Genomic DNA, 55,948 nt, shown 5'->3' on the forward strand with positions numbered 1-55,948 from the left:
CTGCCGGATCTTGAGGGCCGCGAGGTCGTCGTTTCGGTGGAAAACGCCTATCCGCCGCTGCAGTTTGTCGACCCCGCCAGCGGCGCGGCAATCGGCTGGGAATACGATGCAATGGCAGAGATCGCCGAACGCATCAACATCACCGTGGTTTACGAAACAACCAGCTGGGACGCGATGATCCCTGCCGTCAGCGATGGCCAGTACGACATGGGCATGACCGGCATCACCATCCGCGATGATCGCAAGGAAAAGGTTGATTTTTCGGACAAATACCTGACCTCGCAAATGCGCATGATCGTGGCCGGGGATGAAACCCGTTTTGACGACGCAGCAGGCTTTGCCGCTGATGCGGATCTGCTGGCAGGCGCGCAACCGGGCACCACGCCGTTTTACGTGACCGTCTACGATATCCTTGACGGTGACGAGGCAAACCCGCGTATCAAGCTGTTTGAAACCTTTGGTGCGGCCATTCAGGCGTTGCGCACGGGCGATGTGGATCTGGCATTGTCGGACAGCACCGCCGCAAATGGCTATGTCGCGGCATCTGAGGGTGCGCTGAAAATCGTGGGCGAGCCGCTGGGCACCGAGGACTTTGGGTTCATCTTCCCCAAGGGCAGCGACCTGGTGGCGCCGATCAACGCGGCGATTGCCTCGATGGAGGCAGATGGCACGCTGGATGCGCTGAACACGAAGTGGTTTCTGGAATATAAGCTCGGCGGCTGATAGATCCGGCCAAACCTGACCCCGTCCCCGGTGCCTGGCGCCGGGGATTTTTTGGGGCCTTCAACACGGGCCTTCAACAACGCGGAGCAAAGATGAGCGATCAGCCCCCCAAACCGGTCAAAGGGACGGACAAGAAAGAGGACTTTCCGTGGTGGCTTGCGGCTGTTGCGCTGATTGGCGTCTATCTCGGCTGGCAGGTGGTGGCGGATGATCTCTATCTCAACATCCTGAAAACCCTGTCAAAAGGCGTTCAGCTGACGATCTTTGTGACGCTGGTGAGCTTCTTTCTCGCGTCGCTTCTGGGGCTTGGGCTGGCGCTTGCGGCTGGCTCGCGCTGGCTGGTGATCCGCCAAAGCGCGCGGTTCTACATCGAAGTGGTGCGTGGCATTCCGATCATCGTGCTTTTGCTTTACGTGGCTTTTGTGCTGGCGCCTGCATTGGTGGAGCTGCGAAACTGGATCGGCGCGCAATTTGGACATGATCCGATCCGCACGCGCAATTTCCCATTGCTGTGGCGCGCGATCATTGCGCTGATGATTGCCTACTCGGCCTTTATCTCCGAGGTGTTTCGCGCGGGTCTGCAATCGGTGGATGAGGGCCAGATCGAGGCGGCCAAGGCGCTGGGCCTGAACCGCTGGCAGCGCTTTCGTTTCATCGTCTTTCCGCAGGCCATCCGCACCATCCTGCCGCCGCTTGGCAATGATTTCGTGGCGCTGGTCAAGGACAGCTCGCTGGTGTCCGTGCTGGGGGTTGCTGACGTCACGCAGCTGGGCAAGATCACCGCGGTGGGCAATTTCCGCTATTTTGAAACCTACAATGTCGTGGCGCTGATTTACCTGACCCTCACCATCGGTCTGTCGCTGGCGCTGCGGCGTCTGGAAAAGCACCTGCGCAGCCGACAAGAGCACCGCTAGCCCACAGCTTTAGCGAAAAGACCCCCGATTTGACCGAAGCCCACTACATTGTGCTTTTATGTGCCAGTCTTTTTGGTGGCGAGGCAGAGCGCACCCATACCTTTGACTATCCCGGCGGAGAGGCCGCAATCCGGGTGGATTGCGAAAACGACCGGCGGGTGGTTGAGGTGGGGCTGGATAAACGCAGCAGTCTCGACAGCTTGCAGCAGGTGCTTTTTGCTGCCGAAATCACCGGCAAGGAACCGGTGGTGGTGCTGATCGACACCGACGGGATTTTTGGCCGCTTTGAATGGCGCATTGCGCGCGCGGCCAATATCGCGGGCGTCTCTATCATCATCCTGCCTGCAGAACTGGTGGATGATCCGACCGGCTAGGCGGGGGCAGGCTGGCGGGCCGGGGCGAATATCAGGATAAATTTCCACGGTCCTCTGGACGGCGGGCAGGGGCGGACATAGCTTCCTCACAAAGGAGATTTGCCATGACCAATCCGCTGCTGTCCACCTGGGACACGCCATTTGAAATTGCCCCTTTCGACCAGATCAAGGACAGCGATTTTGCCCCCGCATTGGAGGAGGCACTAGCTGCCCATCAGGCGCAGATCGACGCGATTGCCACCTCGCAGGAGGCACCGACTTTTGCCAATGTGATCGAGGCGCTGGAAACCCCCTGCCGCGAGCTGGAGCAGGTTCTGTCGGTGTTTTACAGCGTGGCCGGGGCCGACAGTAACCCCGAGCGCGAGGCGTTGCAGCGGGCGTTTTCGCCCAAGCTGGCGGAACATTTTTCCGCGATCACCGCCAACAAGGCACTTTATTCCCGTGTCAAAGCCGTGTGGGACCAGCGCGATACGCTGGATCTGAGCGAGGAACAGGCGCGTGTTCTGATGCTGACCCATCGTGGATTTGTGCGCGGCGGTGCGGCGCTGGAAGGGGCAGATGACACCCGCATGCAGGAGATCAAATCCCGCCTTGCGACCCTTGGGACCGAGTTCACCCAGAACCTGCTGGCTGATGAACGCAGCTGGTATATGGAGCTGAGCGAGGAGGATCTGACCGGCCTGCCACAATTCGTTGTTGATGCCGCGCGTGCGGCGGGCAAGGACAAGGGGCTGGATGGCCCGGCGGTCACGTTGTCGCGCTCTCTCATCACGCCGTTTTTGCAGTTTTCCCCCCGCCGCGACCTGCGCAAGACTGCGTTCGAGGCCTGGGCCGCGCGCGGAGCCAATGGCGGCGACAGCGACAACCGCGAGATTGCCGCCGAGATCCTGAAGCTGCGCGAAGAGCGCGCGCAATTGCTCGGCTACAAGAATTTCGCGGCCTACAAGCTGGAAACAGAGATGGCCAAGACCCCGGCTGCGGTGCGCGATCTGCTGATGCAGGTCTGGGAGCCGGCCAAGGCGCAGGCCGAGGCGGATGCCTGGGTGCTGACCAAGATGATGCAGGACGATGGCATCAACGGCGAGCTGGAGCCCTGGGACTGGCGCTATTACGCGGAGAAACGGCGCAAGGCTGAGCATGATCTTGATGAGGCGGAGCTGAAGCCCTATTTCCAGCTGGATCGCATGATCGAGGCGTCGTTTGACTGTGCCACCCGTCTGTTCGGGCTGGAGTTTACGCCGCTTGATGTGCCGCTTTATCACGAGGATTGCCGCGCCTGGGAGGTGACCCGCAATGGCGATCATGTGGCGGTGTTTATCGGCGACTATTTCGCCCGCTCCTCCAAACGGTCGGGCGCGTGGTGTTCGGCCATGCGCAGCCAGGCCAAATTCCCTGATGTGCAGACGCCCATCGTGATCAATGTCTGCAACTTTGCCAAGGGCGATCCGGCGCTGCTGTCTTATGATGATGCGCGCACCCTGTTCCACGAGTTCGGCCATGCGCTGCACCAGATGCTGTCGAATGTGACCTACGAGAGCATCTCTGGCACATCGGTGGCGCGCGATTTCGTGGAGCTGCCCTCGCAGCTATATGAACACTGGCTGGATGTGCCGGAGGTTCTGGGCAAATTCGCCACCCACGCCGACACCGGCAAGCCGATGCCGGTGGAGATGCGCGACCGGGTTCTGGCGGCGTCGACCTTTGATATGGGGTTCCAGACGGTGGAATATGTGGCCTCTGCGCTGGTGGATCTGGCGTTTCACGACGGGCCCGCGCCGAAGGATCCGATGGCCAAACAGGCCGAGGTTCTGGCAGAGATCGGCATGCCGTCTGCCATCATCATGCGCCATGCCACGCCGCATTTTGCGCATGTGTTTTCGGGTGATGGCTATTCCTCGGGCTATTACAGCTACATGTGGTCAGAGGTGATGGATGCCGATGCTTTCGCCGCCTTTGAAGAGGCGGGCGGCGCCTTTGATCCCGAGCGCGCCACAGCGTTGGAGGCCAACATTCTGTCTACCGGTGGTTCGCGCGATCCGGCTGAGCTCTACACTGCGTTCCGCGGGCGTCTGCCCGGTGTCGACGCGCTGCTGAAGGGGCGCGGTTTGGCTGCGTCGTAGGCTGTGGCCGAACCAGAGTGATGGAAAGGGCAGGCGTGATGCGCCTGCCTTTTTTGTTGGGGCTGGTGCACGGGTTTGGCCCGATCCGGCGGGGCCGTTCGGGGAGGGTTGTCTGTTGGTTGTCTGTTGTGTGCATGTCTTTGCGATCTGCACGTGTGGGGGGTGTCCGCAGCGGGACAAGGCGATAAGTGGACGGCGCCGCCACGGGGGCGGAGGAGGACGGGCATCTGCCCGAGTGCTCAGGTCTTTGCACAGCCCCGGTGATCGGGGTCCGTTTCCTGGTCGGAGCCGGGGTGCCAAACCCGGATCCTGCAATCGCGATTGCCCCCACATTAGCGCAGCGATCTAAAGCAAAGCTGAGCAGGGCGAGCGGGGTGGTAACGACCTGTTAACCATCCCCGCTCGCGGTGGGCGGGCGCGGTTCAATAGCCGAGGCTACGGTCGACCAGATGCAACAGCGGCTCGCCTGCTTCGCCCCGGCGGATGTTTTCCGCGATGACGCGCGCGGCTGTAATGGCGCGGGTTTCGGCTGCGATATGGGGGGTGACGGTCACATTGGGATGGGCCCAGTAGGGGTGATCCAGCGGCAGTGGTTCCACCCGAAAGACATCAAGCGTTGCGTGACCCACCTGACCGCTGTCGAGCGCGGCGAGCAGGGCGTTGTCGTCAATCAAAGGACCACGTCCCGGATTGATGAGGCGCGCGCCCATAGGCAGCAGGGCAAGGGTTTCATCGTTCAGCGTGTTTTCCGTGGCCGGGGTATCCGGCAGCAGCAGAACCACGATTTCGGCCCCCGTCAGGGCCGTGCGTAGCCCGGCCTCACCGTGATGACAGGTGATGCCGTCGATGGATTTTTCGGATCGTGACCAGCCAGTTACCGGGAAGCCCAGTGTCGCCAGCATCTGGGCACAGGCCTGCCCCAGCGCACCAAGGCCCAGAACCGTGACCGGGCGTTCCTCTGCCAGGGGTGGGACTTTGGGCTCCCATCTGTCCTGGGTGTGGATCGTGTTGTCGATGTCGAGATGATAGCGCAGCACATGGCCCGTGACCCATTCCACCATGCCCGCAGTCAGGCCGGGATCCACCATCCGGCAGAGCGGCATTGTCAGGGTCTGGTTGCCGACGATTTTCTCGACCCCGGCCCAGAGGCTCAGCACCGCTTTGCAGCGGGTATAGGGCGTGAAATCCTGCAGGTCGGAGTTGGGGGCATAGACCACATAGTCGACATCTGCCGGGTCATGATCGGGCCGCAGATCGGCGTTTAGCCCAGCCTGTGCAAAGGCGGCACGCAAAGGCGCCTCTTGGGTGGCCCAGCGTTCGGGCCGGGCGGCGAATTGGACGTTGATCATGTGGCGAACACTCCGGCCATATCGGCAAAGCCTTTGACTTCGATCGGATTGCCTGCGGGATCATGGAAGAACATGGTGCTTTGCTCTCCCGGCTCGCCTGCAAAGCGGGTGGTGGGGGCGATGGTGAACTCGATGCCCGCAGCCTCTAGCCGGTCGGCCAGCGTGCGCCAGTCTGCCTGTGGCAGGATCACCCCCAGATGGGGCATCGGCACCATGTGCTCGCCCACTTTTCCGGTGTTGGCGGTTGCAAAAACCGGGCCAAGGTGAAGCGAGATCTGATGGCCGAAGAAGTTGAAATCCACCCATGTATCAGTGCTGCGCCCCTCCGCGCAGCCCAGAAGCCCGCCATAAAAATCGCGTGCCTTGTCGAGATCATCCACGTGATAGGCGAGGTGAAATATGCTCATCAATCTGCTCCCTGAACTCTGTTGTCCTAGGGATAGGGGGCAGGGCGCGATATGAATAGGCGTTTTGTCGTGCACGGCCTGAAAAAAGACCGTGCGCGCCTATGTTTGCCTTGGGTGGGGCGGTCTGACCCTAGCGCGGGCGGTGGATGTTTGCGCTTTGCACAAGGCCAAAGGCCCCCATCAGCACCAGCATCACGGACCCGCCGTAGGACACCATCGGCAAGGGGACGCCAACAACAGGGGCGAGCCCCATGACCATCGACATGTTCACGGCAAAGAACAGGAAGAAGGTGATCGCAATCCCCAATGTGACCAGCGAGGCAAAGCGGTCCTTGGTGGCGAGTGCGGTGGCGATGCAGAAGACGATCACCAGCAGATAGATGAACAACAGCGTGATGCCGCCAATAAAGCCGAACTCCTCGGCCAGGGTGGTAAAGATGAAGTCGGTGTGTTTTTCCGGGAGGAAGTTGAGGCGCGACTGGGTGCCCTGCATAAAGCCGCGCCCGGACCAGCCCCCAGAACCCAGGGCGATTTTGGATTGGGTGATATGATAGCCGGCCCCCAGCGGATCCTGCGAAGGGTCAAGAAAGGTGTCGATGCGGCGGAACTGGTAGTCTTTCAGCAGCTGCCATTCGGTGCCGCGGCTTTTGAAGACGGCGGCGACCAGCCCAACGGCGGCGCCAATGACGGCGGCGAAATAGGCCCAGTGCACACCGGCCAGAAACATGACACCGCCTCCCGCAGCCATCAGCAGGATGGAGGTGCCCAGATCAGGCTGGCGCAGGACCAGCAGCGTGGGCACGATGATGATAATGACCGGCAAGATAACCCACTGCAGGCGCGAGCATTTTTCGGCCGGCAGCCAGTCGTAATAGGCGGCAAGCAGCATCACCAGCGTGATCTTCATCAACTCGGAGGGTTGCAGACGCATAAACCCAAGGTCGATCCAGCGCTGCGCGCCCATGCCGACGGTGCCAAAGAACTCTACCGCCAAAAGCAGCACCATCGAGGCGAGATAGGCAAGCACCGAGATATTGCGCCAGAACCAGATCGGCACCATCGCCACAACCAGCATGACCGCAAGCCCGAGGATGAAGCGTTTGACCTGCGGCTCGACCCAGGGGCTGAAGCTGCCGCCCGCGACGGAATAGAGCATCAGAAAGCCAACCGCCGCAACGCTGGCCAACAGAAGGGTCAGCGGCCAGTTCAGATAGAGGATCTTGCGCAGGCCGGTGGGGACCGTCTGGGCATTGTTGGCAAGATAGCTCATCTTTGTGCTTTCGTTTGTGGCCTGATCAGAGCGTTCTCTGCGGGGCCGGTCTGGTGGTCGGTCTGTGGCTTATGCCTGTTCGCTGTCGTCGCCGCGGTCGCGTTTGAGGCGCTCGCGCTCCAGCCGTTCCTGCTGGGCCTGGATGCGGCTGCGGTCCTTGGTGGGATAGGCCTCTAGCGGGGGCGTGCCGCCATAGAGCGCCTGAAGCAGCACGTCGCGGGCGATGGGGGCTGCGGCCTTGGAGCCGCCGCCGCCGTGTTCGACCACGACGGCTGTGGCGTATTTCGGTTTGTCATAGGGCGCATAGGCCACGAACAGCGCATGGTCCCGGCGTTCCCAGGGCAGGTCTTCGTTGCGGATCACCCCGGCGGCGCGTTCTGCGGCGGTAATGTTGCGCACCTGGCTTGTGCCGCTTTTTCCCGCCATGCGCATGCCCTCGGCGATGATGCGCGATCCATAGCCCGTGCCACGTCGTTCGTTGCTGACGGAGTACATGCCCTTGCGCACGGTGCGCAGGTTGTTGGGGTTGATGTCCATCGCTTCGCCTGCGCCGCCGGGTTGTTCGACACCGTCGATGGATTTCACCAGCCGCGGCTCAACAGAGCGGCCGGTGGCAAGACGCGCGGTCATCACCGCAAGCTGCAATGGCGAGGCGAGCATATAGCCCTGACCGATCGAGGCGTTGACGGTATCCCCCACCAGCCAGTCCTGGCCGTAGGTTTCCGATTTCCACGCCCTGTTCGGGGCCAGCCCCTTGGCAACGGCAGACATGGGCAGATCGTGGCGCACGCCAAGGCCAAAGCGTTTCGCCATCGCCGAGATCTTGTCGATGCCCACCTTGATTGCGAGATCGTAGTAGTAGACGTCGCAGGAGCTTTTGAGCGAGGTGTTGAGGTCGACATGCCCGTGGCCTGCGCGTTTCCAGCAGTGAAAGCGACGGCCCGAGACCTCCATGTGGCCGGGACACCAGACGGTTTCTTCGGTGCCGATCAGCCCTTCCTCAAGTGCGGCGAGGGCTGTGATCATCTTGAAGGTTGAGCCGGGAGGATAGACCCCCTGCACCGTTTTATTGGCCAGAGGGCGATATTTGTCCTCTGTCAGCATCCGGTAGTCAGCAACCGAGATCCCGCGCACGAACAGGTTCGGGTCAAAACTGGGGGCCGAGGCAATGGCCTGCACATCGCCGCTTTCGCAATCGATCAGAACAGCGCTGGCGCTTTCGCTGCCGAGACGGGCCTGGGTGTAGCTTTGCAGCTCGGCGTCGATGGTCAGCTGCATGTCTGCGCCGGCTTCGCCCTCGCGGCGGTCCAGCTCGCGCATGACCCGACCGGTGGCGTTGACCTCGACCCGCTTTGCGCCCGCCTTGCCGCGCAGGCTGGTTTCGACCTTGGCCTCAAATCCGACCTTGCCGATCTGAAAGCGGGGAATGCGCAGGATGGGTTCGGGATCTGTCAGCTTGCTGAGATCATAATCCGACACCGGCCCGACATAGCCGACCACATGGGCGAAATCCTCGCGCTGGGGATAGACGCGGGTCAGGCCGACCTCTGGCGTGATGCCGGGCAGGGCGGGGGCGTTGACGGCGACCTTGGAGATATCGTCCCAGCTGATCTGGTCTGCCAGTGTGATCGGCAGAAAGGGCGGAGAACGGCGCATCTCTGTTTTGGCGCGTTCGATGTCTTCGGGATCAAGCGGCAGCAGGCGCGACAGCCGTTCGATCACCGCATCCACATCGCCCGCGTCTTCGGGCACGATGGTGATGCGGTAGGACTGAGAGTTCTGCGCCAGGATCATGCCGTTGCGGTCATAGATCTGGCCACGGGCCGGGGGGATCAGGCGAATGTTGATCCGGTTTTCCTCGGCCAGCAGGCGGAACTGATCGGCCTGATCGACCTGCAGGTGACGCATCCGCATGGCAAGACCACCGGCAAAGGCCAGTTGCAGCCCGCCGAGAAACAGCGCGCGGCGGCTCATCTTGCGGTGCGAGGCTTCGACGTCCTTGGTGTTGCGTTTCATCAGCGGCTTCCCAGAGCTTCTGCTTCGGCAGGCGAGAGTTTCTGAACGCCCAAGAGGCTTTCGCTGATCAGGACGATCAGCGGATAGACGGCCAATGTTGCCACCATCTGGATCAGAATCAAACCCAAGGATGGCTGTTCGACACTGAGCACGGCAAGGATCAGCCGGTTGCTGAGGGTGATGGCGACGATCACAATTCCGACACTGACCCATTCCCCGAGAAAGGCGGTTTCCCGGTGGGGGTGGACCTGCGATTTCAGGAAGCTCGCGCCGAGCACCACCAAGAGCGCAATCAGCCCCGGTGGGCGCTGAAACAGCAGATCGGCCATCAGGAATGTGAAGGCGATGCTGAGGGTCGGGACAAAATCGGGGCGACGCACGGCCCAGGCCATCACCAGCGCCATCATCACGTCGGGCGGCGCCCAGCGAGAGGGCAGGGTGGACAGCGGCAGAAGGTGCAGAAAGATCACCAGAAGCGAGAGGGCCGGAAAGGCGGCCCGCATGACCCAGATCCGCGCCGGGGAGGTGTTAGCCATCCTCGGTCTCCGCAGGCTCTGTCCCGTCGCCGGTGTCTGCCCCCAGTCCTTCGGGGCGCGGGCGGGGGATGGTGCCGGTGCCGGGCGCGGGCACGATCAACCCGCCGGGGTCGCGGATCACCTCAGAGCCGTGATGGCGCAGCACCCGCAAGAATTCCAGCCGTTCGTAATCGGCCGACAGGCGCACCCGCAGGCGGCCAAAGCGGTCTTGTGTCACCTGACCGATCAGCAGACCCGCCGGAAAGACCTGCCCATCGCCAGAGGTGACAACGCGGTCGCCGGGGCGCACCAGATCGGGGTTTTCAAGAAAGTCGATCACCGGGGCGGGGCTATTGTCGCCTGCGACCAGCGTGCTTTGGCCGGAGGGTTGGATCATCGCGGGCACGGCGCTGGAGGCGTCTGTCAGCAGGATCACGCGGGAGGTGTTCTGCCCGGTGCCCGAAATCCGCCCGACAAGGCCGATGCCGTCCATCGCGGCCCAGCCATCACGCACCCCATCGCGGGCGCCAACGTTGAGGATCACCGACTGGCGAAACGGCGAGCCGCTGTCGGCCATGACCACACCGGTCACATAGGTGAGACGCGGATCAAGGCGGACGTTGTTGAGATCAAGCAGGCGGGCGTTTTCCTGTTCCAGCTGCAGTGCGGCCTCTTTCCAGGCGCTCATCTGGCGCAATTCGCTGCGCAGCTCGCGGTTCTGTTCGGCAAGGCGCTGATAGCTCTGGAAGTCGCGGAACAGGTTGATTGCCCCTTCGACCGGGATCATGGCCCAGTCCATGCTGGGCACCACCGCGTCGATCACCTGCGCGCGGAACCGTTCGACGCGCGGGCTGTCGATCCGCCAGATCAGAAAGAGGGCGAGCAGGCACAGGCAGACAACCCCGGTCAGCAAACGACGCAGCGGGGCCGCATAATCATCGCGCTGGGACCGATCTTTGGCCAAGGGTTCCCTTCCAGGTCATGCAGAGCCCGCGCGAGGCGCGGTTCTGCGTGTGCCCATCAGCTGTCGTAGTCGATGGCGTGTGCCAGCTGTTTTTCGTATTCCAGCGCCTTGCCGGTGCCAAGGGCCACGCAGTTCAGGCTCTCATCCGCGATCGACACGGCCAGGCCGGTCTGTTCGCGCAGCGCCAGATCCAGATCACCCAGCAGTGCGCCACCACCGGTCAGCATCACGCCGCGGTCAACGATGTCAGCGGCCAGATCCGGCGGCGTGGTTTCCAGCGCGGTCATCACCGCTTCGCAGATCTGCTGCACCGGTTCTGCCAGCGCTTCGGCCACCTGGGCCTGCGAGATTTCGATTTCCTTCGGCACGCCATTCAGAAGGTCACGGCCGCGGATCTGCATCGACTGGCCGCGGCCGTCGTCGGGCATGCGGGCGGTGCCGATCGAGGTTTTGATGCGCTCTGCCGTTGCTTCACCCACCAGAAGGTTCTGCTGGCGGCGCAGGTAGGAAATGATCGCCTCATCCATGCGGTCGCCACCAACGCGGACGGAGCGGGCGTAAACGATGTCACCCAGCGACAGAACCGCGACTTCGGTCGTCCCGCCGCCGATGTCGACAACCATGTTGCCGGTCGGGTCGGTGATGGGCATGCCTGCGCCGATGGCGGCGGCAATCGGTTCTGCGATCAGACCGGCGCGACGGGCACCAGCCGAGAGCACGGACTGACGGATCGCGCGTTTTTCCACGGGGGTGGCACCGTGGGGGACGCAGACGATGATCTTGGGCTTGGAAAAGGTGGAGCGTTTGTGGACCTTGCGGATGAAGTGTTTGATCATCTCTTCGGCGGTGTCGAAGTCAGCGATCACACCTTCGCGCATCGGGCGGATGGCCTCGATCGAGCCGGGGGTCCGGCCCAGCATCAGCTTGGCGTCTTCGCCAACCGCCAGAACCTTTTTGACGCCGTCTTTCACGTGATAGGCCACCACGGAGGGCTCTGACAGGATGACACCGCGACCCTTGACGTAAACCAGCGTGTTCGCCGTGCCGAGGTCAATTGCCATATCAGACGTGAACAACCCGCCAAGACTTCCGAAGATCGACATATAGTAGGACCCTGTAAATACTGCCACCAATCCCGCGACTCTGATGAGAGCGGGCTTTTGTTCTTATAAGCAGGGGTTGCACGTCGCGAAAGGGCGGATTCGGGACAAATGGCACCTTTCCGCCGCTTGCAAGGGGGCCTGTGGAGGGCATTGATGGGTGTGCCCCATCATCGGGCTGTTGCGGAACATGGTGGTGGGGGCGATGTTCGCGGAGAAGCGGAGGCAGGCGCGTGTGTGCTTCACGTTGCGTCAGGGACTTTCGCGGTGGCGGTTTTGGCGTTAGAGGGCAGGGATGCTGTCATATCAACATATCTATCACGCCGGAAATCTGGCGGACGTTCAGAAACACGCGCTGTTGGCGCGGATGCTGGCCTATCTCACCCAAAAGGATAAACCGCTCAGCTATCTAGAGACCCACGCGGGGCGCGGGCTCTATCAGCTGGACGCGGCGGAGGCGGTCAAGACGGGAGAGGCCGAGGCAGGCATCAGCCGCCTACTGAATGACGCTTTGCTGGCGCAGGATCATCCGTTGGCAGAGGCGATTGCCAAGACCCGGGCCGCCCACGGGGCAGCCGCCTATCCCGGCTCGCCGATGATTGCCGCGCATCTTTTGCGCGAGGGCGACAGTCTCAACTTTGCCGAGCTGCACCCGCAGGAAAACGCGGCGCTGCGCCAGGCGATGCGGCCTCATGCCAAAGGCGGGCGCGTCAGGGTGCATCAGCAGGACGGATTTGAGCTGGCGTTGTCATTGGCGCCACCGACACCGCGGCGCGGCATGCTGTTGATTGACCCGAGTTACGAGATCAAGCGTGACTATGCCCAGATCCCCGGCCATATCGCCAAGCTGCACCGCAAATGGAATGTTGGCGTGATTGCCCTGTGGTACCCGATCCTGACCGATGGGGCGCATAAGCCGATGCTGAACGCGCTGGAGGCGCAGGACCTGCCGGGCGTGTTGCGTCACGAAGTCCGCTTTCCCCCGGCGCGAGAGGGGCACCGGATGGTGGGCTCTGGCATGTTCATCGTGAACGCACCCTACGGCACCGAGGATGAGGCACAGCGGCTGACCAAGCTGTTCAGTCAACTGGGCTGATCGGGACCGACCCAGCGACGCTAGGGAGACGACACGGAAAAGGCCACCCGATGGGTGGCCTTTGTTGTTGGGATATGCGTTTCAGATCAAAAGGTTGATCAGGTGATGTCCTTGTAGGAGATCTCGCGCGTGTCCGCGCCTTCGCCCATTTTGCTGCGGCGCACGATCAGGCGGTTGAGGGCGCTGATATAGGCCGCGGCAGAGGCGACAACCGTGTCGGTGTTCGCGCTTTCGCCCGTGGCGATCACGCCGTCTTCTTCCAGACGGACAGACACCGTGGCCTGCGCGTCGGTGCCTTCGGTCACGGCGTGCACCTGATAGAGCTGCAGATGCGCGGCGTTCGGGTGGATCTTGCGGATCGCCTTGAAGGTTGCATCAACCGGGCCGTCGCCTTCTGCGGTCTCGGTCACGTCCTTGCCGTCGACTTCCATTTCGATGGTGGATTCCGCCGGTCCGCCGGTGCCGCAGACCACTTTCATCGAAACCAGCTTGAGATGATCGTCGTCATCCCCGCCGGTGCGCATCAGCGCGATGATGTCGTCGTCAAAGACCTCTTTCTTGCGGTCAGCCAGCTCCTTGAAGCGGACAAAGAGATCCTTCAGCTGATTGTCGCCCACCTCAAAGCCGAGCTGGCTCAGCTTGTCGCGCAGGGCAGCGCGGCCGGAGTGTTTGCCCAAGGGCAGGGAGGTGCCGGCGATGCCCACATCTTCGGGGCGCATGATTTCAAAGGTTTCTTTGTTCTTCAGCATGCCATCCTGATGGATGCCGCTTTCATGGGCAAAGGCGTTCTTGCCCACGATGGCCTTGTTCGGCTGCACCACGAAACCGGACACGGTCGAGACGCGGCGCGAGATGTGCATGATTTTCTTGGTGTCGATGCCAGTGTGGAATGGCATGATGTCATTGCGCACCTTCAGCGCCATGACGACCTCTTCCAGCGCGGTATTGCCCGCGCGTTCGCCCAGACCGTTGATGGTGCATTCGATCTGACGCGCGCCACCGGCCACAGCGGCCAGCGCGTTGGCGGTCGCCATGCCGAGGTCATTGTGGCAATGGGTGGCAAAGATCACGTCATCGGCACCCGGAACGGTTTCGATCAGGCGCTTGATCAGATCGGCGCTTTCGACCGGGGCGGTGTAGCCCACGGTATCGGGGATGTTGATGGTGGTCGCGCCTGCCTTGATGGCGATCTCGATCACCCGGCAGAGATAGTCCCATTCGGTGCGTGTCGCATCCATCGGAGACCACTGCACGTTGTCCACCAGGTTGCGGGCGTGGGTGACCGTTTCGTGGATCTTTTCTGCCATCTCATCCATGGTGAGATTGGGGATGGCGCGATGCAGGGGCGAGGTGCCGATAAAGGTGTGGATGCGCGGCTGAGCGGATTTGCGCACCGCTTCGGCGCAGCGGTCGATATCCTTGAAGTTGGCGCGCGCCAGACCACAGATCACGGAGTTCTTGGAGCGTTCGGCAATCTCGCTTACCGCTTTGAAGTCACCTTCGGAGGCGATGGGAAAGCCCGCCTCGATGATGTCGACGCCCATGTCGTCCAGCAGCTCTGCGATTTCGAGCTTTTCGTCATGGGTCATGGTTGCGCCGGGGCTCTGCTCGCCATCGCGCAAGGTGGTGTCGAAGATCAAGACGCGATCTTTGTCAGCTGCAGTCGTCATGTCGGTATCTTTCTTGTCTGTCCTAAAAACCAATCCTGATGGCGCGCATGCCTTCCCCTCTGAGCGGGCGCGCCGGATGGCACGCTCAGAGGCGGATTAGGATCAGTAGGGCGCGCAGATCTGCACCGCGAAACGCGGTGGCGGAGCGAAGGATATCTGCACGCATGGTCATGACGCAGAGTTATACAGAGCAGGATGCGAATGGAAAGACAGAATTTCACGCAAAACGCGCAACATGTCACAAGGGTGGGGCAGGCGCCACGCAATGACCACGCCTGCCTGCCACGATCCGGCTTGGATCAGTTGCCGTCGCTGGCGGTTGCGGGGGCGGGGTCGGTTGCGGGTGTATCGGCGCTCTCGGCCTCGCTGGTGCTATCCTGTGATGCGGGTGCCGTGCTGTCCTGGATCTTGAGCGCGCCGTTTTCCCAGGTGCCTTCGGCCTCCTGACCGCTGGCATAGCGCATCACGCCGGGGCCCTGGCGTTTGGAGTTCAGGAAACTGCCCTCGTAGACATCGCCATTGGCATAGGTGGCCACGCCCTGACCGCTGATCTTGCCCTCTTTCCAGTCCCCTTCATAAGAGAAGCCGTCCGCCATCACGATCTTGCCGGTGCCGTGCCGCTGGCTGTTGGCAAAGCTGCCGGTGTAGACGGAGCCGTCGGGGTAGGTCACAACGGCCTCGCCGTGGCGTTCGCCGTCTTTCCAGCCACCTTCGTAGCGATACCCGTCAGGGTAGGTCATAACGCCCTGGCCTTCGTTCTTGGCGTTCTTGAATTCGCCTGTGTAGACCAGACCGTTGGGATAGGTTGTGGTGCCGGTGCCTTCGATCACGCCAGCGACCCAGTCCCCTTCATAGGTAGAGCCATCCGGGTAGGTGATCTTGCCCACACCATCGGCAAGATCGTCGCGGAACTGGCCTTCGTAGACAGAGCCATCAGGGTAAGTGACCTTGCCCTGACCCTCGATCTGGCCTGCCAGCCATTCACCTGTGTAGACATAGCCATCCGTCTTGGTGAAAGTGCCTTCGCCGTGACGCAGGTCATCTTCGAAGTTGCCGATATAGACATCGCCATTGGCGTGGATCTGCTTGCCTTCACCCTGACGGCGCCCTGCGACCAGCGGGCCTTCGTAGATGTCACCATTGGGCTGGGTCAGCTTGCCGGTGCCGTTCATCTGGTTCTGGGCCCATTCGCCTTCGTAGATCAGACCGTCCGGCATGGTTAGCGTGCCGGTGCCTTGCAGCTGGCCATCGCTGACCTCGCCCTCGTAGGTGGCCCCATCGGGGTAGGTGATTTTGGCGGTGCCGTTCTTGCGCCCGTCAACCCAGTCGCCGTCATAGATATAGCCGCCGGGGTTCTGCATCACGCCCTTGCCGTGGTGTTTGGCGTCGCGAAAGCCCCCTTCGTAGCGGGCGCCATTGGCATAGACCGCAACGCCCTGGCCGCTGATTACACCGTCTGACCATTCACCTTCGTAGGTGCCGCCATCGGCAAAGGTGATCTTGCCTGCGCCTTCGGGTTTGCCCTTGGCGAATTCACCTTCGTAGACAGACCCATTGGGGAAGCGGGCAACGCCGCGGCCGCGGACCTCTCCGTCGACCCATTCGCCGCTGTACTGATAGCCATTGGGCAGGGTGTAGGTGCCGGTGCCGTGCTGCAGGCCGCCCCGGAATGTGCCCTCGTAGATACCGCCGATCTCGTCCTGGGTGGTGAGGATCTTGCCCTCGTCCTGGGCGCGGGCGGGCAGGGTCGGAGCAAAGACGCCGAGCGCAAGCGCAGAGGTCAGGAGTGCGGAGGGGAAAAGACGGGTCATGAATTCTCTGCTTGCCATGGAGGGAGCCGGTTTGGTGGTCTTATTATGGGGTTTGTCTGGAAACTATGCCACAGCCGCTGCTGCCGCAATGTCTTTTGGCGCTGTGGTCTTTCCCTCGCGGCGCTATCTGTTTATGGGCATTGGGCAGGATTATCGAAGGACGCAAGCAGGATGGCCGATCGTTTCCGCGTGACACTGGCGCAGCTCAATCCCACTGTCGGGGATCTCGCAGGCAATGCAGACAAGGCCCGCGCGGCCTGGGCCGCAGGCAAGGAGGCGGGTGCTGATCTGGTTGCTTTGCCGGAGATGTTCATCACCGGTTACAACACCCAGGACCTGATCCAGAAGCCCATTTTCCACCAAAGCGCCATCGCCGAGGTTGAGCGGTTGGCCGCCGATTGCGCCGATGGACCGGCGCTGGCGATCGGCAGCCCCTGGGTTCGGGATGGCAATCTCTACAACGCTTATCTGATCCTGCAGGGCGGCAAGATCAGCGCGCAGGTGCTGAAACACCATCTGCCCAATGCGACCGTTTTTGACGAGGTGCGCCTGTTCCAATCCGGTCCGCTTGGTGGGCCCTATGCCGTCGGAGGCGTGCGCATCGGCAGCCCGATCTGTGAAGATGGCTGGTACGAGGATGTGGCCGAGACCCTGGCGGAAACAGGGGCAGAGTTCCTGCTGATCCCGAACGGCTCGCCCTATTATCGCAACAAGATGGAGGTGCGGCAGAACCTGATGGTGGCGCGCACCGTCGAAACCGGTCTGCCGGTGATCTACCTCAATATGGTGGGCGGTCAGGACGATCAGGTGTTTGACGGGGGGTCTTTTGTATTGAACCCCGGTGGCGCGCTGGCGCTGCAGATGCCGGTCTTTGACGAGGCGATCCAGCACCTTGATCTGGAGCGAACTCCCGACGGGTGGCGTGCGGTTGAGGGAGAAAAAGCCAGCCTGCCCGACGCATGGGAGCAGGACTATCAGGTGATGACCTATGCGCTGCGGGACTACATGCGCAAAACCGGTTTCAAGAAGGTGCTGTTGGGGCTTTCGGGCGGTGTCGATTCCGCGCTGGTGGCGGCGATTGCCGTGGACGCGCTTGGGGCCGAGGATGTCCGTTGTGTGATGCTGCCGTCTGAATATACCTCGCAGGGCTCGCTTGATGATGCCGAGGCGGTCGCGAAGGCGCTGGGCGTGCATTACGACTATGTGCCGATTTCAGAGGGGCGCGCGGCCATCACCAACACGCTGGCCCCGCTGTTTGCCGGTCTGGAAGAGGGGCTGACGGAAGAGAACATCCAGTCCCGCCTGCGCGGCCTGCTGTTGATGGCAATGTCGAACAAATTTGGCGAGATGCTGCTGACCACCGGCAATAAATCCGAGGTCGCGGTGGGCTATGCCACGATCTATGGCGACATGAACGGCGGCTATAACCCGATCAAGGATCTCTACAAGACCCGCGTCTTTGAGACCTGCCGCTGGCGCAATGCCAACCACCGACCATGGATGATGGGCCCGGAGGGGGAAGTGATCCGCCCCAGCGTCATCGACAAGCCACCCTCCGCCGAGCTGCGGGAGGATCAGAAGGACAGCGACAGCCTGCCGGATTATCCTGAACTGGACGCGCTTTTGGAGATGCTGGTGGATCAGGAGGCTTCGATTGCCGATTGTGTTGCGGCGGGTTTCGATCGTGAGGTCGCCAAACGCGTGGAGCATCTGATTTACATCAGTGAATACAAACGCTTCCAGTCGGCGCCGGGGGCACGGCTGACACCGCGGGCGTTCTGGCTGGATCGTCGCTATCCGATCGCCAATCGCTGGCGCGACCCCAGCGGCACCTGACGGTCCGCTGAAGGGTCTGCAGGGCGGGCCGAAACAGACCATGATGAAAAGGCGCGGACCCGATTGGCCGCGCCTTTTTGTGTTCAGGTTGGTGGTCAGGTCAGGCGTCTGGCGCTGCAAGCGTCGCAGCTGCCTTGCCCGTCTTTTGGCGCGCTAGCCCATCATCTGATAGCTGACCGGCACAAAGCGGAACCCTTCCCCCCGGGTTTCGACAAAACCGGCAGCAGGGAAAGGCATGTGATAGCCAATCATCGGGATCCGGTCGCCTGCCAGCATCTCCATCACCTTGCGGCGGGAGGCCGTGGCCGCCGCCTTGTCCATGTCAAAGCGCACTTCCCATTCCGGGTGGGCAAAGGACCAGACGTAGTGGTTTGCCAGATCCGCAGTCAGCACCAGCTGCTGGCCGCCACTGTCGAGCATATAGGTCATGTGGCCGGGCGTATGACCAAAGGCGGCCATGGCAGTGATGCCGGAGGCCACGGAACCACCGTCTTCGATGAAGGACATTTTCTCTGCCATCGGCGTGACCTTTTGCGCGACCAGATCACCAACGCGATTGCCGGCCTCCATCTTGGACCAGAAATCATATTCGGCGCTCGCGGTGACGTAGCGGGCATTGGCAAAGGTTGCGGCGCCCTCTGTTGTCATCCCGCCGATGTGATCGGGGTGCATATGGGTCAGAACCACCACGTCGATCTCTTCGGGGCTGACGCCAGCCTCGGCCAGCGCCTTCTGGATGCCCCCCTGGCCGAGACCTGTGTCAAACAACACCTTTTCAGAGCCGGTATCCACCAGCGTCGGGGTGAAATAGAACTGGGCCATGTCGGCGGGGATGAAGTTCTCCGCCGAGACCTTGGCAAATTCCTCGTCTGTTGCGCCACCGCCAAAGATTTCCTTGGCTCCATCGCGCGGCAAGCTGCCATCCAGCAATGTGGTGACAGTGAAGTCGCCCAGCTTGAAGCTGCGGCTGTGGACAGCGGGTGCCTTGGCGGCGTGTCCATCCGCAAGCACCGGGGTCACGGTGGCGGCAAGGGGCATGGCGGCAGCTCCGCTGAGCGCAGCGCGACGGGTGATCTTCAGGGACATGGCGGGATCCTCACTGTTGCTGTTTCGGTCTTTGGTCTTGGGAAAGAGTTAGGTCGCGTGCGAGGATTTCAAACCACCCGCGCAGGCCCGTCACGCCAACGTGAGATCGCAACGCGGCGCCAATCGCCACAGACAGGCGGGCAGAGCCGTCGATCTGCGGGGAAAACTGGACAAAACGCCGCCCGTGTGACATGGGCAGGGCAACAGGAGACATCTGATGACCACCACCCGTTTTGCCCCGTCGCCAACCGGCTATATCCACGTTGGCAACCTGCGCACCGCGCTGATGAACTATCTGATCGCCCGCAAGGCTGGCGGCACCTTCATCCTGCGCATCGACGACACCGACCCGGAGCGGTCCAAGGAAGAATACGTCGATGCCATCAAAGAGGATCTGGAGTGGCTGGGCCTGACCTGGGACAAGGTCGAGCGCCAGTCCGAGCGTCTGGACCGCTACGTCGCCGCCGCCGACCGCCTGCGCGAAATCGGCCGGTTCTACGAGGCGTTTGAGACCCCGACCGAATTGGACCTGAAGCGCAAGAAGCAGCTGAACATGGGTAAGCCGCCGGTCTATGACCGCGCCGCGCTGAACCTGTCCGATGATGAGAAAGCGGCCCTCCGCGCCGAGCGCGGCGATGGTGTTTGGCGTTTCAAGCTGGACCATCAGCGCATTGAATGGACCGATGGCATCCTGGGCGATATCTCCATCGACGCGGCTTCGGTCTCTGATCCGGTGCTGATCCGCGGTGACGGCCAGTTCCTTTACACACTGGCCTCGGTTGTGGACGACACTGAAATGGGCGTCACCCATGTGGTGCGCGGCTCTGACCACGTGACCAACACAGCGACCCAGATCCAGATCATCGAAGCACTGGGCGGCTCTGTGCCCTCCTTTGCGCACCACTCGCTGCTGACCGGCCCGCAGGGCGAGGCGCTGTCCAAGCGTCTGGGCACCCTGGCGCTGCGCGACCTGCGCGAGGCGGGCGTGCAGCCGATGGCGCTGCTGAGCCTGATGGCGCGTCTTGGCTCCTCTGATCCGGTGGAGCTGCGTTCGGAACTGGCTGAGCTGGTTGACGGCTTTGACATCAACCGCTTTGGCGCGGCACCGACCAAGTTTGATGTGCAGGATCTTTACCCGCTGACCGCGCGCCACCTGCAGTCGCTGCCGCTGGAGTCCGTGCAGGCCCATGTGGACGCGCTGGGGGTTCCGGCAGAGAAACAGGCCGCCTTCTGGGATATGGCCAAGGAAAACATCACCACGCTCAAGGATCTTGCGGGCTGGTGGGATCTGTGCCGCGACGGCGCCGAGCCGCTGGTGGCGGATGAGGACAAGGACTTTATCGCAGAGGCGATGGCGCTCTTGCCCGAAGGCCCCTACGACAGCGACAGCTGGGGCAAGTGGACCGCTGCCGTCAAGGACGCGACGGGCCGCAAGGGCAAGGGCCTGTTCATGCCGCTGCGCAAAGCCGTGACCGGTATGGAACGCGGCCCCGACATGTCTGCCCTGCTGGCGCTGATGGAAACCGTTCGCGCCCGCGGCTGACAACAGCCCGGCCCAGAAGCCTGACCCAAATCACCAAAAGGCGGCGCCCGCAAAGCGCCGCCTTTTTTGTTGGCAGGCCTAGTTGGCTAGTCGGCTAGTCGGTTTGTGTGGGAAACAGATGATCGGCCAGTGATTGCGCCGCTTTGGCCATGTCGCTGTTGGGATGATCGGACAGCGCGGTCAGCCCCTTTTGCATCCAATCCATCACCGACGGGTCATCCTTGCCGCAATGGGCGATGGGGGGAAAGGCGCAGTCGAGCAGGTAACGCGCGGTGACCGGCGGCATTTCGACATGGGGAAAGGACACATCCTCGCGGGCGTCGGGGATGTCGTTGGGGGTGCTCTCCCACAGAAGGCGTTCGAGGCGGCCCATCACCTCCATCGCGGTGCCGGGGTCGTTGATCCCGGGGGAGAGGGCGCGTTGGGCGGTTTCGGCCAGCAGCGTCAGACCAAAGGAGGGATCCTGATCGAAACTGCGCACATCGCCGATTTCAATATGCCCGCTTGCCGTGTCGGCCAGATCCTCGTCCGCCGTGAACAGCCAGGCCACGGGTTGGCCGCGCAGCACGAACTCGCCGGGGCTGCGGGCGATGCGGACGCGGGTGTCGCCCTCTTTGGCCAGGGTGTTGAGGGCCGTCATGTCGATAAAGCGGACAAAGCCGCTTTCGGCGGCGGGGATGGCGATGCTGTCTGCGGGGCGGGCATCGCTGTTGTCGTCTGTGATGGCGCATCCCCCCAGGCAGGGCCGTTCGGCGCGCTGGCGCAGGCTGGTGCGGCTGCGGGTTTCGATCAGGCGCAGGGTGTGGTCCATGCTGCCGAGCCCGGAGAGATGGTCGATCCAGCGCAGGATCGAGCCGACAATCAGCGCGACAATCACCACGGTGGTGGCAAACACCACCACGGCGGCGTCCTCGGTGTAAAAGCCCGATCGGAACAGGATCACCGCGCTGAGGCTGAAGACAAAGCCGCCGACAAATGTGGCCAGCACGCTTTGGGTGATCGTATCCTCCAGCAGCAGGCGATAGACCCTTGGTGTGGCCGTGGCCGCAGCGGTGCGATAGGCCGACACCATGATATTGAGTGAAAAGGTGGTGACGGCCAGCATGCCCGAGGCGAGAATGGTCAGAACCGGCAGCGCCGCCTCCCGGCCAAACCGATCACCAAGATCTTCGGGAATGAACCCGGTTAGCCAGGGCGCCACGGCCAGCGCCAGAAGCGAGCAGGCCGACAGAAGGACAACCCGAAACCACAGCTGCCGGGTGATGCGGCGCACATATAAAAGGGTGCGGGAAATCACGCTGCGCTGCCCGGATGTGAGGCGCCTGCGCCTGCGCCTGCGCCTGCGGTTGGGGCGGTGTCGATCACGCTGTCGACCACATTTTCGACCACGGTGGCGTTCACATCAGCAAGGATCCGATCGACCAGCGCGGTTTCCTGTGGGCTCAGCGCTTGATGCCGGGGATATTGCGGGGCCGCGCGATCATTCAGGATCGGTGCGTCCCAGCCGTCGGTTGTGGTGACAAAATCCGCCACCCCCTCGCGGCCAAAGACCTGATGATAGCCCTGAACCACGACATCCAGATAACTGAGCAGAATGGGGTGCCGGTGGCTCGCGGCCTGCTGGCTGTGGGCGGGGACCGCGTAGACTGCGATGTCTGTCTGGGTGGGCAGATCATGGTCTACCGCGCCCTGGGCGGGCAGTCGGTCATAGGCAAATTCACGTTCGTCCAGTGCAGCCCAATCCGCGCCCGGCACCTCGGCAATCAGACCGTCGATGGCGCTGTGTTCACAGGGCACCGCGCTCAGGAAGGCGACCGGGCGCAGGTCGGTGTGCACCCAGGCCCGCCGCCAGCCCCGCAACCGCGCGGGCCGGGCCTGGCGGTAGTCATGGGTGCGCGTGTTGACGAGGCTGCCATAGCCAAAGAAGTAGGGGGCAGGCATTGCGGTCTCCTGTGAAATCCGGGTCAGGGTGGCGACGTTCCTCTAACAGATAGGGCGACTTAGCACTGTTGTCGCCCCTGCAATGCGGTCTTTTGATGCATGTCAAAGAGCCCTTTGCCCCCACATGCAAAGGTGTGCGCCATGGGACGCATCGGAAGGGGCACACATGCGTATTACGAAACGGACAAATATCGCTGTGAGGCTCTTGATGTATTGCGCGGCCAACTCGGACCGGCTGGTCACGAAGTCGGAGATCGCGGAGCGGTGCAATATCTCTGAAAACCATCTGGCGCAGGTGATCAATCAGCTTGCCCAGCTTGGCTATCTGCGCACCCAACGCGGGCGCAACGGTGGGATGAGTTTGGGCAGACCGGCTGGCAAGATCGGGATTGGCGATGTGTTTCGCGACGTCGAGGGGACGGTTCCGATGGTGGAGTGTTTTGCCGATGCCGACAACACCTGCCCGCTGGTCTCGGCCTGTCGGCTGCGGGTTGCCCTCGCGGATGCGGCGCAGGCCTTTTATCGCTCTTTGGACGGGATCACGCTAGAGGCGCTTGTCTGTGACAATGACGAGCTGTTTGCCTTGTTTCAGGCCGCCCCCTGTCCGCAATACGGCCGCTGACAGTCTTGCCATCTGGCAAGGGGGGCCTGTTGGTGATGCCGTTGGCTGTTCCCCAACCGGGGTGGGGAACAGCCCATAAATCAGAAAGGGGAGAGGCATCTGGCCTCTCCCCTTTTTTTGGTGTTTTCGCGCTGCTTGCGCCTGCGCGTGATCGGCGATCTGATGTTAGTCGCGGGCCCGCAGGATCCGGGCAGGGCGAACGCGCAGGGGGCGCCAGGCAAAGGCCAGACCTGCCAGCAGGGTGGTTAGAATACCGCCGCTGATAATTGCCAGTGCGTTGCTCCAGATCACGACGAAATCGCTTTCGAAGACATAGACATTGATGGCCCAGGCCCCTGTCATGCCGGCGATGAGGGCGACCAGCCCGGCGCCCGCCCCCAAGAGAGCGGAGCGGGTGGCAAAGCTGAGCAGGATCTGCCTGCGCGGGGCGCCAAGTGTCTTGAGGATTGCGGCCTCGTAGCGGCGGGCGGGTTCGCCTGCGGCGGCGGTTCCGATTAGCACCATGAAGCCCGTGAGCAGGGTCGCCGCCGCCCCGTATGCGGTGGCAGAGGCCAGCTGACGCAGGAGGTCAGAGACCCGATCAAGCGCGTCGCGCACGCGGATTGCCGTGATGTTGGGCATCGCCTTGGCCAGATCCCGCAGGATCTGCGCTTCGGCGTCCTGCTCGGCATAGACGGTGGCGATATAGCTGTGGGGCGCCCCGGCCAATGCGGCCTCGTTCAGAACCATGACAAAGCCCATTCCCGCGGTCGAAAAATCCACTTCGCGCAGACTGGTGATGGTGGCGGTGATATCGCGGCCCAGCACATTCAGGGTGAGTGTATCGCCAAGGCCGAGCCCCAGTTCCTCGGCCTCTTCGCGGGCAAAGCTGACTTGTGGTGCGCCGCTGTAGTCTTCGGGCCACCACTGCCCTGCAACCACAGTGGTGGTTTCGGGTTGGGCCGCGGCATAGGTGATGCCCCGGTCGCCCGTGACCACCCAGTGATCGCCTGCCACTTCGGTTGCGGGGGTGCCGTTGATGGTGGTGAGGATCCCGCGCAGCATCGGTGCGCTTTCCACCCGGCTGACGGCGGGATCACCTTCGACCCGGCCGAGGAAGTCCGGCATCTGATCGCGCTGGATGTCCACAAAGAAATAGGAGGGTGCAAGATCCGGCAGGTTGCCCTCGATCGAGCGGCGCATATTGCCATCGACCTGGCCGATGGCGGCGAGAACGGTCAACCCAAGCCCAAGCGCAAGCACGGTAGGCACCGCCGCATCGCGGGAGGTGCCGATTGCGGCCAGTGCCCAGCGGATCGCGGGAACCCCGCGCGCCAAGGGGGCAAGGCGGCGGGCCATCCAGCTGAGGACAACAGCCGCAAGCAACAGCACGATCAGCGCTCCGATCAGGCCGGCGGCGGTCCAAAGCGTCAGTGCAATCGCACCACTGAAGACCGCAGCAGAGCCCACCAGCACCGCAACAGCCAGTGCCGTTGCCACGATGTAGCGCGGCGCAGGCAGCCGTGTGCGGCTGTCTTGGGCGTCGCGAAACAGGGCGGCGGCGCGGATCCGTTCGGCCCGTGCCAGCGGCCAGAGCGCAAAGACGAATGCGGTGAGCAGGCCATATAGCGCAGCCTCGCCCAAGGCCGCCGGGGCCAAGCCAAAGACGGCCGGAAAGGGCAGCTGCGCCGCAATCCAGGGGCCAAGGATCACAGGCGTCATGCCACCGATCACAAGGCCGATTGCCACCCCCAGAAGTGCCAGCGCACCGATCTGCAGGAAATAGGTCAGAAACAGTGTCGCGCGATCCGCGCCCAAAGTGCGCAGGGTGGCAATCGTGGTGGTCTTGCCCGCGAGATAGGCGCGCACGGCGGCAGAAACACCGATCCCGCCCACAGCCAGCCCGGACAGGCCAACCAGCACCAGAAACCCTGCCAGCCGTTCGACAAAGGTTGCGATGCCCGGGGCGGCATTGCGCGCATCGCTCCAGCGCATTCCTGCGGCCTCAAACTCTGCTTCGGCGCGGGTCTGCATGGCGGCGAGATCCTGACCTTCCGGCAGGATCAGGCGGTATTTGCTGGAAAACAGGGTTCCCGGCTGCAAGAGGCCCGAGGAGGCGAGATCATCCGTCTGCACGATGGTGCGCGGCCCAAGGGTAAAGCCCGCGCTGGCGGCATCCGGTTCGTTTTCCAGGATGGCAGTCAGGGCAAACTCTTGTGTGCCAAGGACAAAGCGGTCCCCAACCGCCAGGCCCAGCCGGTCAGCCAGCACTCGCTGCATCACCCCGCCCGGCAGGCTGTCAGTTCCGGCCAGCGCCTGATCCAGCGGCATGTCTGGTGATAGACGGACAGTGCCGACAAGCGGATAGGCAGTATCCACCGCCTTGACCTGTGTCAGCGCGCGCTCGTCGCCGACGACAGCCATAGACCGGAAATCGATCACCTCGGAGCGGCGCAGGGCGTTGGCGTCCATCCAGGCCTGCTCTTGCGGGGAGGCACGGCGATAGGTGAAGCCCAGCTCTGCGTCGCCGCCCAGCAGGACGGCGCCTTCCTCGCTCAGACCGGTTTCGATGGCCGTCCGCAGCGAGCCGATCCCCGCAATCACCGCAACGCCCAAGGCAAGGCAGATCAGAAAAACACGAAAGCCGCGCAGACCACCACGCAGCTCTCTTATCGCAAAGCGGGTCGCAAGCGACAGGCGTGAGGCGCTCATTCTGCCGCCTCACGGGCCGCGTCCTGATCCAGCCGACCGTCGCGCAGGCGGATCACCCGGTCACAGCGGGCGGCCAGTTCGGGCGCGTGGGTGACCATGATCAGGGTTGCGCCATAGCGGTCGCGCAGGTCAAACAGCAGATCCATGATCGCAGCGCCGTTGGTGGCGTCCAGATTGCCTGTCGGCTCATCCGCGAGAAGGATACGTGGCCGCGTGACAAGGGCGCGGGCCAGGGCCACGCGCTGTTGCTCGCCGCCGGACATCTGGGCCGGGAAATGATCTGCCCGATGGCCAAGGCCGACAGCCTCCAGTTCTGCGCGGGCGCGCTCGAACGCATCCTTTTGCCCGGCCAGCTCAAGCGGGGTGGCGACGTTTTCCAGCGCGGTCATCGTCGGGATCAGGTGAAAGCTCTGGAAGACCACGCCCATGTTGTCGCGGCGAAACCGCGCGAGCGCATCTTCGTCCATCGCGGTGAGATTCTGACCCAGCGCATGCACCCGCCCGCCGCTCGCCTGTTCCAGCCCGCCCATGACCATGAGCAGCGAGGACTTGCCCGACCCCGACGGCCCGATCAGGCCCAGTGTCTCACCCGCGGTGACATCCAGTGTGATGTCGTGCAGGATGTCCACAGGGCCGGTGTTGCCGATCAGCGAAAGTGATGCATCTTGCAGGGACAGGATAGGTTCGGGTTGAGCGGACGGATTGGAATGCATAGATCATGAGCCTGTTTTGTAACTTCTCTCGATATGGAGCCTTTGAGCCGATGCGCAAGGTGATGGCAGGATTGATTTTTGTACTGGCGGCAGCAGGGGCACAGGCGGATCCGGTCCGTATCACGGCCTTTGGGGACAGCTTGGTGCAGGGCTATGGCTTGCCGCAGGGGCAGGGCTGGGTGCCGCAGCTGCAGGGCTGGCTGGATGCGCAGGGGGAAGAGGTTGAACTGATCAATGCGGGCGTCTCTGGGGACACGACGGCAGGGGGCGCTGCGCGCATTGACTGGACGCTGGCAGATGCGCCTGATGCGCTGATCGTGGCGCTGGGGGGCAATGACCTGCTGCGCGGGCTCGCCCCCGAGGAAAGCCGCCGCAACCTCACCGCCATCATGGAAGCGGCAGAGGCCAAGGCCCTGCCAGTGCTGCTGGTGGGCATTCAGGCGCCGGGGAATTACGGCGCGGACTTCAAAGAGAGCTTTGACGGCATCTATCCGGATCTTGCGGAGCGATTTGACGCGTTGCTGCATCCCGACAGTCTGGCGGGCATCCGCGCGGCGACCGGCAATGATATTCAGGCGGCTGGCGCATATCTGCAGGATGACGGGATCCACCCCAACGCCGAAGGCGTGGCGCTGAATGTGGCGGCGATCGGTCCCAAGGTGCAACAGCTGATCGATCAGGTTGCGCAGTGATGGGCCAAAGGCGTGATCCGGTCACGCCTGCCCAACAGAATGGAGCCTCAGCCCGGACGCACACCCAGTGACGCCTACCCAGTGACGCCCATCCCGGCACAGACCCTGACAGGTGGCACAGATCCCGCAAATGCAAAACGGCCCCGAAATCCGGGGCCGTTCGTATATCATGAGGGGGCTGGCCCCTCTGAACCTGTCTGGTCTCAGACCAGTTCCAGGTTCACCGCGGACTCGCGGCCGTCGCGGCCGGGCTGCAGTTCGTAGTTAACCTTCTGGTTGTCTGCCAGGCCGGTCAGGCCGGAACGCTCAACTGCGGAAATGTGCACGAAAACATCGCTGCCGCCCGAATCGGGTGCGATAAAGCCGTAGCCTTTGGTGGTGTTGAACCATTTGACGGTGCCTGTGGCCATCGTCTGTACTCCTGAGTCTTCTTGTTCTGCCCGCAACATGCGACAGACTGGCAATGCCATTGCGTATTTCATGACCGAGCCTGCCGTAGGACAGCGATGACTTCTGCGTAACCTTGCGGCCTTTAGTGTGCAGGCATTACTGACTCGGCGCAAGGAGAATGCGCATAGCTTCTTTGATCCGGGGCGAAACCACCCCGATTCTGCCGAATAAGGCCCGCAAATTGGCGGGTTTTGTCACAGAACAGTTACAACCGTGCCGATCGGCACCCGGTCGTATAGATCGACGATATGCTCATTCGTCATCCGGATACAGCCATTTGATACAGAAGAGCCGATTGTTTCCGGCTTATTCGTCCCGTGGATGCGGAAATACGTATCGACACCGTTCTGAAACAGGTAGAGCGCGCGCGCCCCAAGCGGATTGCTCTTGCCGCCGGGCTGGATGAAGTCGTTGTCGACAAACCGCGCATAGGCCCGCGGATCCCGCTGGATCATCTCTGGCGTCGGGCGCCAGCTGGGCCATTCCCGCTTGGCCTCGATTGTGGCGGTGCCGGTGAATTCCAGCCCGGCCTTGCCCACGCCAACACCATACCTGCGCGCGCGGCGGCGTTCGGTGACGAAATACAGATAGTAAGAGCGGGGCAGCACGAGGATCTGACCGGGCTCGAACTGTTTCTTGATGCGGACATCCTGCGGTGTCGGGTCAAAGACGGTTTCGGCAGGGCTTGTCTGCGGCCAAAGGGCGGCGGCAGAGGTACAGGCCATAAAGGCGCGACGTGTGAACATGCTTGGCTCTATTGGTTTTGGAACGGATAGGACCAGTTTGTCGCGGCAGATGGGCAGAGGTCAACCGTGCGCGCCAGGATCTGTCGGTGCGCCGTGGCGGCGTGGCCTGCCCGCGACAGATGCCGGATTTGACCGCAGGCTTCGCGATATCACATTTTCGTGATAGTCTGACGTTCGGGCCATTGTGCGGCCCGCCGTCGCCACCGTCTGGCACGGATCTGCTGGCGCAGCCGGGGGGTATAAGCGCGCAGATCATCTTGCGACCAGATGTTTCGGGGCCAGCCCATGTTGGGCGCAGGCCAAAGGCGCGCGGCTTGTCGGGGGTTATTTGGAGTAACGATTGTGACTGTTTCCATTTTCAAATGCGCGGCGCAGGCCGCGCTGGCTGTGATGCTGTGCGCAGGATTGGCCGGGCAAGGCCAGGCCCAGGGGGCAGGCGTCACCGAGAGCGCAGGGCAGAGCCGCGCGTCTTGGCATGGCGGCCTGTTGGCCACCTCTCTTGTCTATTCCGAAACCATGCTGGATCGCCAATCTCATGTGACGGACAAGATCGCTGTTGCCTTGCGCGCACGCCAGTCCGGTTTGTTGGGGATCAATCAGCTGACGTTCGGTGGACGGGTGCTAGGCACGGTGATCCACGAGAGCACGAACACGCCGGGGAAATTCCCGATCCTGTCCCGCCTGCCACCCACCCACACCAGCGGCACCTCGGACAGTTATGGGGTCATCAACGACATCACGTTGAATGTGACCGCAACCACGCCCCTGCTGACGGCGTTTGTGCAGGGCGAATACACCGAGGTGGAATACCCCGGGCAAAATGAGATCCAGCTCCGCAAGGCCTGGCTCGCGATTGGGGATCTGGATCGCGCGCCTTTCTATCTGGCGGTGGGGCGCAAGACGGTGAACTTTGGCAATTTTGAGAGCTACGCCCCTTTTTCGCATACCCATAACGCGCATTACTTCTGGGCCCAGACCAAGGATCCCCTGATCGAAATCGGCTATCTGAGCGAGCGGACCGATGTCGCTCTGTCGATCATCCGTAATCACCGCGGCAACAGGGTGATTTCGAGCCCCTCGAACGATGGGTCTTTTACCAACTATGCGGTGAATGCCGCCCACCGCATGTCGCTGGGCAATGGCATGCAGCTGCGCCTGGGGGCGGGGTATCTGCGTGGAACGATCTATGACAGCCGCATCGCCCATCATCCGCCGGGAATTGGGGTGGATCGCGGCTGGAACGGGGCGTGGGATGTGAATGCAACGCTCAGCGGGGCGCGGTTCGATCTGATGGCAGAGTTCACCCAGACCACCGACCGCTGGCCTGCCACCGACCACAAGGTGAGCGCGCTGACCCTGCAGGGGCGTTATCGGGGCGCCTTTCTTGGACGGCCTGCGACCTATTCGCTTTCGACCAGCCACGGCAATCAGGGGGGCTCTGGCACCGAATGGGAGAGCATGACCCAAGTGATCCTCGGGCTTGAGGTGGATGTGGCCCCCAATGTGACACTTGGGGCAGAGTATATGTTCAACGACGGATTTGTGCCCCTGATCATGCCGACGGTGACGGGGGATGCCAGCGTGCAGTCCCACAGTGTGATCCTGGGCGCGCGGCTTACGTTCTGAGGGGCCGATCACGCTGTTGTGCAGGGCGCGCGACGGGGGTGTTCCTGCGTGGTCTGGCCGTGTATCCGGTCGGGGTCTGATGCGATCTGCACCAAGAAACAGGAGAAACCCCAATGGGCAGCAAGACCCTGACCTGCCTCAGCTGTGCACAGCTGAACCGTGTGCCCTATGACCGGCTTGCGGCCAATCCCAAATGCGGCAGCTGTGGGGCTGCGCTTGTGCCTGCCGGGCCAGTGGATGTGGATCCTGCGATCCTGCAAAAGGCCGCGGCGCAGGATGACCTGCCGCTGGTGGTGGATTTCTGGGCGCCCTGGTGTGGTCCTTGCAAGATAATGGGGCCGGAATTTGCCAAGGCCGCCAAGGCCCTGAAGGGCGAGGTGCGTCTGGTCAAGCTGAACACCCAAAGCCATCAATCCACCGGCGCGCGCTACCGGATTCGGGGGATACCGACGATGGTGCGTTTCATGCGTGGCAAGGAACACAAACGCCAGTCAGGCGCGCTGCGTGCGGGGCAGATCATTTCCTGGGCCAAGGGATAGGCCCCAAAAGGCGACCGGTTTGGCCTGATGGGGCGATGGGGACTTGCGCGGTCGCCGGGGCTGAATGGTCGCGAAACGCGGCGCAGGCTGCGACGTCAGTCTGGCCCGTCAGCGATGACGCGACACAGGGATGGGTTGTGCGGGGCCGGGGCGCAGCTGCAGCAGGATCAGGATCGTCAGGACCGCACCAAAGGTGCCCACCAGCGGATACAGCATGATGGCAGCCCACACGGGCAGACCATACACCGCGGGAGCCACAAAGACGCAGATCAGGCCAAGAATGGTGCCAACGATGATGCCGAGCCAGGCCATATCTTCCCTTCCGCCAGATCCAGATCAGGACGCACCGACATGCGGGCACGCCCGGTTGCGGTGATCAAGGCAGCAAAGCCTGCATCACACAAGGAGAGGGTAGGTCGAATTGTCTTGAAAACAGGTAAACGCGCCACAGGTTTTGGCGGCGTTGTCCTGTGCCGATGCGGACGGCTGCGGGCTATTTCCGACGGGGGCTGCGGCTGGGATTACAGACAGCCATGACAACGCAGGTGCAGATGGTGCCGAGGAATGCGCCCAATCCGCAATAAAGCAGCAGCAAACCCCAGATCGACAGGCCGTAGACGGCATGAGCCACCGCGACGACCATCATCGTCACGCCGGAACTGAATATCATTGCCAACCACGCCATACCGGCTCCTCGTACACATGTTACCGAGTTGAGCCGAAATAGACCGTTTGATCAAGTCCTTAAGGGGTCGGAAACACCGCCACTGTTGCAGTTTTTGCCGCTTTTGCCGAAGCTTGCGGCACTCTGCGCGCGGGCTGCCGCACCGCCGGGCGGATCTTGACCCGCGCGGTGTCTTGCCGGGGCGTGCCCGGTTGGATTTGATCAGCCATCCGGCTTTGAGATGAGGCAAAGCGCAAAAGCGCACCGCGGGTCTTGCGATGGGCCCACAACAGCACGATGGCCAGTATCGCCGAGGGCACGCCAATCAGCGGGTAAAGAAGCAGGCTCATCCCGAAAGACAGGCCAATCAGAGTGTAGCCGATCACCGCCGCATTCAGCCCGCCGATCACACCCACAAGAATACCGATTGCTGCCATGCCATGCCCTTTCTGTGGCTTGCCGCTGGGCAGAAGGCCGCGGCAAGATCTTAGGATAAGGTTAATTTTGGCCAAATTATGCCGAACCCGTGGCAGCGCCGGGATAGGGCCCCGTGGCAGTGCCGGGATAGGGGGGGGTGCGCGCGGCAGCGGCACGGCCCGCGCCTGACCATTCAGAGGGTTCACTCAATTTGTCGGAAAACACGTGTCGCAGAACGCTAACCACTCAGGTGAAGCGCCCACATATGAGTTGATTTTTCACCTTTTGAGGTTAAATAGGAGGAGCGGGCATGCGCTGGAAGTCATCCGAGTTGCCAAACGGCGGCAGCGTCCTAAGCGGCGTGGTACAGGATCCAGGGGCCCGCGCATTCACAATCCATCAAGGTACAATCTGGATTGCTCAGGGATGGTGCATCCCCTTGGCACCAAGGTTACTCCGCAATTCAATATCTGCCTGTCTAGCTTAAGAAACCTTGAGCGCAGGTTGTTCGCATAACGCGGCTCTGTGTCGCCATAAAGGTTTGGCTCAAGCGCACTGTATACAGCGCTGGTAGCGACGTCAGCAATTTGCAGCCCGGCTCGGTTGGAGTGGTCTTCAACCTTCACGTCTTCAGGGTTCAAAGCGGACCAGTCAATTGAGCGAACTGGCCGAACAACTTCGCGTCCGTCTCTCATCAGAAAGAGATAATCGCGCATAACCTCATAGTCTGTCCCGCCTCTCTTCGAAAAGGTCACGTTTACCTTACACGGCCTGCCCGCGGCTCGGCTCTTTGCGGCACAGGCTGAAGTTACGCGTTCCAGCAGGAAGCGTACCAAGTAGTTATAAAGGTGCCCCTTGGACTTAAAGACTTCCAGTTTTCGGTCGTCCAAGTCGAGCAAGGTTGGCTTGTACGAGGCTACAACGCAGGCTCCGAACGGCTTTTTCGCCAATGTGCGTGATGCAAGTACCTTTTGCTCGTGTTTGAGCTTGTGGAAATGAAGGTCCCGACGCTGCTTATTCGGGAACTGATCCATGATTTCATCACGCCAACGGGGAAGAAGTCGGTCGTTTTCCTTGGAGACGACAATACCGCCTAATAGAAGCCATGCAGATTGGCCGCCCGAGTTCGGGTTTCTGAGCTTCCCGAAACCCTCGTCGCCAGCTTCATCGATGTAGACAAAATACTCGTCCAGAGTTGCCTCCGAAAATGGCTAAAGGAAACGAAAAAAATGTGCCAGAGTTCCCCCTGGCACACAATACAAAGTTATGAAACTACCGCACAAATTTCTTGTGCTTCAACCGCTTGGGCTCCAGTGCGTCGGGACCCAGACGGCGTTTCTTGTCTTCCTCATAGTCCTCGAAGTTGCCCTCGAACCACTCCACATGGGCGTCGCCTTCAAAGGCGAGGATGTGGGTACAGATCCGGTCGAGGAAGAAACGATCGTGCGAGATCACCACGGCGCAGCCGGCGAAATCGACCAGCGCGTCTTCCAGTGCACGCAGGGTTTCCACGTCCAGGTCGTTGGTCGGTTCGTCAAGCAGGAGAACGTTGCCGCCCTCTTTCAGCAGACGCGCCATGTGGACGCGGTTGCGTTCACCGCCGGACAGCAGCGACAGTTTCTTCTGCTGGTCGCCGCCCTTGAAGTTGAACGACGAGCAATAGGCGCGGGAATTGACCTGCGCGTCGCCCAGCTGGATGATCTCGGCTCCGCCAGAGATGGCCTCCCAAACGGTGTCGTTGTCATTCAGGTCGTCGCGCGACTGATCCACGTAGGACAGTTTGACGGTGTCGCCATATTCAACCGAGCCGCTGTCGGGCTGTTCCTGGCCGGTCAGCATTTTGAACAGGGTCGATTTACCGGCGCCGTTGGGGCCGATCACGCCGACGATGCCGCCGGGGGGCAGATCAAAGGACAGGCCTTCGACCAGCTGTTTGTCGCCATAGTGCTTGGAGAGGTTTTCGACCGCGATCACCTTGGAGCCCAGACGCGGGCCGTTGGGAATGACGATCTGGGCGCGGCCGACCTTTTCGCGTTCGGACTGGCTGGCCATTTCGTTGTAGGCGGCGATACGGGCCTTGGATTTCGCCTGACGGGCCTTTTGACCCTGGCGCATCCATTCCAGTTCGCGCTCCAGCGTTTTCTGCTTGGCTTTGTCTTCGCGCGCTTCCTGCTCCAGACGTTTGGCCTTCTGCTCCAGCCAGCTGGAATAGTTGCCCTCGTAAGGAATGCCACGACCGCGGTCCAGTTCCAGGATCCAGCCGGTGATGTCATCGAGGAAATAGCGGTCGTGGGTCACGCAGAGGATGGTGCCCTTGTAGTCGATCAGGTGCTGCTGCAGCCAGGCGATGGTCTCGGCGTCCAGGTGGTTGGTCGGTTCGTCAAGGAGCAGCATGTCAGGGGCTTCGAGCAGCAGCTTGCACAGCGCCACGCGGCGCTTTTCACCGCCCGAGAGATCGGCGATCTTGGCGTCATCCGGCGGGCAGCGCAGGGCCTCCATCGAGACATCCACCTGGCTGTCCAGATCCCACAGGTTGTCCGCGTCGATGGCGTCCTGCAGGGCGGTCATCTCTTCCATCAGCTCGTCGGTGTAGTTTTCGGCCATTTCAACCGCGATCTGGTTGAAGCGGTCGACCTTGTCCTTCTTTTCCTTGACGCCAAGCATGACGTTTTCACGCACGCTCAGGCTCTCGTCGAGCTGGGGCTCCTGCGGCAGATAGCCAACTTTGGCGCCTTCCGCGGCCCAGGCTTCACCGGTGAAGTCCTTGTCGAGACCGGCCATGATCTTCATCAGCGTCGATTTACCGGCGCCGTTGACGCCGACGACACCGATTTTCACACCGGGGAGAAAGGACAGGTGGATGTTTTCAAAGCATTTCTTGCCACCGGGATAGGTCTTGGAGACCCCCTGCATGTGGTAGACGTACTGATAGGCGGCCATGTGACTGCTCCGTGATGGGGGAATTTCGCTGGCGGGAGTGATAGCGGATGGGGCGGGCCGGGGCAATGCGGGATGAAAGGCCTGCGCGAGGGGGCACGCGAGAGGGCATCCGTTCACCGGCTGTGCATCCTTTGTGCATCGACGGCTGCCATTCACCCGCGTCCGAACCGAGGGGTGGCCGCGTAGCGCCCGCCCCGTGGGGGCGGTTCGGGCGCTGCTACCGCATTGGGGCGTGGCGCCCAGCGGCACGCCCCGCGCCTGACCTTCCCCCCGGGAAGGCGCTTCACGCCTCCCCAAGGTCAGGCGGCGGCATCGCGCTTACGCTGGTGGCTAAATACATGTTTGGCATGCGAAGAGCCGAAAGGGAAAACTAGACAATAGATTAGTGTGTTTCGAAGACATCTATGTGTTGCTCAAGAAGGTTGCGTATCCGCTCTCTGTCATGACCGTTTGCAAAGCAATCATTGTTCGACCCAACGGCGACCTCAAATCGGATGTCGTTTATGTCGCCCAAACAAGCTGCCCAAGCCGCCCAATTTATGCACTCTTGGTGGTCCGCATCTTCCAAAGGGTCTCGAAGTTTAAGGGGACCAGTAACTTCCTGCATCTTTCCTTCTAGCATCCTCACCTTGCTAATTGCGTCGGGTGCGAAGGCCTCCAAAATCAGCAAGCCAGCAACAAGCGCTTCATCATAATTGTCGAGATGATCCGGTGGCGTAGTGATCGCCAGTCGCCCCAATAGTTGGTGCAGGTCTCTGATTGAGAACTCCTGTTCATACCACATGTTAGAGATATAACTTTTCAAGGATGGAAGGTACGGGCTTTCATTCAGTCCCATCTGCTCGATGGTTTTGAAGAAGTAGTTCTCAATCGGGTGCTTGGTGAGCTCTGGATTGAAAATTTGAGGTAGCCGTAGCTTCAAGTTGACAAAGCGTTGTAGATACCTTCTAGCGTCATAGTTTTCACCGTAGCGAGATCTTATTGTCCAAGCCAGCGCTTCCATGTTGCAGCCCAGCACGAAATGCACGCCGGGGACGTTGAAGAAATGCTTGATGATTTCCAGCAGTGACAGGGCATAGTCGGGGCGACAACGGTCCAGCTCATCTATGACGACAACCAATTTGCCGGTTGGGGTCCCCTCCTGCAGCTTAGGATCGTCTTCCGCCTGTTCTTTTGTGGCAGGTTCCGTCAGTTCGGTCAGCACCTCGCGGAACGCCGACATGGCAACGATCTTGGCCCGCTGCTCTCTCCAGAAGACTTCAGACGCTTCACTGCCTATGCCGCTGTCTATTAACGTTTTGACCTCATCTTCGGCGGTGGCGACGCCTTTCTGAGAGGCTTTTTCGAGGTCCTTACCGAACTCTTCCAGACATTCCTCGCCAACCAGTTTCTTTGCGTAGTGCCCCGCCACAGAAACGCCGATCTTGGCGGAGGATTTACCCAGCACCCAGCCAAACTTCTTCAGCTTTTGAACGCGGCTTTCACGCTCGGCGGGCGGCAGCTTTTTATCTCTCTCGAAACGTTCGGCAATCGCGCCGGTCAGCGCAATCAGCGGGTCGTCCAGAAAATCATGCCCGAAGGCATCGAAATAGACGGTCTGGGTGGTGTTCCCCTTCCGCTTCAGGTGCTCACCCACCCAGCATTTCAGAAAGAACGACTTGCCCGACCCCCAGGCACCATCCAGCGCGATGACCATTGGATCGTCGATGCGCTCCACCAGATCCGAGAGTTTGTCGCCGGTCGCTTTGCGGCCAAGCTGGTCGTGATCGGCAAAGCCATCGTTGTAGAGGTCAATCTTCGGTTCGGGCACAGTCAGGCGCATGAGGTGGTCCAATTCAATCAATCAATGCGTGTACTGAACTCCTTGCGCTGTGGAATGACAAGTGGGAGCGCCTTGCGTTCAACAGCTGATTGATCTTGCCGGGAAACTGTGCACATCAATGCTGCCATGATGATTGGGTTGCCAGATATTCGCGCGGGGATGACCGTGGGGCTGCTGGGCGGGTCGTTTGATCCGCCGCATCAGGGCCATCGCGCCATCAGCCTTGCGGCGCTGCGCCGGTTTGGGCTGGATCATCTGGTCTGGCTGGTGTCGCCCGGCAACCCGCTAAAGCCGCGCCCGCCTGCGCCGCTCCGGCGTCGGATTGCAGCGGCTGAGGCGCTGATGGACCATCCCAAAGTGTCGATCAGCGGGATCGAGGCAGAGTGGGGGACGCGCTACACCGCTGAAACCCTGCGAAAGCTGCGCTACCGCCATCCGGGGGTGCGTTTTGTCTGGCTGATGGGGGCTGACAATCTGGCCGATTTTCACCGCTGGAAGGATTGGCAGCAGATCCTTGATACCGTGCCCGTGGGGGTGCTGGCGCGGCCTGGCGACAGGATTTCGGCGCGTCTGTCTCCGGCGGCGCGGCTTTATGCACCCTATCGGTTGAAGGGCGGGCAGAGCCGTCTGCTCGCTCAGGCCTCGGCCCCGGCGTGGTGTTTCGTGAATGTTCCGATGGTCAATGTCAGCTCTACCGAGATCCGCGCGCGCGGAGAGTGGGGAGAGGCCTGAACGATCTGGCTAGCGGCGCAGACGCGCAGAGGTCAGGCCGGCACCAATCACCACCGCAAGGCCAACCCAGGTGAGCGCATCAGGCCATTGATCAAAGACCAGCCACCCCAGCGAGACGGCGGCAATCAGCTGGAAGTAGACCAGAGGCGCCAGCCGCGAGGCCGGTGCCCGGGCATAGGCAAACAGCAGCAGCAGGTTGCCCAGCATCGAAAACCCGGCGCTGCCAAAGGTGAGGGCCGCGACCTCGGCAGAGGGCGTCGGCAATGAGGCAAGCCCCAGGGGCAGGGTCAGAAGCGCGCTGATCGACAGTTGCGTCAGGCTCAGCTCCAGCGGGCTACCCAGATGCGACAGCCAGCGCGACGTGGTGAGGAAGCCGCCATAAAACACCCCGGCCATGACCGCCCAGATCAGATTGGACGAGCCGCCAAACCCCGGTCGGACGACCAATAAAACACCGCAAAATCCAAGCGCCATCAACAGGCTGCGCGCCAGTGTGGCGGGCTCTCGCAGCAGGAAAACCGACAGGACATAGCTGACGATCGGCCCCACGAAAAAGGCTGCGAACACATTGGCCAGGGGTTCGGTGCGCAGGGCCATCTGGATCGAAACGATCCCGCCACTCAACAGCGCGGCGCGCAACCACAGCCGACGGTCCAGCAACAGGGGATAGGCCCGGCGCGGCACGAAGGGCGCCACCAAAAGGGTGCCGATTGCAAAGCGCGACCATGCCACGAAGCCGGGGGTGGCTGCCCCGCTGGAAGTGAGAAGCTTGCCACAAAGGTCCCCGGCAGGGATCATTGACATGGCGACAAACATGATCATCACTGCTCTCACCATTGCGCCAGCGGTAGCAGGCGGGTGCGGGGTTGAACAGGGGCTCTTTGGTCTTGTGCCGCCACGCTGGGCCAGTGTCATCCGGTCGGCCCTGTGTCATCCGGTCGGCCCTGTGTGATCCTTTCGCCGGGGGGTGCATGGGCCTGTTGCCAGTCGGGTCAAACCGTATTTTGATATTTGCAGAACCGTAAGACGTTCATGAGACAGTTGCAGACATGATTTCACGCCGCCTTTTTCTTCAATCCGGACTTGCCGCGCTCGCGGGCAGCTCGGCGCTGGCCAATGCGCCTGCGGTATCGTTGCGCCCGGTTGCACGTGATCCGGCCAGCCTGATCACGGCAGGCGGTGGGCTCAAGGGGGTTCTGGCCCGCGCAGGTCTGAGCGGAGAGGTCGCCTGTGCGGTTGCGGATGCAAAGACCGGGCTTAGGCTGGAAGCAGAGGGCGCACAGACGCCGCTGCCACCGGCCAGTGTCGCCAAGGCGCTGACCGCGCTTTATGCGCTCGACACGCTTGGTCGCGATCATCGGTTTGTGACGCAGCTGGTGGCCACCGGCAGTCTGAGCGGCGGGGTGCTGAACGGCGACCTGGTTCTGGTGGGCGGCGGGGATCCGATGCTCAATACCGATGATCTGGCGCGTCTGGCGAAATCGTTGAAATCGGCGGGTGTGCGCGAGGTGCGGGGCAGCTTTCGCTATTTTGAGGGCGCGCTGCCACAGATCCGCAGCATCGATCCCGATCAGCCCGATCATGTCGGCTACAGCCCGGCCATTTCCGGCCTCGCGCTGAACTACAACCGGGTGCATTTCGAATGGAAACGCGCGGGGCAGGGCTGGTCAGTCACGATGGATGCGCGCACGGACAAATATCGCCCCGAGGTGGCGATGGCGCAGATGAAGGTCGCGCAGCGCAGCCTGCCTGTCTACTCCTACGCCGATCGCAAGGGCGCCGATCAGTGGACCGTTGCAAGTGGGGCATTGGGCAAGGGCGGCTCGCGTTGGTTGCCGGTGCGCAAGCCCGGTGCCTATGCGGCGGATGTGCTTCGCACCATGCTGCGGGCCAATGGCGTTGCGGTCAGTGCGCCAAAAGCGGCAAAATCCAGCCCGGGCGGCAAGGTTCTGGCCCATCACAGCAGCCCGCCACTGGATGTGATGCTGAAGGCGACGCTCAAATACTCCAACAACCTGATGGCCGAGATGATCGGTCTTGCGGCCACGCAGGCGCGGGGCGGGCGCCCCAACAGCCTGCGGGCCTCGGCGGCAGAGATGAACCGTTGGGCAGCGGCGACCTACGGGCTGAAACAGGCCCAGCTGGTGGATCATTCCGGCCTGGGAGAGGACTCGCGCATTACCCCCAACGACATGGTGACGGCACTGGTCACGGCCCATCGCAAGGGACAGCTGAAGCCGTTGCTGAAGGGGTTTCCCCTTCGCGACAGCAACGGCAAGGTGTTGAAAAACCACCCGATCAAGGTCACGGCCAAGACCGGCACGCTGAATTTTGTCTCTGGGTTGGGGGGCTTCATGACGGCGGCTGACGGAACCGAACTGGTCTTTGCGATCTTCACCGCCGACAAACGCGCGCGCGCCGCCATCTCGCGGGCAGAGCGGGAACGCCCCAAAGGCGCCAAAAGCTGGAACCGCCGCGCCAAACAGTTGCAGCAGTCGTTGATCGAACGGTGGGGCCGGGTTTACGGCAGCTGATCCCGTGCAAGAACACAGCCGCGGCTGGGCTACGGCCTGTAGGTCCGCCCCCCTGTCACATCAGACCATGTGACGTGCGCGGGCGCCGCGTTCGATGGCGGCGGCGTGCAGGCGGTCGATGTTCAGCTCATAGCGGATCTCTTCCAGCAGGCGCAGCTCTGATTCGGTGAGGCTGCCATCTGCTGCGGCGACGTCACAGGCCAGCGCATAAGCGGTTTCAAACAGGCGCTCCGGCAGATCCTCGCGGATCAGACCAAACAGAGCATCCAGGCCGTCTTCCTGCTCGAACAGATCAAACACCATCTGCGAGGTCCGGTTGACGCGGTCGATGTCATAGTCGGCAAAGACCGGCAGCATATTCACGGCGGACTGGATTTTGACCAATTCGGCGGTGCGGATATCCTCATCCGACGCCGAAACTGCGACCATCAGCGCAACGAGGCAGTCCTGCGGGGTGAGCGGATGGGCGGTTTGGGCGTTCATGGTTTTGTCCAGTATCTTCAAGGGCTACGCAACAGACAATAGGCATCGCTCTGGCCCCGATCAACGGGCAATGCGGAATTGCGCCGACAGCGGCCTGTGGTCTGGCGCGGCTGGCGCCTTTGGGATCCGGCGAAATCCCTGCAGAAAAGCGTGTAAAACAGGCGCCAAGTGGCAACATCAGAGCTGCTGTTTCTTGACAGTTGGCAGGCCCTCACCATAGGTACGGCCGACCGGGCACATGGGGTGCCCGGCCAATGTTTGACACCTGACCCATATGACTGCCACGGATGGCGTCACAGGTAGAAACACCACGGCCGGTGCGCACTCCGGCCGCCGATGGAGAGAAAAATGTCTGATCTGCGCGAAGAAGCTCTGAAGAGCAAAGCCTGGCCGTTTGAAGAAGCCCGCCGGGTTCTCAAACGTTATGCCAAGGGCGCGCCGGAGAAGGGCTATGTTCTGTTTGAAACCGGCTATGGCCCGTCGGGCCTGCCGCATATCGGCACCTTTGGCGAGGTGGCCCGCACCACCATGATCAAGAAGGCCTTTGAGGTCATCTCGGATATCCCGACCAAGCTGATCTGTTTTTCGGACGATCTGGATGGCATGCGCAAGGTGCCGGGCAATGTGCCCAACCCAGAGAGCCTGCATGAGCATCTGCAAAAGCCGTTGACCTCGGTGCCGGATCCGTTTGGCGAATACGAGAGCTTTGGCCATCACAACAACGCCATGCTGCGCCGCTTCCTCGATACCTTTGGCTTTGAGTATGAATTCTACTCGGCCAAGGAGTTCTATGAATCCGGCCAGTTCGATGAGGTGCTGAAACGCGCGGTCGACAAATACGATGACGTCATGGCGATCATGCTGAAGTCTCTGCGCGAAGAGCGTCGCCAGACCTATTCGATCTTCCTGCCGATCCACCCGGAAACCGGCCGCGTTCTTTACGTGCCGATGAAGAAGGTCTGCGCCGAAACCTACACCGTCACCTTCGACGATGAGGACGGCCGCGAATGGACCCTGCCGGTCACTGGCGGCAATGTGAAACTGCAGTGGAAGCCGGATTTCGGTGCCCGCTGGGCCGCGCTGGGCGTCGATTTCGAGATGTACGGCAAGGACCATTCCACCAATACGCCGATCTATGACGGCATCTGCCGGGTGCTGGGCCACCGCGCGCCGGAGCATTTCACCTATGAATTGTTCCTGGATGCCAACGGCCAGAAGATCTCCAAGACCTCCGGCAACGGCATCTCGATCGACGAATGGCTGACCTATGCCTCGACCGAGAGCCTGGCGTATTTCATGTACCAAAAGCCCAAGACCGCCAAGCGGATGCATTTTGATGTGATCCCCAAAGCGGTGGATGAATACCACCAGCAGCTGCGTGCCTATCACGGGCAGGATCTGAAGGCGCAGCTGAACAACCCGGTCTGGCACATCCACGCAGGTGACGTGCCGCAGTCGGATATGGTGGTGCCGTTCTCGATGCTGTTGAACCTCGCCTCTGCCTCCAGCGCCGAGGACAAGGAAACCATGTGGGGCTTTATCAACAAATATGCTCCCGACGCGACGCCGGAAACCCATCCGGGCATGGATCAGGCGGCTGGCTTTGCAGTTGCCTATTTCAACGACTTCGTGAAACCGGCCAAGGAATACCGTCTGCCCACCGATCAGGAGCGCGCGGCGCTGAGCGATCTGGCAGATGCGTTGAAATCAGCGGACGCGGCGCTGGCAGCGATTGCCAAGAAGAACGAAATTGCAGGCAACGGCGACCCGCTGCCCGAAGCCGATTTCGCGGACGAGGAATTCCTGCAGTCCGTCGTCTTTGCCATCGGCAAGATCCACGGGTTCGAGCCGCTGCGCGCCTGGTTCTCGGCCATCTATGAGGTGCTGCTGGGCGCGTCCCAGGGCCCGCGTTTCGGCGGCTTCATCGCGCTTTACGGTGTTGAGGATACCATCAAGCTGATCGATCAGGCTCTGGCGGGTGAACTGGTCTGAGGATCCGTTTGCAGCTGGTGAATATCTGGAAAGGGCGCCCTGTCGGGTGCCCTTTTTTCATGTGGTTTCGGGGCGTTAAATTGGCGTGAATTGACGGCTATCCTTGCTGGCCTAGCTGATTTCCCATCAAGGGAGATCTGAGATGCGCAAGTTGATGTTGACGAGTATCTGTGTCGCGGTGTTGGCCTTTCCAGCCGTCGGCCGCAGTCAGGAGACAAGCGGGCAGGGGGCAATCACAGGCGTGATAGCCAGCCAGATCGACGCCTTTCTGAGACAGGATGTCGACGCGGCCTTTGAATTTGCCTCTCCCAATATCCGGGGGCTTTTTGGTTCATCCGAGCGGTTTGGCGCGATGGTGCAGTCTGGCTATCCAATGGTTTGGCAGCCGCAGGAGGTGCGATATCTGGCCTTGCGCAATGTTGCGGGGCGGCTTTGGCAGCGGGTGATGATCACGGATGCAGAGGGGCGCGTGCACCTCCTTGACTATCAGATGGTTGAGACCGGAAAAGGCTGGAAGATCAACGCTGTGCAGCTCCTGACCGGAGATGCGGAAGCCGCGTGATGCATACCCTGCGAACGCTATGCTGAGAGTGCGTTAAAATCGCTCTGATACACCATTTCGTCGAACCGGGCTTTTGGCCCCCCGTGCCGATATCGGCGGTTTTTCGAAAGGGTGAGAGATGAACAAAGCGATTACCGACGGCGTGCAGCTGATGCCCCCGCAATTTGCACTGGGTCTGTCCAACTGGTCGAGCGGCAACGGCACGCCCGGATCAGACAGCTATCAGGGTGCGGCCAATGCGGCGTTTGTTGCCGCCGACAACGATTTTGGCGGCTGTCTTGAGCTGCAGAAAACCACAAGCCTGCAAAAGTTGCGCAGCATGATCCAGACGCCGCTGATCCCCGGCTGCTATCTGCAGGTGCGCGCCCGCATCAAGGTGCTGAGCGGGGCGTTGCCAAGCGTGCGGATCGCAGCCTGGGCCGGGGCCAGCGGTGGTGGCCATCTCGGCGGCGTTGCTGAAACGGGGGCTGCAACCAGTCTCTCCACCTATGGCGAGGTGGTTGAAATCAGCGCCATCATCGGCACCGGGCTGCGGGGCGGGGTGGATATGGCCTGGGGGCGCGAGGCGGGGTTTGCGCATGTCGGGCTTGATCTTACGGGGCCAAACGGTGGGGTTGTGCGGATCGACGATATCGTGGTCGAGGACGTGACGGGCGTCTTTCTGCGCGACATGATCAGTCTTGTGGATGTTGCAGATTTTGGCGCGGTGGGCGATGGCAGCACCGACAATACCGCCGCGTTTGAGGCCGCAGATGCAGCGGCGGCGGGGCGGCGCATTCTGATCCCCGCGGGAGAGTTCTATCTCGCGGATACCGTGACGCTGACCCATCCGGTTGAGGTGCAGGGCACGGTTCGCATGCCGACCAATCGTATGCTCCTGCTGACCCGCAGCTTTGATTTCCCGACCTACGCCGCAATTTTCGGAGGGGAAGAGCTGGGGTTCAAGAAGGCGTTCCAGGCCCTGCTGAACAACGCCGATCATGAATCGCTCGATCTTTGTGGCCGAAAGGTCCGGCTGAGCGGGCCAGTGGACATGCAGGCGGCGGTTCCCAACAAGACCAGCTATGCCACGCGGCGTGTGATCCGCAATGGCCAGCTGGAGGCGGCGAGCTCTGCGGCGTGGGACACGGACGTGATGAGCGCGCAGGCCAGCTATAGCGCCAGCAACAGCCGCAAACTGACCAACGTGGCCAATATCGCCAATATTCCGGTAGGCGCGCTGGTCGAGGGGGCCGGGGTTGGCCGCGAAATCTATGTGCGGGACAAGAATATTGGCGCGCAGGAGCTGACACTGACGGCACCGCTGTTTGATGCAGAGGGCACACAGGTCTTCACCTTCCGTGATTTCAAATACATGCTGGATTTCAGCGGATTCAGCGCGCTGAGCAAATTTGGCATGACAGAGGTCGAATTGCAGTGCGAAGGGCGGTGCAGTGCGCTTCGGCTTGCGCCTGCAGGGACGGTGTTCAGCCTGGATCACTGCTTTATCTCACGGCCCAAGGACCGAGGCATCACCTCGATCGGATCGGGGTGTCAGGGGATGTTGGTGGACAATTGCCAGTTCCTCTCTGACGAAGAACCGCTTGATGTGGCAGACCGCACCTCTATCGCGCTGAATGTAAACGCAAACGACGCCAAATTGCGCAACAACCGGGCGACAAAGTTCCGCCATTTTGCGCTGCTTGGCGGGCAGAACCAGACCGTGACGGGCAATCATTTCTTTCAGGGCGATACCATTGCCGATGGCATCCGCACTGCCGGGTTGATCCTGACCAGCACCAACTGCGCGTCCACTGTGTCGGACAACTACATCGACAACTGTTTTGTCGAGTGGACCAACGAACGCGATGCGCGGCCTGACTTCAGCTCTGGCTTTTCCTTCAGCGCCTTGTCGATCACGGACAATGTGTTCCTGAGCGGCGATGTCGCGCCCTGGTTCAGCTATATCGTCGTGAAACCCTTTGGTAGCGGGCATTTCCTGAACGGGATGACGGTGTCAGGCAACAAATTCCGCTCTATCAACGGCAGTATCGAGCGGGCGGAGCGGGTGGACACCAGCTTTGCCGATCTGGATTTCAGCCGTACCCGTGACGTGTTCTATGAGGGAAACACCTACCACAATGTCTCTGCCGCGGTGGCCAATCCGCTGCGGGTTGAACATGTGCAGGGCAGTGTGGCCCGTGACTGGACGGTTGATACCGAGGATCTGCTGCCGTTTCGCGGACAGGCCCGCGGGGTGGACGCGATCATCGCACTTGGCCCGATCGAAGTCAGCGGCGGAGCTGACCGCCATGCCCTGCCTCATGCGACGCTTCGGGTTGGCAGCCGCCGCGATCAGGTTCGCCTGACCTGGCCAGAGGCGGTGCGCGGCACCGTGCAGTTGATGGTGCGGGTGGACCGCTGAGCCGGGTGATCGGGCTAGAACCTGTGCCACAGCGCCAGCTTCACCCCAAGCGAGCGCGCCCCACCGGCGCGCTTGTGCTCTATGCCAAGCAGCAGTTCCTGGCTGGCCGAGAACTTATCTGGTCCAAGGGGGATGCGGAGGCTGGGGGTGATGCTGGTGGCGGATCCGGCGCTGCCCTTGCTGGTTTCGATCTGCAACAGCGGCGCCAGCTGGCCGGGTCGGTTGAGCCCGAGGGTCGCGTCCAGTTTCCATGTCGTTTCAAGACCCATGCTGCGCCATTCATGGGCCAGATCAAGCGCCATCCAGCCAGACAGGTCACGACCCGCCAGTTCGGCCTGAAACCCGCGCCCAAACGACAGGGTGAGCCGCTGCATCGCAAGCCAACGCCCCTCGCGTTGGTTGGTGCCCAGGGCCAGCTCTGCTGCCACATGGGTTTTGCCCAGCTGGGGCAGGGGGGAGCGCAGGAACAGCAGGGCATGCGCATCACCGCCGCGCAGGACATTCAGGTCCACCCCAAGGGTCCAGCGGGAACTCAGCCCGTATTCGCCGTAATATCCCAGCTCTACCGGCAGGTCGCGACCGGTGCCAAGCCCCTGAAGCGCAATCAGATCCTTGCGATAGACGATATGGGTTGCGGCAAATCCCTTTCCCTCCTGCCGCATCCACGCCCCGGCCATTGCAGGCCCCGGCCCAAGGGGCAGCGCCAGCAGGACGATCAGCAATCGGGTCAGACAGGTCAGCCTAAGGTGTTGCATCAAATACACCTAGGGTTGAGTAAAATTTAGTCAAATCCCGAAATGAATGTGTCCGCAAATCGGTCTCCCTGACGCCAAAGCGCGAAAAATCCTGCGGGATTTGGAAAAACCGGCGTAGGCTGAAGAGACACAAAAGGGAGAACGCCATGCCGACGATCACCACCAACAGCGAAACCCAGACTGTGATCACCACTTTTGAAATGACACCGGGCACCTGTCAGGATCTTCTGGATGCGCTGACAGAGGCCTATGCGGAGTTCATCTCGCATCAGCCAGGGTTCATTGCAGCGGGGCTGCATGTGAATGACGCACAGACCCGGATTGCCAACTATTCCCAGTGGCGCAGGCGTGAGGATTTCATGGCGATGTTGCGCAGCGAGGAGATGCGCAAGCGCAACCGCAAGATCAACGAACTGTGCCGGAGTTTTGAGCCGGTCATGTATGAGGTCGCTGCAACCTTTTGATCCCTACAGCGTTTCCCGTTCAGGGCCCATGATCTCGATCAAGGCATCCTGCGTCTTGTGGGCGCAGGATGTGGGGGAGGGCAAAACCGCCAGAGGAGACCCGCGATGTACAAGAATATCCTGATCCCGATTTCGTTTGATCCCGACCGCGACGTCAGCGCGCCGATGAAGCTCGCCGGGTTGCTGTCTGCTCCGGATGCAAAGGTCACGCTGCTGCATGTGATCGAACAGATCCCCGCCTATGCGATTTCCTATGTTCCGGCAGACTACCTGTCTGGTGCGCGCACTGCGGTTCAGGCGGAACTGGACGGGCTGGCCAAGACGCTGCCCAATGCCGAAGGCGTGCTGATCGAGGGCCATTCAGGTCGCTCTATTCTGGATTGGGCGGATAGCCACAATCCGGATCTGATCATTATCGCCTCGCACCGACCGGGCATGCAGGATCTGCTTTTGGGCTCGACCGCATCGCAGGTGGTGCGCCACGCCAACTGCGCGGTGCATGTGGTGCGCTGACACCGCAGATTGGTCCTTGGTGGCGGGATTGTGCCGATGCGCGGCACGTCCTGCCCTTGCGTCAGCGGTCCTGCGTTCCCAAATCCTCAGCACAGCGTGTTTTGAGGAGAGAGATATGCAATGTCCAATTGATGGCACCCAGCTGGTAATGACCGACCGCGCCGGGGTGGAAATTGATTACTGCCCCAAGTGCCGGGGGGTCTGGCTGGATCGGGGCGAATTGGACAAGATCATCGAACGCTCTGCCGTGCCTGCCGCACCACAACCCGCCCGCGCCGAACCGCGCCAGCAGGATTACCGCGAAGACAGCCACGGCGGGTACCGCGACTATTCCGAGAAACGGTACAAAAAGAAAAAGCGCGGTGGTTTTTTGGAAGACCTGTTTGATTTTTGAATTCCCGGACGAAATTCTGGATGGGCGATTGGGAAAGCAAAAAAACGACCTCGCAATATGTTATTGCGAGGCCGTTTTGTTGTTTGGCGCATTTTTTGCTGGTTAGATCCGCGCGGCGCCTCCGCGGGGACCTGCGACCAGCCAGGCGATGAGGCCGATCACCGGCAGCAGGAGGATAACCAAGGTCCAGATCAGCTTAGCGGCAGTGGATGCGCCGGATGTCAGGACCTGATAAATCGCATAAATATCTGCAATCAGGATGATAAGTCCAAGAATACTGTAACCCATTTCTACTCTCCATTTCTGCGTGTCTGACAGATAAACGGAAATGTGCGGCAAATTGTTCCGGAGAAAAAATTGGGAACAAATCCGCTTGACAGGCCGTTTCCTTTTCGACGCACCGAGCTGGTGTCTGCTGATTGAAAGGAGCCACGTCATGAAAACGACTTCTGCTGTTATTCTTGGTATTGTTGCCGTAATCGCCCTGGGTTTTGCCATGTACATGGTCGATGTCGACCAGACTGAAGAGGCAAGCCTGCCTGATGTTGATGTCACCGTTGAGGGGGGCAATCTCCCCGAATTTGACGCAGAGGTCGGTTCTGTGACCGTGACCGAAGAAACCGCCACCGTGCCGGTCCCGGATGTGGATGTGACCATGGAAGAGGCAGAGGTTTCTGTGCCGGGTCTGGAAATCACCCCGCCGGAAGATGCTGATGACGAAAAGGTTGCTGAATCCAACTAATCCCAGGGATTTGGCGCGAAAAAGCCCCCTCCGACCGGAGGGGGCTTTTTTAGGTGATATTACGTGATGGGGCCTGGGAGAGGGCCGCTGGGTGGCAGGGCCGCCTATCGCCGGGGGAACTATCGCTGCCTCAGGAGAATTTCTTCTGCGACTTGCCCCGATAGGCCCGTGTCCCGGCCTTGCCTGCGGTCGAACGGCCGCGGGATTTGACGGCGTCTGCGGCGGCGGCTTCGACGGCAGACTGGCGCGCCAGCGGATCATCCGAGACCGCCAGATCCACCGCTTCAAGGCGCTTGACCTCATCGCGCAGACGGGCGGCTTCCTCGAACTCCAGGTTCTCGGCGGCCTTGCGCATCTGCTCACGCAGACCGGCAAGATGCGCCTCCAGGTTGGCGCCATGCATCGGCTTGTCGATGGTGGCAGTGACGCGGTTCATGTCCACATCACCCTCGTAGAGTCCGGCCAGCACATCCTCCACGTTCTTTTTGACGGTGGCGGGAGTGATGCCGTGTTCTTCGTTATAGGCGATCTGTTTTTCCCGGCGGCGGTTGGTTTCGTTCAACGCCCGTTCCATCGAACCGGTGATCCGGTCAGCGTACATGATCACACGGCCGTCGGCGTTGCGGGCGGCGCGACCGATGGTTTGGATAAGCGAGGTCTCGGACCGCAGGAAGCCTTCCTTGTCGGCGTCCAGAATGGCCACCAGTCCGCATTCGGGAATATCCAGGCCCTCGCGCAAGAGGTTGATGCCGATTAGCACGTCAAAGGCGCCAAGGCGCAGGTCGCGCAGGATTTCGATCCGCTCCAGCGTGTCGATGTCAGAGTGCATGTAACGGACCTTGATGCCCTGTTCATGCATGTATTCGGTCAGATCCTCGGCCATGCGTTTGGTCAGGGTCGTGACCAATGTCCGGAAGCCGTTTTCGGTGACCTTGCGTACCTCATCAAGCAGGTCATCGACCTGCATGTCGACCGGGCGGATTTCGACCTCCGGGTCCAGAAGACCAGTGGGGCGAATGACCTGTTCCGCAAAGACGCCGCCGGATTGTTCCATCTCCCAGGCTGCGGGCGTGGCGGAGACAAAAACCGACTGCGGGCGCATCGCGTCCCATTCCTCGAATTTCAGCGGGCGGTTGTCCATGCACGACGGCAGGCGGAAGCCGTGTTCCGCCAGCGTGAATTTGCGCCGGTGGTCGCCGCGGTACATGCCGCCGATCTGCGGAACGGAGACGTGGCTTTCGTCGGCAAAGACAATCGCGTTGTCGGGGATGAATTCAAACAGGGTCGGGGGCGGCTCGCCGGGGGCGCGGCCCGTCAGATAGCGCGAATAGTTTTCGATCCCGTTGCAGTGGCCTGTGGCCTCCAGCATTTCGATGTCAAAGTTGGTGCGCTGCTCAAGGCGTTGCGCCTCAAGGAGTTTTCCCTCTCCAACCAGGTGATCGAGCCGCATCCTCAGCTCTTCCTTGATAGAAATCACCGCCTGTTTCAGTGTCGGTTTCGGCGTTACATAGTGAGAGTTCGCATAGACGCGGATCTGGTCAAATGTGCCTGTGCGCTCGCCTGTCAGGGGGTCGAATTCGGTGATGCCTTCCAGCTCTTCTCCAAAGAAAGACAGCCGCCAGGCACGGTCTTCGAGGTGAGCGGGAAAGATTTCAAGCGAGTCGCCACGCACCCGGAAAGAGCCGCGTTGGAACGCCTGATCGTTGCGCTTGTACTGCTGGGCGACCAGATCGGCCATGACCTGCCGCTGGTCGTACTCCTCGCCCACCTTCAGATCCTGTGTCATCGCCGAATAGGTCTCGACAGAGCCGATGCCGTAAATGCAGCTGACGGACGCGATGATGATCACGTCATCGCGTTCAAGCAAGGCGCGGGTCGCCGAGTGGCGCATCCGGTCGATCTGCTCGTTGATCTGGCTTTCCTTCTCGATATAGGTGTCCGAGCGCGGCACATAGGCCTCTGGCTGGTAGTAGTCGTAGAAGGAGACGAAGTATTCGACGGAGTTCTCCGGAAAGAAGCCTTTGAACTCGCCATAAAGCTGGGCCGCCAGTGTCTTGTTCGGGGCAAGGATGATGGCCGGGCGCTGGGTTTCCTCGATCACCTTGGCCATGGTGAAGGTCTTGCCGGTGCCGGTGGCGCCCAACAGAACCTGATCGCGCTCGCCGTCCTGAATGCCGCCTGCGAGTTCCTTGATTGCCGCTGGCTGATCACCTGCCGGGGCAAATTCGGTGTGCATCACGAATTTCTTGCCACCTTCCAGCTTGGGGCGCTGCTGGGGCGCGCGCTCTGCCATGGTGGGGGTGGACTTGTCAGAATGGGCATAGGGCATTCGGGGTCTCCTGCTAGGGGCAGTAGATGGTCTGTTTTTGTTCTTATTCAAGTGCGATTTGCTTCACAACCGCTGATGCCGCGGTGTGGTTGCCTGCATGAGGCGCAAAACAGGGGCAAAGTGGCGGATTTCCTGCCGAACCTGCGCAATCTGCGGCATTTGCCACCTTGCCCGGACCCGCTGTTCAGCGCATATAGTTGCCAAAGATTCACGAGGAGACTGCGATGCGAGCGCGGATTTATCGGCCAGCCAAGAACGCCATGACCTCTGGCATGGCAAAGACCCGGAAATGGGTTCTTGATTTCGTTCCTTCCAGCGCGCGGGAAGTGGATCCGCTGATGGGCTGGACGTCCTCCTCTGACACGCAGAGCCAGGTGCGCCTGCGCTTTGACACCAAGGAAGCGGCGCTGGAATACGCAGAGGCCCACGGGATCGACGCCGTGGTCAGCGAACCCAAAGTGCGCAAGGCCAATGTCCGCGCAGGCGGCTACGGCGAAAATTTCGCCACCAACCGCCGCGGTCCCTGGACCCACTGATCATGAGCGGGGCAGCCAAGACCGGGTTCGACATTCAGCGCGCCAGCGCCAGTGATCCCGAAGCCGCTGCCCTGATCCGCCGCCACCTTGACCAGATGGCGGCCCAGTCCCCCGAAGAGAGCTGCCATGCGCTGGACGGCAGCGGGCTTGATGCGCCGGATGTGGCGTTTTTCCTGCTACGCAAGGATGGCAAGGCGATTGCCATGGGGGCGCTCAAAACCCTGCAGAATGATGGCCGCGAGCTGAAATCAATGCACACCGCCTCAGAAGCCCGCGGCACCGGGGCGGGCAAGGCCATGCTTGAGTTTCTGCTGGACTACGCCAGAGCAGAGGGCGCGCGCGCGATTTATCTGGAAACCGGCTCAACCTCCGATTTTGACCCAGCCCGAAAACTCTATGAGGGGTATGGGTTTGTCGAATGCGATCCGTTCGAAGGATACACATTCGACCCTTGGTCGCTGTTTATGCGCCTGGACCTTGATAGGGCGGCTTGACCCTCTCGCCGGTCCTGTCATAACTGGCGCCAGCGGTCCCTTAGCTCAACTGGATAGAGCAGCTGACTTCTAATCAGCAGGTTGAGGGTTCGAGTCCTTCAGGGATCGCCAGTTTTCACCATGTTTACCTGATCCGCTGCCTGCGGATGTGGGGATGGGCAGGGTTTTGTTCTGCCAACGTGGGAACCGTGCCTGCTGCTGCACGTTGGTCTAAGTGACCCGTGGCAGCATTTTTGCTGTCTCAGCCGTCAGAAACAGAACCCGAAAGGATATGTCATGACCAAGCAGCAGCCGAGTTACAAAGTGATCGATGGCCTGAAAGGATCCGAGCAGCATCACCCGCTGAAAAATCGCCCCGGCGAGAAAGGTGATCCCAATCACACCGATCCAGACCACGAGGCAAAGGCCAGCAAAGACGATCAGGACAACACGGACAACAGCGGCGGGGCATAACTGCCCCTTGGCTGTCGGGCGCGAGCTGTCTGTCGCAGGCGCCTGTTCGCCCCGCCGGATGCGACACCGATGACATGGAAAAACGCCCCTGCAACCGGTCCATCGCGGACAGCTGCAGGGGCGTTTTTCATTCGGCCTTTTGCTGGTCGTCCAGCAGGTTCTCGCCCCCATCAAGACCTTCGCGTTCTCGCTCTGCGGCTTCCGCGATCTCGGGCTCTGCTCTGGATGGGTCGGCCGCAACCGGCAGCTCTGTCGGGGCGGTCTTCTGCGCGCGCGTGGGCGGTGCCGGTGGCCCTTCTGGCACAGCGGGTGCCGCACCCCCATCAAGGCGCACCCGGTAAATGGGTTCCGGAAGGCCAAAGCCCGCAGTTTCCAGAGCAATCTTGGTGGCCCGGATCGCTTCGCCGCGGGCCTTGGCAAAGTTCACGTCGGTCTGATCAACCCAGCCCGTGAAGGTCAGGATCACGTTGGAATCCCCCACTTCGCTGATCCAGGCGCCGACTTCTGGCTCTTTCAGGACGAAGGGTTGGGCCTCTAGCGCGGTCACCGCTGTCGACAGGGCGGCGGCCAGATCGGCGTCTGCATCTACCCCCAGATCAAACCCAAAACGGCGGCGCGGGTCGCGGGTGAAATTCACGATCCGGCCTTTGAAGACGGTGGCGTTGGGAATGCGGATATGATTGCCCTCTGGTGAAATCAAAATCGTCGCACGAGAGGTCAGCCGGGCCACGGTGCCCTGATCGCCGCCGATGTCAACAAAGTCATTTGGCCGAAACGGTTGGCGCAGGCTGAGCAGGATTGAGGCGATGAAGTTCTCAACCGTGTCGCGCACGGCAAAACCAAGCGCGAGCCCCACGACACCGGCGGCCCCCAGAACCGCGCCGATCAAGGCGGTTGCGTTCAGGATGTCAAGGGCAAGGACCAGCCCAACCAGAACGAACAGCACCCGCGCCACTGCTCTGTAGACATCCGCGATAAAGGCGTTGGGGGCCAGTCTGCTCCAGATCCCGATCTTGGAGATCAAGACCCAGCCTCCGGCTGCGACCACCAGAAAGGCGGTCATGGCGACCAGAAAAATCGGCACATTCGCCAACAGGTTTCGCGTCCGGCTCGCGATCCGCTCCCAGGCGGGGGCGAGCCGTTCCTCTAGTGTGCCGCTGATTTCTGTTTCATTTTCAATGGCAACCACGCCGGTGACCCGGTTGATGATCTGGGTCAGCCGTTCCTGCGCGGCGTTGTCGATCACCTGACCGGTGACGCGCACCACGCCTTCTGAGACAGAGACGGTGACACCGTTGTAGCCGTCAATTTCGGCAAGCAGATTTCTGATGCGGTTCAGGATCTCGCCATCGCGCACGGCCTCTGCGCCGACTTCGATCTGCCCGTCGGTCTGAACCGGGCCATCTGCGGATTGGGCAAGGGTCTGGCCTGCAAAAAGGCCGACACATGCGGCGACGAAAAGGGCGCAAACCATGCGCAACATCACCTCTGCCACCGTGGCAGAGGCAGCGGCTCCTGCTGGTTCTGATGTTTGTGTCAACTCTTGCTCCCTTTGGTATCTGCGCCTTGAAATGCTGTTGCCTCTGTCCTCAGAAGCTGCTGGCGCCATTGTTTGAAAATCAGATCGGGCGAGCGGCCCGCTCATGCCCTGAGGAGATAAGCCCATATGACCTGTCGGCAAGCGCGGGCAGGGTGTTCACATGGCGTTTCATTGCAACCTTTGAACAGTGGGCGTGCGGATCAATGGGTAACTATTTTCCTGCCGACCGGAACGAAACGGGTGATCTGCGCATTGAGATCTCAGTAGCGTAAAGGGAGAATACCATGCATCGCATCATCTATCTCGTTGGCCTGGTCGTGATCGTTCTGGCAATCGTCAACTTCGTCCTGTGACATGGGCGAGGGGGACAGCGCTTCGGCAGAGGTGCCGGAGCGTGCAGAGAGGTTAGGCCCGGTTGTCGGCGCCAGCCAGATCGTTGGCGCCGCCATCGTCATTCTGGCGTTGCTTGCCGTTCTTGCAGCGCTTGCCATTGGGCGCGCATTTGCGGTGCCGGTGATCCTCGCATTTCTGTTGTCCCTTGTTTTCAGTGGACCCTGCCGCTGGCTGCGGCGCAAGGGTATCCCCGAGGCCGTCACAGCGGCGGCAATTGTTCTGAGCCTCGTCGCCGGTTTGACAGCCTCGACCGCGATATTGGCCATTCCCGCATCCGAGTGGATCGAAGACGCACCGCGGGTGGCCCAGCAGGTTGAACGCAAACTCAAGGACATCTCTGGGGTTGCGGCAGCCGTGGCAGAGGCTGACAGGCGCATTGAGGAGGCAACAACAGGTGCCGCAGATGGTGCCGAAGACCCTGTCGAAGTCGTCATCGAAGACACGAGCGGTCCGCTGACAACGGTTGCGGTGGGGGCGCCCATGATTGTTGCGCAGACACTCTTTGTTCTTATCCTCACCTTTTTCATGCTGGCCTCCGGAAACCTGTTCTATGAACGGCTGGTCAGCGTCCTGCCGCGCTTTGCTGACAAGAAGCGGGCCATCCAGATCGCCTATGACGTAGAGCGGGAGGTGTCGCGCTACCTCTTGGCGATTACCTGTGTAAACGCCGGGTTGGGGGTGATCGTTGGGGTGTCGCTTGGCCTGTTGGGCATGCCCAATCCGCTGGCCTTTGGGCTGTTGGCGTTTGGAATGAACTTTGTGCCTTTTGTCGGGGCGGTCATCGGCGTGATTGTGTCCTTTGGCGTGGCGCTTGTATCGCTGCCGACGCTGTTTGATGCGCTGACAGTGGCCGGTATCTACCTTGCCCTTACGGTGATCGAGGGGCAGGTGGTGACCCCGTGGCTTGTCGGTCGCCACCTCAGCCTCAATACGGTTGTCATTCTGATATCGGTCGCCTTTTGGGCCTGGCTCTGGTCGATCATGGGAATGATCATGGCCGTGCCGCTTTTGGTGACGTTCCGCGTCCTGTGCAGCCACATTGATGCGCTGAAACCCATCGGAGAGTTCCTGTCAGGGCCGCGACGGTAGCGGTTTTGCAGGTTGTGGTGCCCGTGGGCTGGTGCTGTTTCAAGGCGGGATGTTCTCGGGGGTGAGCACCTGAACAGTTGAAATCGGCGTCGTGGCCTGTTCGCTGATGAGCCGGTGGTACGACAAAAACGCGTTGAATGCGTGTTTCAGATCCAGTTTCAGATCGTGATGCAGAATGAAATCAAGGCGTCGGGCATCAATCAGATCGCGGTTTTCCTTGTCCAGATCGTGGGCGACAAAAACCTCTGCGCGCAAACCACGATCCTCCAGCGTACGCAGGATAGAGCGATTGCCGCCGCCCATTGAGTATACTGCGCGCAGCTCATCCAGTCCGTCAACAACATCCGAAAGGACCTTGGAGGTGGCGAAATCCACACCGCTGCCACCCTGGACCGAGATGACCTGCAGGTCGGGGCGCAGGTTTGCCAAAGTCTCACCAAAGGCGTCTGCGCGTTCCTTTTCGCCCAGAAAATCACGATGGCTCCGGGTTGCAAGTACCTGTCCGGAACCGGCGGTCAGCACTCTGGCAATCAGATAGGCCGCGGTGCGCCCGGCGCCGGAGTTGTCGAGCCCGACATAAGCGAGACGATCGCTTTGGCCGATGTCTGTAACCAACGTGACCACCGGGATGCCTGCCGCGGTGGTTTGGGCGATCGCCTCTCGGATCTTGGCCGTATCGCGGGCCTTCAGGCATAGGCCCTGGCTTCCCCGTTTTTGGATCCGGCGAAGCGCGGCGACAACTTCGTCTTCTTCCATGACGTCCTGCAAGAGAAATCGAGGGCGACAGACCGCCGGGCCAATGTCTTGCAATATTGCCTCTGCGGCTGATTTCACTTCCCGGCTGAAGCGTGCCGGGGCCTCGACCACAAAGTCGAAAAACAA

The 55,948-nt window shown here is 61.3% G+C and carries 53 protein-coding genes and 1 tRNA gene (2 of these 54 cut by a window edge); 25 read left to right on the forward strand and 29 right to left on the reverse strand.

Annotated features, from left to right (window positions below; genetic code table 11):
• The 4 genes from KUV39_RS07070 to KUV39_RS07085 form a co-directional block, all read left to right on the forward strand.
• Positions 1–723, forward strand: partial view of a transporter substrate-binding domain-containing protein gene (locus tag KUV39_RS07070; RefSeq protein WP_046210816.1) — the 3' portion only. The gene continues 90 nt to the left of window position 1, outside the view; only the last 723 of its 813 coding nucleotides appear in the window; its start codon lies beyond the left edge, outside the window; the stop codon is at positions 721–723.
• Positions 724–815: 92 nt separating this feature from the next.
• Positions 816–1,637 (forward strand): amino acid ABC transporter permease, encoded by an 822-nt coding sequence (locus KUV39_RS07075; RefSeq protein WP_222459349.1) that lies wholly within the window; start codon positions 816–818, stop codon positions 1,635–1,637.
• A gap of 29 nt (positions 1,638–1,666) precedes the next feature.
• Complete coding sequence (locus KUV39_RS07080; RefSeq protein WP_222459350.1) at positions 1,667–2,011, forward strand: hypothetical protein; 345 nt, start codon at positions 1,667–1,669, stop codon at positions 2,009–2,011.
• 104 nt (positions 2,012–2,115) lie between these two features.
• Positions 2,116–4,131, forward strand: coding sequence for a M3 family metallopeptidase (locus KUV39_RS07085; protein ID WP_222459351.1), 2,016 nt, complete (start codon positions 2,116–2,118; stop codon positions 4,129–4,131).
• Between the two features lie 422 nt (positions 4,132–4,553).
• On the opposite strand, the gene KUV39_RS07090 is transcribed toward KUV39_RS07085, so the two are convergent.
• The 7 genes from KUV39_RS07090 to KUV39_RS07120 all read right to left on the reverse strand — a co-directional run bounded on the left by KUV39_RS07090 (position 4,554) and on the right by KUV39_RS07120 (position 11,755).
• A complete protein-coding gene (locus KUV39_RS07090; RefSeq protein ID WP_222459352.1) occupies positions 4,554–5,480 on the reverse strand; it encodes a 2-hydroxyacid dehydrogenase in 927 nt (308 codons plus the stop codon).
• On the reverse strand, positions 5,477–5,887 hold the full coding sequence (locus KUV39_RS07095; RefSeq protein ID WP_222459353.1) for a VOC family protein: 411 nt from the start codon (positions 5,885–5,887) through the stop codon (positions 5,477–5,479). Before KUV39_RS07095 ends, KUV39_RS07090 begins: the two co-directional genes overlap by 4 nt.
• A 130-nt stretch (positions 5,888–6,017) precedes the next feature.
• Positions 6,018–7,157, reverse strand: coding sequence for a rod shape-determining protein RodA (gene rodA / locus KUV39_RS07100; protein ID WP_008559217.1), 1,140 nt, complete (start codon positions 7,155–7,157; stop codon positions 6,018–6,020).
• 69 nt (positions 7,158–7,226) lie between these two features.
• Positions 7,227–9,173 (reverse strand): penicillin-binding protein 2, encoded by a 1,947-nt coding sequence (gene mrdA, locus KUV39_RS07105; protein ID WP_008559448.1) that lies wholly within the window; start codon positions 9,171–9,173, stop codon positions 7,227–7,229.
• Positions 9,173–9,709, reverse strand: a complete 537-nt coding sequence (locus KUV39_RS07110; RefSeq protein WP_008560433.1) for a hypothetical protein — start codon at positions 9,707–9,709, stop codon at positions 9,173–9,175. The genes mrdA and KUV39_RS07110 overlap by 1 nt, the downstream gene beginning before the upstream one ends.
• On the reverse strand, positions 9,702–10,652 hold the full coding sequence (gene mreC, locus KUV39_RS07115) for a rod shape-determining protein MreC (protein WP_008561258.1): 951 nt from the start codon (positions 10,650–10,652) through the stop codon (positions 9,702–9,704). Before mreC ends, KUV39_RS07110 begins: the two co-directional genes overlap by 8 nt.
• 56 nt (positions 10,653–10,708) lie before the next feature.
• A complete protein-coding gene (locus KUV39_RS07120; protein WP_008561252.1) occupies positions 10,709–11,755 on the reverse strand; it encodes a rod shape-determining protein in 1,047 nt (348 codons plus the stop codon).
• Between the two features lie 292 nt (positions 11,756–12,047).
• Here KUV39_RS07120 and KUV39_RS07125 point away from each other — a divergent pair, with 292 nt between their 5' ends.
• Positions 12,048–12,848, forward strand: a complete 801-nt coding sequence (locus tag KUV39_RS07125; RefSeq protein WP_050673028.1) for a 23S rRNA (adenine(2030)-N(6))-methyltransferase RlmJ — start codon at positions 12,048–12,050, stop codon at positions 12,846–12,848.
• A gap of 98 nt (positions 12,849–12,946) precedes the next feature.
• On the opposite strand, the gene KUV39_RS07130 is transcribed toward KUV39_RS07125, so the two are convergent.
• Both KUV39_RS07130 and KUV39_RS07135 read right to left on the reverse strand, forming a co-directional pair.
• Positions 12,947–14,518 carry a 2-isopropylmalate synthase gene (locus KUV39_RS07130; RefSeq protein ID WP_046210823.1) on the reverse strand — a complete coding sequence of 524 codons (1,572 nt, stop codon included), beginning with the start codon at positions 14,516–14,518 and terminating at the stop codon, positions 12,947–12,949.
• Between the two features lie 299 nt (positions 14,519–14,817).
• Entirely contained in the window at positions 14,818–16,329 is a 1,512-nt protein-coding gene (locus KUV39_RS07135) for an MORN repeat-containing protein (protein ID WP_222459354.1), read from the reverse strand.
• A gap of 171 nt (positions 16,330–16,500) precedes the next feature.
• Between KUV39_RS07135 and KUV39_RS07140 the strand changes: the two genes are divergently transcribed.
• The gene (locus tag KUV39_RS07140) at positions 16,501–18,165 is read left to right on the forward strand and encodes an NAD+ synthase (protein WP_222459355.1); all 1,665 of its coding nucleotides are present in this window, start codon (positions 16,501–16,503) and stop codon (positions 18,163–18,165) included.
• Between the two features lie 153 nt (positions 18,166–18,318).
• Here KUV39_RS07140 and KUV39_RS07145 read toward each other — a convergent pair whose 3' ends face one another.
• Complete coding sequence (locus tag KUV39_RS07145) at positions 18,319–19,251, reverse strand: MBL fold metallo-hydrolase (RefSeq protein WP_222459356.1); 933 nt, start codon at positions 19,249–19,251, stop codon at positions 18,319–18,321.
• A gap of 217 nt (positions 19,252–19,468) precedes the next feature.
• Between KUV39_RS07145 and gltX the strand changes: the two genes are divergently transcribed.
• A complete protein-coding gene (gene gltX / locus KUV39_RS07150) occupies positions 19,469–20,794 on the forward strand; it encodes a glutamate--tRNA ligase (RefSeq protein ID WP_222459357.1) in 1,326 nt (441 codons plus the stop codon).
• A gap of 94 nt (positions 20,795–20,888) precedes the next feature.
• Here gltX and KUV39_RS07155 read toward each other — a convergent pair whose 3' ends face one another.
• Both KUV39_RS07155 and KUV39_RS07160 read right to left on the reverse strand, forming a co-directional pair.
• Positions 20,889–22,091 (reverse strand): DUF2254 domain-containing protein, encoded by a 1,203-nt coding sequence (locus KUV39_RS07155; protein ID WP_222459358.1) that lies wholly within the window; start codon positions 22,089–22,091, stop codon positions 20,889–20,891.
• A complete protein-coding gene (locus KUV39_RS07160; RefSeq protein ID WP_222459359.1) occupies positions 22,088–22,735 on the reverse strand; it encodes a gamma-glutamylcyclotransferase family protein in 648 nt (215 codons plus the stop codon). The genes KUV39_RS07155 and KUV39_RS07160 overlap by 4 nt, the downstream gene beginning before the upstream one ends.
• Before the next feature lie 166 nt (positions 22,736–22,901).
• Between KUV39_RS07160 and KUV39_RS07165 the strand changes: the two genes are divergently transcribed.
• Positions 22,902–23,357 (forward strand): RrF2 family transcriptional regulator, encoded by a 456-nt coding sequence (locus KUV39_RS07165; protein WP_037302528.1) that lies wholly within the window; start codon positions 22,902–22,904, stop codon positions 23,355–23,357.
• A gap of 165 nt (positions 23,358–23,522) precedes the next feature.
• Here KUV39_RS07165 and KUV39_RS07170 read toward each other — a convergent pair whose 3' ends face one another.
• Positions 23,523–26,048 (reverse strand): ABC transporter permease, encoded by a 2,526-nt coding sequence (locus KUV39_RS07170; protein WP_222459360.1) that lies wholly within the window; start codon positions 26,046–26,048, stop codon positions 23,523–23,525.
• A complete protein-coding gene (locus KUV39_RS07175; RefSeq protein WP_222459361.1) occupies positions 26,045–26,761 on the reverse strand; it encodes an ABC transporter ATP-binding protein in 717 nt (238 codons plus the stop codon). Before KUV39_RS07175 ends, KUV39_RS07170 begins: the two co-directional genes overlap by 4 nt.
• Before the next feature lie 50 nt (positions 26,762–26,811).
• On the opposite strand from KUV39_RS07175, the gene KUV39_RS07180 reads away from it, so the two are divergent.
• Complete coding sequence (locus KUV39_RS07180) at positions 26,812–27,453, forward strand: arylesterase (protein ID WP_209034698.1); 642 nt, start codon at positions 26,812–26,814, stop codon at positions 27,451–27,453.
• Positions 27,454–27,656: 203 nt separating this feature from the next.
• Here KUV39_RS07180 and KUV39_RS07185 read toward each other — a convergent pair whose 3' ends face one another.
• Both KUV39_RS07185 and KUV39_RS07190 read right to left on the reverse strand, forming a co-directional pair.
• Positions 27,657–27,863: a cold-shock protein gene (locus KUV39_RS07185; RefSeq protein WP_008558873.1), complete on the reverse strand. Its 207-nt coding sequence runs from the start codon at positions 27,861–27,863 to the stop codon at positions 27,657–27,659.
• Between the two features lie 234 nt (positions 27,864–28,097).
• Entirely contained in the window at positions 28,098–28,649 is a 552-nt protein-coding gene (locus tag KUV39_RS07190) for a L,D-transpeptidase (protein WP_222459362.1), read from the reverse strand.
• 342 nt (positions 28,650–28,991) lie between these two features.
• On the opposite strand from KUV39_RS07190, the gene KUV39_RS07195 reads away from it, so the two are divergent.
• Positions 28,992–30,275, forward strand: coding sequence for a hypothetical protein (locus KUV39_RS07195; RefSeq protein WP_222459363.1), 1,284 nt, complete (start codon positions 28,992–28,994; stop codon positions 30,273–30,275).
• Between the two features lie 113 nt (positions 30,276–30,388).
• On the forward strand, positions 30,389–30,814 hold the full coding sequence (trxC, locus tag KUV39_RS07200) for a thioredoxin TrxC (protein ID WP_222459364.1): 426 nt from the start codon (positions 30,389–30,391) through the stop codon (positions 30,812–30,814).
• 108 nt (positions 30,815–30,922) lie between these two features.
• Here the strand turns inward: trxC and KUV39_RS07205 are convergent, their stop codons facing one another.
• The 6 genes from KUV39_RS07205 to KUV39_RS07230 all read right to left on the reverse strand — a co-directional run bounded on the left by KUV39_RS07205 (position 30,923) and on the right by KUV39_RS07230 (position 36,657).
• Complete coding sequence (locus KUV39_RS07205; protein ID WP_008560575.1) at positions 30,923–31,126, reverse strand: hypothetical protein; 204 nt, start codon at positions 31,124–31,126, stop codon at positions 30,923–30,925.
• Between the two features lie 181 nt (positions 31,127–31,307).
• A complete protein-coding gene (locus KUV39_RS07210; RefSeq protein ID WP_046210834.1) occupies positions 31,308–31,499 on the reverse strand; it encodes a hypothetical protein in 192 nt (63 codons plus the stop codon).
• Positions 31,500–31,558: 59 nt separating this feature from the next.
• Positions 31,559–31,915 carry a hypothetical protein gene (locus KUV39_RS07215; protein WP_222459419.1) on the reverse strand — a complete coding sequence of 119 codons (357 nt, stop codon included), beginning with the start codon at positions 31,913–31,915 and terminating at the stop codon, positions 31,559–31,561.
• A 369-nt stretch (positions 31,916–32,284) separates the two neighbouring features.
• Positions 32,285–33,088: a DUF3800 domain-containing protein gene (locus tag KUV39_RS07220; RefSeq protein WP_222459415.1), complete on the reverse strand. Its 804-nt coding sequence runs from the start codon at positions 33,086–33,088 to the stop codon at positions 32,285–32,287.
• Between the two features lie 79 nt (positions 33,089–33,167).
• Complete coding sequence (gene ettA, locus KUV39_RS07225) at positions 33,168–34,835, reverse strand: energy-dependent translational throttle protein EttA (protein WP_008562649.1); 1,668 nt, start codon at positions 34,833–34,835, stop codon at positions 33,168–33,170.
• A 382-nt stretch (positions 34,836–35,217) separates the two neighbouring features.
• A complete protein-coding gene (locus KUV39_RS07230) occupies positions 35,218–36,657 on the reverse strand; it encodes a KAP family P-loop NTPase fold protein (protein WP_222459365.1) in 1,440 nt (479 codons plus the stop codon).
• Between the two features lie 126 nt (positions 36,658–36,783).
• Here KUV39_RS07230 and KUV39_RS07235 point away from each other — a divergent pair, with 126 nt between their 5' ends.
• Positions 36,784–37,389 carry a nicotinate-nucleotide adenylyltransferase gene (locus tag KUV39_RS07235; RefSeq protein ID WP_222459366.1) on the forward strand — a complete coding sequence of 202 codons (606 nt, stop codon included), beginning with the start codon at positions 36,784–36,786 and terminating at the stop codon, positions 37,387–37,389.
• A 9-nt stretch (positions 37,390–37,398) separates the two neighbouring features.
• Here the strand turns inward: KUV39_RS07235 and KUV39_RS07240 are convergent, their stop codons facing one another.
• Positions 37,399–38,205 carry a DMT family transporter gene (locus tag KUV39_RS07240; RefSeq protein ID WP_224833645.1) on the reverse strand — a complete coding sequence of 269 codons (807 nt, stop codon included), beginning with the start codon at positions 38,203–38,205 and terminating at the stop codon, positions 37,399–37,401.
• Between the two features lie 233 nt (positions 38,206–38,438).
• Here KUV39_RS07240 and dacB point away from each other — a divergent pair, with 233 nt between their 5' ends.
• Positions 38,439–39,923, forward strand: coding sequence for a D-alanyl-D-alanine carboxypeptidase/D-alanyl-D-alanine endopeptidase (dacB, locus tag KUV39_RS07245; RefSeq protein ID WP_222459368.1), 1,485 nt, complete (start codon positions 38,439–38,441; stop codon positions 39,921–39,923).
• Positions 39,924–39,983: 60 nt separating this feature from the next.
• Here the strand turns inward: dacB and KUV39_RS07250 are convergent, their stop codons facing one another.
• Positions 39,984–40,406, reverse strand: coding sequence for a tellurite resistance TerB family protein (locus KUV39_RS07250; protein ID WP_008562021.1), 423 nt, complete (start codon positions 40,404–40,406; stop codon positions 39,984–39,986).
• Between the two features lie 348 nt (positions 40,407–40,754).
• Here KUV39_RS07250 and KUV39_RS07255 point away from each other — a divergent pair, with 348 nt between their 5' ends.
• From KUV39_RS07255 to KUV39_RS07265, 3 genes are all read left to right on the forward strand, one after another.
• Entirely contained in the window at positions 40,755–42,398 is a 1,644-nt protein-coding gene (locus KUV39_RS07255) for a lysine--tRNA ligase (RefSeq protein WP_222459369.1), read from the forward strand.
• Positions 42,399–42,540: 142 nt separating this feature from the next.
• Entirely contained in the window at positions 42,541–42,960 is a 420-nt protein-coding gene (locus KUV39_RS07260; protein WP_008563050.1) for a DUF4864 domain-containing protein, read from the forward strand.
• Positions 42,961–43,078: 118 nt separating this feature from the next.
• Positions 43,079–45,364: a glycosyl hydrolase family 28-related protein gene (locus tag KUV39_RS07265; protein WP_222459370.1), complete on the forward strand. Its 2,286-nt coding sequence runs from the start codon at positions 43,079–43,081 to the stop codon at positions 45,362–45,364.
• A 14-nt stretch (positions 45,365–45,378) separates the two neighbouring features.
• Here the strand turns inward: KUV39_RS07265 and KUV39_RS07270 are convergent, their stop codons facing one another.
• The gene (locus tag KUV39_RS07270) at positions 45,379–46,119 is read right to left on the reverse strand and encodes a hypothetical protein (protein WP_222459371.1); all 741 of its coding nucleotides are present in this window, start codon (positions 46,117–46,119) and stop codon (positions 45,379–45,381) included.
• A gap of 146 nt (positions 46,120–46,265) precedes the next feature.
• Between KUV39_RS07270 and KUV39_RS07275 the strand changes: the two genes are divergently transcribed.
• The 3 genes from KUV39_RS07275 (at position 46,266) to KUV39_RS07285 (ending at position 47,490) form a co-directional block, all read left to right on the forward strand.
• The gene (locus tag KUV39_RS07275; protein ID WP_008561234.1) at positions 46,266–46,583 is read left to right on the forward strand and encodes an antibiotic biosynthesis monooxygenase family protein; all 318 of its coding nucleotides are present in this window, start codon (positions 46,266–46,268) and stop codon (positions 46,581–46,583) included.
• 105 nt (positions 46,584–46,688) lie between these two features.
• The gene (locus tag KUV39_RS07280) at positions 46,689–47,096 is read left to right on the forward strand and encodes a universal stress protein (protein WP_008562719.1); all 408 of its coding nucleotides are present in this window, start codon (positions 46,689–46,691) and stop codon (positions 47,094–47,096) included.
• Between the two features lie 115 nt (positions 47,097–47,211).
• On the forward strand, positions 47,212–47,490 hold the full coding sequence (locus KUV39_RS07285) for a TFIIB-type zinc ribbon-containing protein (protein WP_008563040.1): 279 nt from the start codon (positions 47,212–47,214) through the stop codon (positions 47,488–47,490).
• A gap of 102 nt (positions 47,491–47,592) precedes the next feature.
• Here the strand turns inward: KUV39_RS07285 and KUV39_RS07290 are convergent, their stop codons facing one another.
• Positions 47,593–47,778 (reverse strand): PLD nuclease N-terminal domain-containing protein, encoded by a 186-nt coding sequence (locus tag KUV39_RS07290; protein ID WP_008559408.1) that lies wholly within the window; start codon positions 47,776–47,778, stop codon positions 47,593–47,595.
• A 148-nt stretch (positions 47,779–47,926) separates the two neighbouring features.
• Here KUV39_RS07290 and KUV39_RS07295 point away from each other — a divergent pair, with 148 nt between their 5' ends.
• Positions 47,927–48,232, forward strand: a complete 306-nt coding sequence (locus KUV39_RS07295; protein ID WP_008560171.1) for a hypothetical protein — start codon at positions 47,927–47,929, stop codon at positions 48,230–48,232.
• A 130-nt stretch (positions 48,233–48,362) separates the two neighbouring features.
• Here KUV39_RS07295 and uvrB read toward each other — a convergent pair whose 3' ends face one another.
• Entirely contained in the window at positions 48,363–50,561 is a 2,199-nt protein-coding gene (gene uvrB / locus KUV39_RS07300) for an excinuclease ABC subunit UvrB (RefSeq protein ID WP_008560883.1), read from the reverse strand.
• A 224-nt stretch (positions 50,562–50,785) separates the two neighbouring features.
• On the opposite strand from uvrB, the gene KUV39_RS07305 reads away from it, so the two are divergent.
• The 4 genes from KUV39_RS07305 to KUV39_RS07320 all read left to right on the forward strand — a co-directional run bounded on the left by KUV39_RS07305 (position 50,786) and on the right by KUV39_RS07320 (position 52,044).
• Positions 50,786–51,097, forward strand: coding sequence for an ETC complex I subunit (locus KUV39_RS07305; protein WP_046210927.1), 312 nt, complete (start codon positions 50,786–50,788; stop codon positions 51,095–51,097).
• 2 nt (positions 51,098–51,099) lie between these two features.
• Complete coding sequence (locus KUV39_RS07310; protein WP_222459372.1) at positions 51,100–51,591, forward strand: GNAT family N-acetyltransferase; 492 nt, start codon at positions 51,100–51,102, stop codon at positions 51,589–51,591.
• A gap of 34 nt (positions 51,592–51,625) precedes the next feature.
• Positions 51,626–51,702 (forward strand) — tRNA-Arg (locus KUV39_RS07315).
• A 165-nt stretch (positions 51,703–51,867) separates the two neighbouring features.
• On the forward strand, positions 51,868–52,044 hold the full coding sequence (locus tag KUV39_RS07320) for a hypothetical protein (RefSeq protein ID WP_222459373.1): 177 nt from the start codon (positions 51,868–51,870) through the stop codon (positions 52,042–52,044).
• A 127-nt stretch (positions 52,045–52,171) separates the two neighbouring features.
• On the opposite strand, the gene KUV39_RS07325 is transcribed toward KUV39_RS07320, so the two are convergent.
• Entirely contained in the window at positions 52,172–53,584 is a 1,413-nt protein-coding gene (locus KUV39_RS07325; RefSeq protein ID WP_244998259.1) for a mechanosensitive ion channel domain-containing protein, read from the reverse strand.
• Positions 53,585–53,938: 354 nt separating this feature from the next.
• On the opposite strand from KUV39_RS07325, the gene KUV39_RS07330 reads away from it, so the two are divergent.
• Entirely contained in the window at positions 53,939–55,066 is a 1,128-nt protein-coding gene (locus KUV39_RS07330; RefSeq protein WP_222459374.1) for an AI-2E family transporter, read from the forward strand.
• A gap of 39 nt (positions 55,067–55,105) precedes the next feature.
• Here KUV39_RS07330 and KUV39_RS07335 read toward each other — a convergent pair whose 3' ends face one another.
• Positions 55,106–55,948: the 3' portion of a LacI family DNA-binding transcriptional regulator gene (locus tag KUV39_RS07335; protein ID WP_222459375.1), read on the reverse strand. The gene runs 177 nt beyond the window's last position; only the last 843 of its 1,020 coding nucleotides appear in the window; its start codon lies beyond the right edge, outside the window; its stop codon occupies positions 55,106–55,108.

The organism is Phaeobacter italicus, from assembly GCF_019801785.1.
Lineage (GTDB): Bacteria > Pseudomonadota > Alphaproteobacteria > Rhodobacterales > Rhodobacteraceae > Phaeobacter > Phaeobacter italicus.

Bases quoted from the DNA above. Each gene is read 5' to 3' on its own strand.
- KUV39_RS07110 (WP_008560433.1), bottom strand. From the start codon at position 9,709: ATGGCTAACACCTCCCCGGCGCGGATCTGGGTCATGCGGGCCGCCTTT.
- KUV39_RS07275 (WP_008561234.1), top strand. From the start codon at position 46,266: ATGCCGACGATCACCACCAACAGCGAAACCCAGACTGTGATCACCACT.
- KUV39_RS07215 (WP_222459419.1), bottom strand. From the start codon at position 31,915: ATGGCAGCAATCGGTATTCTTGTGGGTGTGATCGGCGGGCTGAATGCG.
- ettA (WP_008562649.1), bottom strand. From the start codon at position 34,835: ATGGCCGCCTATCAGTACGTCTACCACATGCAGGGGGTCTCCAAGACC.
- KUV39_RS07175 (WP_222459361.1), bottom strand. From the start codon at position 26,761: ATGCATTCCAATCCGTCCGCTCAACCCGAACCTATCCTGTCCCTGCAA.
- KUV39_RS07085 (WP_222459351.1), top strand. From the start codon at position 2,116: ATGACCAATCCGCTGCTGTCCACCTGGGACACGCCATTTGAAATTGCC.
- KUV39_RS07295 (WP_008560171.1), top strand. From the start codon at position 47,927: ATGAAAACGACTTCTGCTGTTATTCTTGGTATTGTTGCCGTAATCGCC.
- KUV39_RS07120 (WP_008561252.1), bottom strand. From the start codon at position 11,755: ATGTCGATCTTCGGAAGTCTTGGCGGGTTGTTCACGTCTGATATGGCA.
- trxC (WP_222459364.1), top strand. From the start codon at position 30,389: ATGGGCAGCAAGACCCTGACCTGCCTCAGCTGTGCACAGCTGAACCGT.
- KUV39_RS07185 (WP_008558873.1), bottom strand. From the start codon at position 27,863: ATGGCCACAGGCACCGTCAAATGGTTCAACACCACCAAAGGCTACGGC.
- KUV39_RS07255 (WP_222459369.1), top strand. From the start codon at position 40,755: ATGTCTGATCTGCGCGAAGAAGCTCTGAAGAGCAAAGCCTGGCCGTTT.
- KUV39_RS07260 (WP_008563050.1), top strand. From the start codon at position 42,541: ATGCGCAAGTTGATGTTGACGAGTATCTGTGTCGCGGTGTTGGCCTTT.
- KUV39_RS07240 (WP_224833645.1), bottom strand. From the start codon at position 38,205: ATGTTTGTCGCCATGTCAATGATCCCTGCCGGGGACCTTTGTGGCAAG.
- KUV39_RS07135 (WP_222459354.1), bottom strand. From the start codon at position 16,329: ATGACCCGTCTTTTCCCCTCCGCACTCCTGACCTCTGCGCTTGCGCTC.
- KUV39_RS07265 (WP_222459370.1), top strand. From the start codon at position 43,079: ATGAACAAAGCGATTACCGACGGCGTGCAGCTGATGCCCCCGCAATTT.
- KUV39_RS07165 (WP_037302528.1), top strand. From the start codon at position 22,902: ATGCGTATTACGAAACGGACAAATATCGCTGTGAGGCTCTTGATGTAT.
- KUV39_RS07285 (WP_008563040.1), top strand. From the start codon at position 47,212: ATGCAATGTCCAATTGATGGCACCCAGCTGGTAATGACCGACCGCGCC.
- KUV39_RS07235 (WP_222459366.1), top strand. From the start codon at position 36,784: ATGATGATTGGGTTGCCAGATATTCGCGCGGGGATGACCGTGGGGCTG.
- KUV39_RS07290 (WP_008559408.1), bottom strand. From the start codon at position 47,778: ATGGGTTACAGTATTCTTGGACTTATCATCCTGATTGCAGATATTTAT.
- KUV39_RS07210 (WP_046210834.1), bottom strand. From the start codon at position 31,499: ATGGCGTGGTTGGCAATGATATTCAGTTCCGGCGTGACGATGATGGTC.
- KUV39_RS07090 (WP_222459352.1), bottom strand. From the start codon at position 5,480: ATGATCAACGTCCAATTCGCCGCCCGGCCCGAACGCTGGGCCACCCAA.
- KUV39_RS07305 (WP_046210927.1), top strand. From the start codon at position 50,786: ATGCGAGCGCGGATTTATCGGCCAGCCAAGAACGCCATGACCTCTGGC.
- KUV39_RS07160 (WP_222459359.1), bottom strand. From the start codon at position 22,735: ATGCCTGCCCCCTACTTCTTTGGCTATGGCAGCCTCGTCAACACGCGC.
- KUV39_RS07230 (WP_222459365.1), bottom strand. From the start codon at position 36,657: ATGCGCCTGACTGTGCCCGAACCGAAGATTGACCTCTACAACGATGGC.
- gltX (WP_222459357.1), top strand. From the start codon at position 19,469: ATGACCACCACCCGTTTTGCCCCGTCGCCAACCGGCTATATCCACGTT.
- KUV39_RS07125 (WP_050673028.1), top strand. From the start codon at position 12,048: ATGCTGTCATATCAACATATCTATCACGCCGGAAATCTGGCGGACGTT.
- KUV39_RS07250 (WP_008562021.1), bottom strand. From the start codon at position 40,406: ATGAACGCCCAAACCGCCCATCCGCTCACCCCGCAGGACTGCCTCGTT.
- rodA (WP_008559217.1), bottom strand. From the start codon at position 7,157: ATGAGCTATCTTGCCAACAATGCCCAGACGGTCCCCACCGGCCTGCGC.
- KUV39_RS07075 (WP_222459349.1), top strand. From the start codon at position 816: ATGAGCGATCAGCCCCCCAAACCGGTCAAAGGGACGGACAAGAAAGAG.
- KUV39_RS07330 (WP_222459374.1), top strand. From the start codon at position 53,939: ATGGGCGAGGGGGACAGCGCTTCGGCAGAGGTGCCGGAGCGTGCAGAG.
- KUV39_RS07280 (WP_008562719.1), top strand. From the start codon at position 46,689: ATGTACAAGAATATCCTGATCCCGATTTCGTTTGATCCCGACCGCGAC.
- KUV39_RS07140 (WP_222459355.1), top strand. From the start codon at position 16,501: ATGGCCGATCGTTTCCGCGTGACACTGGCGCAGCTCAATCCCACTGTC.
- KUV39_RS07270 (WP_222459371.1), bottom strand. From the start codon at position 46,119: ATGCAACACCTTAGGCTGACCTGTCTGACCCGATTGCTGATCGTCCTG.
- KUV39_RS07320 (WP_222459373.1), top strand. From the start codon at position 51,868: ATGACCAAGCAGCAGCCGAGTTACAAAGTGATCGATGGCCTGAAAGGA.
- mrdA (WP_008559448.1), bottom strand. From the start codon at position 9,173: ATGAAACGCAACACCAAGGACGTCGAAGCCTCGCACCGCAAGATGAGC.
- KUV39_RS07205 (WP_008560575.1), bottom strand. From the start codon at position 31,126: ATGGCCTGGCTCGGCATCATCGTTGGCACCATTCTTGGCCTGATCTGC.
- uvrB (WP_008560883.1), bottom strand. From the start codon at position 50,561: ATGCCCTATGCCCATTCTGACAAGTCCACCCCCACCATGGCAGAGCGC.
- dacB (WP_222459368.1), top strand. From the start codon at position 38,439: ATGATTTCACGCCGCCTTTTTCTTCAATCCGGACTTGCCGCGCTCGCG.
- KUV39_RS07095 (WP_222459353.1), bottom strand. From the start codon at position 5,887: ATGAGCATATTTCACCTCGCCTATCACGTGGATGATCTCGACAAGGCA.
- KUV39_RS07130 (WP_046210823.1), bottom strand. From the start codon at position 14,518: ATGACGACTGCAGCTGACAAAGATCGCGTCTTGATCTTCGACACCACC.
- KUV39_RS07180 (WP_209034698.1), top strand. From the start codon at position 26,812: ATGCGCAAGGTGATGGCAGGATTGATTTTTGTACTGGCGGCAGCAGGG.
- KUV39_RS07190 (WP_222459362.1), bottom strand. From the start codon at position 28,649: ATGTTCACACGTCGCGCCTTTATGGCCTGTACCTCTGCCGCCGCCCTT.
- KUV39_RS07145 (WP_222459356.1), bottom strand. From the start codon at position 19,251: ATGTCCCTGAAGATCACCCGTCGCGCTGCGCTCAGCGGAGCTGCCGCC.
- KUV39_RS07310 (WP_222459372.1), top strand. From the start codon at position 51,100: ATGAGCGGGGCAGCCAAGACCGGGTTCGACATTCAGCGCGCCAGCGCC.
- KUV39_RS07170 (WP_222459360.1), bottom strand. From the start codon at position 26,048: ATGAGCGCCTCACGCCTGTCGCTTGCGACCCGCTTTGCGATAAGAGAG.